The organism is Nocardia mikamii NBRC 108933 (genome assembly GCF_001613505.1).
GTDB classification, from domain to species: domain Bacteria; phylum Actinomycetota; class Actinomycetes; order Mycobacteriales; family Mycobacteriaceae; genus Nocardia; species Nocardia mikamii.
The window spans coordinates 1-56673 of record NZ_BDCM01000023.1 but is presented as its reverse complement, the minus strand read 5'-3'; the positions used below and the strand labels follow the sequence as shown (position 1 = coordinate 56673).

The window sequence follows — 56673 nt, the reverse complement described above, 5'->3', positions numbered from 1 at the left end:
GAGCTGACCAAGCATATGGAGCTGGTCGCCTGGTTGAAGAGCGAGCACGGCTTGGGGCACGGGCATGCGAACGCGCTTGTCGCGCATGTGCGCAGCATCGACAACGGGTGAGCGGCGCACGGTCGGCACGCCTCGCGGCATCGCGGCTTCTCAGTCCCCGGCCAAGACCGCCGCGCCCACCAGCGTAGCTCCGTCCGTGATCGGGGATTTCAGGATTTCCAGCTCGCGGATGAAGCCGAGGCGGGCATGTCTCGCCACCGCCGCGCGCAATGGTTCCCACAGCGGGCCACCGGATTGCGCGAAACCTCCGCCGATCACCACGCGGTCGATGTCGAGCGTCGCGGCCGCAGACGAAACAGCTTGTCCCAGAGCGGTTCCCGCGCGCGACAGCGCCGCGAGAGCGATCGGGTCGCCCGCTTCGGCGGCACGGGCCAATTCCGCCCCGGTGGTTCCGGGCCAGCCTTGTTCGCGCGCCCAGCGGACCGACGACATCCCACTCGCGACGGCCTCCACACACCCGACCCCGCCGCAGGCGCACGGCACCTCCCAGCCGGGCACCACGATATGCCCGACGTGCCCGGCATTCCCGGTGCGGCCGAACACGACTCGGCCGTCGCTGATGATGCCGCCACCGATGCCGGAGGAGACCGTCATCGCCAATCCGGAACGAACACCGCGTAATCCGCCGACCCGATACTCCGCCAACGCCAATGCCGCGCCGTCGATCGCGAATCGAATATCGGCCTCGGGGAACAGTTCTCGCACGGCGGCGACGATCGGGAAACCGTCGCGCCACTCGGGAATGTTCAGCGGTGCGGTGCTGCCGGTACGGACATCCACCGGTCCGGCGGCGGCGATACCGACCACCGTCACCTCGAAAGCCGCACCGCCACACGCCTCGTCGGCCGATGCGGCACCGACCACCCGGCGCAGCAGCTCACGGCAGGTCGCCCACACGTCGCGCGCGGGGACGCCCACCTGGTGGAGATGCCGCAAGGCGGGCGGCCGCGCGGCGGACTCGTCGCCCGGCACCGCGCCGATCGGCGATACCGCGACGGCGGCCGCGAATTTGGTCGCGCCGATATCCACAGCCAGCACAGCCACTTCGCCACCGCCTCCTCAGCGCGTCACCCGGTCGGATGCACGGTACCCGGCGCGGGGCATCGGACGAGGCGGACGGTCCTCAGGATTCCTCGGTGTCGACCAGATGCTCGAACGCCCGCAGATTCTTCAACGATTCGCCGCGCGACACACGCCATTTCCATTCGCGCCGAATGGATTCCGCGAAACCGAGCTCCAGCAGCACGTTGAAGTCGCCGTCGACCGCCTCCAGGATCTGACCGAAGACGCGGTCCAGTTCGTCCGGGGTCACGGCGTGGGTCGCGATGCGGCCGACCAGATAGATGTCGCCGACCCGGTCCAGGGTGTAGGCGACACCGTAGAGGCGGCGGTTGCGGCGCAGCAGATATTTGTAGACGCCCTCGAAGTTCTCGTCGGGCTTGCGGCAGACGAAGCATTCGACGCGCACGCCGTGCTTGCCGACCGTCAGCATGACCGACGTCTTCAGCTTGCGCTCACCGGGCAGCACCACGACGAAGGTGTCCCGGCCCTCACGGGTGTAGTCGATCTCGCGCTCGCGCACGGTGTCGTCGATCAACTGCGCGGTCTGCGCGATGGTGTCACTCACCGGCGTACCACTCCCATCCGGCGCCGCCACAGCGCCCGCGATCTGGCTTGACTGCCCTCTGTCGGCAACGTACCCGGCATTCGCGAACGCACACCCCGATGTCCGGCCAACGCCTCGGCATAGCAGTCGAGCAAACCGTCGGCCGTGTGCTCCCAGGAGAAGCCGGCCGCATGATCCACCGCGGCCGCGCCCATCCGCCGCAGCCGTTCCGGATCGTCGAGCAGTCCGCGCAGGGCCGCCGCCCACTCGTCGGCCTGGTGGCCCGACACCAACATCCCCGAAACACCGTCTCGCACAGCCGTACTCAATCCGCCGACATCGGCGGCCAGCACCGGCGTGCCACTGGCCTGCGCCTCGATGGCGACCAGGCCGAACGACTCGTTGTAACTCGGCACCGCGACCATATCCGCGGCCCGGTACACCTGCACCAGACGATGCGGCGGCTGCGGCGGCAGGAATGTCACCCGATCCGAGATGCCGAGCGTGGCGGCCAACTCGATCAACGCGTCCGGACGATCCAGACCCGTCCCCGAGGGCCCGCCCACGATGAGCACCCGCAGCTTGCGCTCGGGTTCGGCGCGCAGCACCTCGGCCGCGGCGAACACGAGCACATCGGGGGCCTTCAGCGGCTGGATCCGGCCGACGAAGGCCACCACCTGCTCGTCCGGCTCGATACCGAATTCGGCGCGCGCCGCCGCCCGGTCACCGGGCCGATAGCGGGACAGATCCGCACCCGGCGGCACCACGTCGATGCGCCCGGATTCGGCGCCGTACAGCTCGACGAGCTGGCGGGCCTCCTCCGCGGTATTGGCGACCAGCCGATCCGATTCGGCGATGATCTGCTTCTCGCCCACCACCCGCGACAGCGGTTCCGGCGCGTCACCCTCGGCCAGGAAGGCGTTCTTCACCGCGGCCAGCGTGTGCGCGGTATGCACCAGCGGCACCCGCCACCGATCCCGGGCCAGCCAGCCCACCTGCCCCGAAAGCCAGTAGTGCGAATGAATCAGGTCGTAGTAGCCGGGCAGCTGCCGGGCCTCCTGACGCAACACCTCCGCGGCGAACGGGCACAGCTGAGTCGGCAGATCGTGCTTGTCCAGCCCCTCGAACGGTCCCGCCACCACATGCCGCACCAGCACCCCCGGCGCGGCCTCGACCACCGGCTCGTCGTTGGAGGACGTCGCCCGCGTGAAGATCTCCACCTCCACGCCGCGGCGAGCCAGCTGGAGCGCCGACTGCAGCACGTAGACGTTCATCCCGCCCGCATCGCCGGTACCCGGCTGCGCGAGTGGAGAGGTGTGCACCGACAACACCGCGATCCGATGCGGACGTTGATCCGGGCGATAACTCACACACTCCAGTGTGCACGCCTCGGCGCGTCAACCGTTATGCGCGCGAGGCTCGAGTGAGCGTAGTCACACCCACGGCTGGGAGGTGGGTGTGCGCGGGATCACCCGAGCGAGACAACGAATTCGGTCAGTTCGTCGGCGAAGCGCTGGGGGTCCTCGACGAACAGGCCGTGCTGGGCGTCGTCCCAGAACGAGGTGCGCGCCTGCGGCGCGTGTTCGGCGATGTAGCGGCCGTTCTCGACGGGCACCACGGGGTCGGCGGTGCCGTGCATGACGAACACCGGAACGTCGAGGTTGCGCAGGGTCTCGGTGTTGTCGACGGTGCGGTAGAACAGCGCCTTGCGGACCCGCGGCGGGGTCGCGAGGCTGCCGCCGAACAGGCGCTGGGCGTCTTCGCCCTTGTCCCGGCCGGGCCCGGTGTTGGCGTTGCCGAAGGCGGCGAATCCACGCATCGCCCGGCCGGCGCTCTCCTCGAATACGTCGGGAATGGCCTTCTGCATCGCCGGCCCGGGCTGCGAACCCTCGACGCCCCGGCCGATACCAGCCTGCGATCCGCAATACACCACCCCGGCCAGGGCGCCGGTGCCGTAGGCGGTCAGATAGTCGCTGAGCACGATGCCGCCGTAGGACCAGCCCAGCAGCACCGCACCGGCCGTGATGTCCTCGGCGGCCAGGACCGCGGCGACGTCGGCCGCCCAGTTCTTCGGATCGTCGTATCCGGTCTCGGGCGCACCGGAGTACCCGTGCCCGCGCAGATCGACGGCGACCACCCGGAACGTCTCGGCCAGAATCTCCGCCGCACGGCCCCAGCACCGCAACGTGCCGGCCCACCCGTGCAACAACACCAGCGGACGTCCCTGTTCGGGCCCGGAGACCTGATACACGATGTTGGTTCCGTCCGCGCTGACCACTTCCCGAATCGCCATGCTCGCCAGGCTAACGGGCCGGAATTCCGGGAATGCCCGCACGCTAGGCTCGGTGCCCATGAGCACCCGTCATGCCGTCGTCACCGGAGCGAGCTCGGGAATCGGTGAGGCTACCGCCCGCGAGCTCGCCAAACAGGGCTATCACGTCTACGTGGGAGCGCGCCGGATGGATCGGCTGCAGGCGCTGGCCGACGAGATCGGCGGTACCGCAATCGAATTGGATGTCACCGACGAGTCGTCGGTGCGCCTGTTCACCGATGCGGTCGAACGCGCCGACGTGCTGGTCAACAACGCCGGCGGAGCCAAGGGGCTGGCGCCGGTCACCGAGGCCGATCTCGACGACTGGCGGTGGATGTGGGAGACCAACGTGCTGGGCACGCTGCGGGTGACCAAGGCGCTGCTGCCGAAACTGATCGACTCGGGTGACGGGCTGATCGTCACCGTCACCTCGGTCGCCGCCTTGCAGCCCTACGACAACGGCTCCGGCTACACCTCGGCCAAACACGCGCAGGCCGTCCTGCACCGCACCCTGCGCGGCGAACTGCTGGGCAAGCCGGTGCGGCTCACCGAAATCGCGCCGGGCGCGGTCGAAACCGAATTCTCGCTGGTCCGGTTCGGCGGCGACACCGAGCGCGCGGCCAAGGTCTACGAGGGCATCGACCCGCTGTTCGCCACCGACATCGCCGAGATCATCGGCTTCGTCGCCAGCCGCCCACCGCATGTCAACCTCGACACCATCGTGGTGAAGCCACGCGACCAAGCCGACGCCGGCCGTTTCGCCCGCCGCAGCTGAGCCGGGGCGCCGCAGCTGAGCCGGGGCGGTGAGCGGGTTCGCTAACTCCCGCCGCGCACGGGCCCCGGTGCCACCGGAGTCGCCGAGACCACCGGCGCCGGCTCGCCCTGGATCGCCGACATGGTCTTCCAGGTGTCCCAGTCGATGGTCCAGTCGTAGAGGTCGCCGTCGGCGGCGGACAGGGCGATCGATGTGCCGGTGACCTCGACCGGGTCGCCGTACATGGCCGTCGGGAAGTACTGCTGGGCGTCGCTGGTGCTCAGGTTGATGCAGCCGTTGGTGACGTTGGTATTACCTTGCGCGGACGCCGATTCCGGGTTCGCGTGGATGAATTCGCCGTTGTTGGAGATCCGTACCGCCCAGCGTTCGCGAACGTTGGTGTAGAACGGCGGATTCGACATCAGGAAGTCTTCGTACTTCTCGGTCACCACGTGGATACCTGACCGCGTCACATTGCGCGCCTCGTTGCCCTCGCCGTAACTGCACGCGAAGTCGAACAGCGTCGAACCGTCGCGGATCACCTGCACCCGGTGACTGGGTGCGTACCCCTTCACGATCTGGCTACGGCCGATGGTGAACTGCGAGGACAGATCCGAGTTGCCGTAGGCGCCACCACCGAGGTCCAGGCCGTACAGTTTGGCCGCGAAGGTCACCGCCGTGCCGGGCGCCCAGTAGTTGCGCGGGCGCCAGTGCGCGCGGGAGCCGCCGTTCTCGTCCGGCAGCCAGGCCCAGCCGCCCTCGGCCTCCGGGGTGGTCGTGACGGTCAGCGCCTTCTCGACCGCTTCCTTGTTCTCGACGTGCTTCTTGAACTGCAGGATGATCGGCGCGGCGATGCCGACCTCCTGACCGTCGCCGATATTGATGGTGGCCGACACGGTCTGCTTGGGAGCGAGGGTGGTGAATTTCGACTCGATCGACACGGGCTTGTTGTCGGTGCCGACCGCCGTGCCCGACCAGGTGTAGGTGACGCCGTAGCCGAGCGGCTCGGTGACCTTGAAACTGCTCTTGTCGGGCGACAGGGTGCCGGTGACCTGCTTACCGTCCGGATTGGTCAGCGCGACCTGGTCGATGCGGCCCCCGGTGACCGTCGCCGAGACGGGTGCGACCGGGTTGACGTCGGCGGCTCCGCTGCCGGGCTCGTATGTCAGCTTCGCGACCGGGCCGGACGCCTTGGGCGCGGACGAACCGCTCCCACTACTGCCCGAACATCCGGCCACCAGCGCGGCCACCGCCAGCTGGCCGGCCCCGACCAGTACGGCCCGGCGGCCGGCAATTCCTCGAATGTTCACTTCCGCGAATTTACCGCGCCACTCCGACAGCCCGGCCCGATCGCGACGTGGCGCACGCCACCCCTAGAGCTCGAGACCGACGGTCACCGGCTCGGGTTCCAGCCTGATTCCGAAGCGCTGTTCGACGCCCGCCCGCACGGTCCGCGCCAGGTCCACCAGGTCCGCGGCGCGGGCGGAACCCCTGTTGGTCAGGGCGAGCGTATGTTTCGTCGACAACCGGACGGGAGCCTCCGGACCTGGGAAACCCTTACCGAAACCCGCTCGTTCGATCAGCCAGCCCGCGGAGAATTTCACCCCGCCCTCGGCGGCATAGGTCGGAATAGTGATATCTCCCACATGCGCCCTGATCGCGTCGAGGACGGCCGGCGCCCGATCCTGCGCGACGACGGGATTGGTGAAGAACGAACCGGCACTCCAGGTGTCGTGGTCGGCCGGATCGAGCACCATGCCCTTACCGGCCCGCAGCGCGAGCACCGCCTCGCGCACGGCCGCGGCGGGACGGGATTCGCCGTCGGTGGCGCCGAGGGCGCGGGCCAGTTCGCCGTATCGCAGCGGGGCGCTGGCACCGTCCGGATTCACCGCGAACTCCACCGCCAGCACCACGGCGCGATCGGAATGCTTGAGCACGGAGGTGCGGTAACCGAAGCCGAGTTCCTGCGGTGCGGCCCAGCGGATTTCGCCGCTGACGCGATCCAGCAGCCGAATCCGGCGCAGCACCTGTGCCACCTCGACGCCGTAGGCGCCGACGTTCTGCACCGGCGTCGCGCCGGCCGAACCCGGAATTCCGGACAGGCACTCGAGTCCGCCGAATCCGGCCGCGACCGTCGCCGCGACCACACCGTCCCAGTCCGCGCCCGCCTCGGCCGTCACGCTGCCGGATCCGAGTTCGACGGCGTCGGTGGCGATGCGGACGACCACGCCGGCGAACCCGCTGTCGGCGATCAGCAGATTGGAACCACCGGCCACCAGCAACACCGGAACGCCCGCGGCGTCGAGGCTGCGCACCGTCTCGACGAGTGCCTCCGTGGTGCGACATTCGGCGACGGTCGCGGGTCCGCCGACCCGCAGCGTGGTCAGCTGCGCCAGCGGCACCGATTCGCGCACCTGCGCGCCGGTCGCGCTCAGCAACTCACGCACGTTGTCGAATGCCACCACTCGAGATGTCTGCACATCGAAAGACGGTAGCGTGTCACACCATGGCGACACCCCTGGCGTACACAGCTCACTACGCGCACCCCGCCGCGGCGGTGCGTGCTGCGCTCGCCGACGAGCAGTACTGGAAGGACCGCATCGAGGAGGTCGGCGGGCCCGGTGCGCGGCTGGACTCCTTCTCGGCCGACGGTGATCGGCTCCGCGTGGAGATGGTGCAGACCATCCCCGCCTCCGAACTGCCCCCCGCCATCACCTCGGTGCGCCCGGGCGATCTCATCATCCCGCGTACCGAGAACTACGAGGGCCTGTCCGGCGTTTTCGAAGCCCATGTCGACGGTGCGCCCGCGAAGGTGCGCGGCACGGTCACCCTGACCGGTTCCGACACCGCCTCCCAGGCCGTCGTCGACGGCTCGGTCGAGGTGACGATCCCGTTGTTCGGCAAGAAGATCGAGGCCGTGGTGGCCGAGAAACTGCTGGAATTGCTGGCCTCGGAGACCGACTTCACCAACACCTGGATCACCAACCACTGATCCGGGCGCGCGCCGGGGACCAGTACCCTGGTCCCCCATGGCCCGCCGACTGGACTATTCCGCTCGCTATCCGCTGCACACCACCGAAGAGGTGTACGCGGCGCTGTGCAACCGCGCCTACTGGGATGCGCGGATGGAAGAGATGCGCAAGCACTCGCCCAACGAGGTGGTCCACCTGCAGGCCGACGGGGACGGTATCGAACTCGAACTCCGGCACATCCTGCCGCGCGACATGCTGCCCGAGATCGCGCAGACCGTGATGCGCAAGGATCTCGTGATCACCCGCAAGGAGAGCTACGGACCGTTCGGCCCCGAGGTCGAGGGCGAGTTCAGCGCCTCGGTTCCGGCCGGTCCGGGCACGCTGACCGGCACCGTGCGGTTGTTTCCCACCGAGACCGGCTGCACCCTGCGTACCTCACCCGTGGCGAAGGTCTTCATTCCGATGCTGGGCCCCAAACTCGAGCAGATGATGCTGGTCAATCTCGTCGACCTGTTCCGCGCCGAAGCCGAATTCACCCAGCAGTGGCTGGAAGAGCAGCGCCCGACAGCCTGAGGCCCGTGGTTCCATCGCACGCCTGCGTCACCGCAATGAGATCGCCGGGCCGGGCCCACCCCGCGAGCACCGGACGCCTCGACTCGACCGCGCACCCACGTACCGCCGCACCGGCGGGCCTCGCGCTCCCCGGCAAGGCCAAGCCGGTGGGCGCCATCACTCGCGGAACCACCGGAATCAATCGGCTGCGCCGCAGCGACCGCTGGCTGACCCACGACCCGATGGTCGTCCAGCGGCTACGGTCGGCCCCGGACCCGCTGGTGGTCGATCTGGGCTACGGGGCGAGTCCGGTGACCACGCTGGAGTTGGCGGCCCGGCTACGCCGGGTTCGCGGCGACATTCGCGTGGTCGGTCTGGAGATCGATCCCGCACGCGTCGTTCCCGATCGAGACGGCGTGCGCTTCGCCAGGGGCGGATTCGAACTCGCGGGCCTGCGGCCGGTACTGGTGCGGGCGTTCAACGTGCTGCGGCAATACGACGAGAGCGAGGTCGCGCGGGCATGGGCGACCATTCTCGGCGGATCGGCGCCCGAGGGGCTCCTGCTCGAAGGCACCTGCGACGAACTGGGCCGCCGCTGCGCGTGGATTCTGCTCGACCGCGACGGCCCGATCTCGCTGACGCTGGCCTGGGATCCGTTCACCGTCGACAAACCCTCCGATATCGCCGAACGCCTGCCGAAGGCATTGATCCACCGCAATGTCCGCGGCGAACGCGTGCACACGCTGCTCACCGCCGCCGACCGGGCGTGGTCGCATGCCGCGCCGATGGCGGTGTACGGTCCGCGCGTGCGCTGGCGGGCGGCGGCGGAACTGTTGCGGGAGCAGGGTTTTCCGGTGCGGAACTATCGCCGCCGGATGCGTGACTGCGTGCTCTCGGTGCCGTGGGAGTGCGTGCGGCCCGGCTGAATTCGAGGTCGCGTCCCCTGCGACCGCACGACGACGGCACTGCTCGTCGAGCGTTACCCGCGAGATCTTCGGGCGACGGTGCGCCCTATGCCGCGGCGAGGGCCCTGCGCACTCGCGCGGCCGCGTGCGGCGCCAAACCCGCACTCGCCGAAGCGATTTCCTGCGGAATACAGCGATGGATGGCGACCGCGTCGGCGACCACCTCGTCCAGCGCCGCCTGACCGATCCCGGTCTCGGCGAGGTCGAGTACGGTCCGCACGGGCGTGGTCACCAGGAACGCACCGGCCGATTCCACATCACCGCGATGCAGATCGCGGCGCAGGACCACTAGCCGGGGCGCCGCGGGCGGGCGGCCCGCACTCGCGGACAGGTGCAGGAAGCGCGGGCGCAGCCGGCCCAGGCCGTGCAATTCGGCGGCACTGTGGTGGGAGACGGCGGCGGCGCCGTCGAACCACGCCGCCCACATGGCGTATTCGTCGAGTGGGCCGTCCGGCCAATCGGCCATCCGCAGGATGCCGAGGCCGACGCGGATCACCGAGCCGTCGGAGAGGGCGCCGCGGATCCGGTGCTCGCATCCGGCACGCAACACGATGCGCGTGGTGAAGTATCCGGCGTGCCGGTCGGCGAGCTGGCGCAGTACCCACCACCCTTGCTCGGAATCCCCCGGTCGGCGCGCAGCCGCGGCATCTCCTGGATCATGCGCGGACATGCGACCAGGTTACGCCGGACCGATGTGCCACATGTCACAATCGGCAGGCCTCTGCATGACAAGCCTCACAGGCTCCACAGAGCGGGCTCAGAAAGCTCGGGAAGAATCGGTTGCCATGACCACTCCGGACACCGCGGTACCCGCTCCCGCACCGGCGGGTGAACCCCGACGCCGCAACGGGCGGCGGATAGCACTGATCATCGGACTCGTCGTGCTGCTCGCACTGGTCGGCACCGCGGCGGGCGCCGAAACCTATCTGCGGCACAAGAACCAGCAGTGCATGGCCTCCCAGGTCGAGAAGGAGCTGGGGTCGAAAGTCGATGTGGGATTCGGACCGAAGCCGTTGCTGCTCACCGCTGTCGACCACAAGGTCCAATACATCACCGTCGACAGCGACGATGCGAAGTTCGGCCCGGCCGTGGACATGAAGGTCCACGCCAAGCTCAACGACATCACCCTGCTCGACGGCGGGCGCGGCGGCGCGAAGGTCGGCAGCAGCTCCGCCGATGCGACCTGGAGCAACGAGGGAATCGCCCAGACCCTGACCGGTCTCGTATCCGGCGTGGAATCGGATCCGGCCGGCGGCACCCTGGACGTCAAGGTGCTCGGCGGGATCGCCGATCTGAAGGTTCAGCCGCACATCGTGGACGGCAAGATCGAGGTCAGCACGCAGTCGGCGTCACTGCTCGGGCTGGGGCTGCCCACCGATCTGGTCGACAGCATCGTCGGTTCGATGACGCAGAGCCTGCAGAACTACCCGCTGGGTATGCAGCCGACCAGCGTGAAGGTCACCGACAATGGGATCTCGGTGTCGTTGCGCGGCGGGCCGACCACGCTGCAGGGCGGTGGCGACACGGAGATCCGCTGCTGATCGCGGGCCCTACTCCGGGAAACCGGCGAGGACGTCCGCCGAGCGGGACAACCCCAGCCGGGTCGCACCGGCCGCGATCAGTTCGGCGGCCGCGGCGGCGGTGCGAATGCCGCCGCTGGCCTTGATGCCGAGCCGCCCACCCACGGTCTCGTGCATCAACCGCACGGCCCGCACCTCGGCTCCGCCCGCGGGGTGGAATCCGGTGGAGGTCTTGACGAAGTCGGCGCCGGCGCGTTCGGCGGCGCGGCACACCTCGACGATCGCCGCATCGGACAGTGCCGCGGACTCCATGATCACCTTGAGCAGCGCCCGGTCCTCGACCGCCTCGCGCACGGTGACGATATCGGCGAGCACCGCGTTGTAGTCCCCCGCGATCGCCGCGCCGACGTCGATCACCATATCGACCTCGGCCGCGCCCTGCTCTACCGCGAATCGCGCCTCGGTGCCCTTCACCAGGGAGTGGTGTTTACCCGAGGGGAAGCCCGCGACCGTGGCGACGGCCAGTCCGGGAGCGGTCACCGGCAGCATCGACGGCGACAGGCACACCGCGTAGACGCCCAGTGCACGAGCCTCGGCGATGGTGTTCGCGACATCGGCGGCGGTCGCCTCGGGGGCCAGCAGCGTGTGATCGATCATCGCGGCGACCTGGGCGCGGGTGTAGGCGGTGGGGGCGGTGTCGGACATGAGGACCAAGTCTGGCACAGCACGCGAATTCGATTACCCCGGACCGGCTTTGCGGCCCGCCGCCCGGGTGCCGTCATCGAACTGGGCGCAACCTGCGAGGATCGTGCGCATGAGTGGCACCGTGTCAGCAGATGATCGGCGTTTCGTCCTGAGCCTGGGCTGTCCCGACCGACCGGGCATCATCGCCCGCATCACCTCGTTCATCGCCGAATTCGGCGGGTCGATCGTGGAGGCCGGTTATCACTCCGACCCCGACACCAGGTGGTTCTTCACCCGCCAGGCCATCGCGGCCGCGACGGTGCCGTTCGGCATCGACGAGTTGCGCGAGCGGTTCACCGTCGTGGCCGCCGAGCTGGGCCCGCAGACCGACTGGCAACTGCTGGATTCCGGGCGCCGCCGCCGCGCCGTCCTGCTGGTCAGCCGCGACGGGCACTGCCTGCACGATCTGCTCGGGCGGGCCGCCAGCGGCGAATTGCCCGCGACCATCGAAGCGGTGATCGGCAACCATCCGGATCTGGGCGAGATGACCCGCGCGCACGGTATTCCGTTCCACCACGTGCCCTTTCCCGCCGATCCGGCCGAACGCGGCCCCGCCTTCGAGCAGGTACGCGAGCTCACCGACGCGCACGATCCGCACGCGGTGGTGCTGGCACGGTTCATGCAGGTGCTGCCGGCCGAGCTGTGCGAGCACTGGGCCGGGCGGGCGCTGAACATCCATCACAGCTTCCTGCCCTCGTTCGTGGGAGCACGGCCGTATCATCAGGCCTTCGCGCGCGGTGTGAAGCTGATCGGCGCCACCTGTCATTACGTCACCGCCGATCTGGATGCGGGACCGATCATCGAACAGGATGTCAGCCGCATCGACCATGCCGACACCGTGCGCGACATGGTCCGGCAGGGCCGCGACATCGAACGGGTGGTGCTGGCGCGCGGACTGCGATGGCATCTGGAGGGGCGCGTGCTGGTGCACGGGCGGCGCACCGTCGTCTTTTCCTAGCGGAACCTTCTCGTAACGCGGCGGGCCAAGACCGGGCGCCCTTGACCGGCCTTGGCGGACAACACGATTCAGCGTCGTGTTGCCGTCCTCGCCGCGCGGAGCCGGCAGCGCGGCTCCGCTACGACAGGTCTCGTGGCGACTTCCCGATCCGAACGTGGGTCACCAGGATGCACCCGCGCCGCGAGTACGTCCAGCCCCGGCGGGCCGTCGCGGGGCGCTCAGCCCGCCACCGCACGGCGGCCGAAGCGAGTGACCTCGATCAATCGGCGAAGTTCGGCGTTGAACTCCGCGCTCGCTTCGATATTCGCCAGATGTCCGGTGGCGAGGACCGAATAGCGATCCAGATTTCCCGCCGCGGCGAGCTCGTCGGCGATCTTGCGCGACATGCTCTCCGGCAGCAGATTGTCGTAGGCGCCGGCCATGACGCTGGTGGGGACGCACAGATTCGCTGCGGCGCCGTGGATTTCGAGTTCGATCAGCGCCAGCGCGTATTTCGCCCGCACCAGCGGACGGCAGGAGCGCACGATCGAGAGGCAGAAGTCCACCTGGTCCGCCGTGGCGTATCGATTCATGATGCGCGCCTTGAAGATTCCGCGCACCGGGGCGCCGGCCGGGAACGGCACGGGCTGACCGAACAGGGCGCGTCCCAGCCAGTTGGGGGCCGGGACGATGTCGTTGAAGATGGGGAGCACTCGCGTTTCGGCGGCGATATCGCCCGCCGTCGTGGTGAGCAGCAGGGCCGCGCTCGCGCGCTGCGCCACCTGCTCCGGATGGAATTTGGCCCAGGCCTGAATCGTGATGCCGCCCATGCTGTGTCCCACCAGCACGGCCTTGCGTCCCGCGGGCACCGCCGCGTCCAGGACGGCGCACAGATCGTCGGCGAGTTGTTCGGCGTCGAACCGGCCCGTTCCCAGGGTGCTGGCGCCGTGACCGCGCTGATCGAACGCGATGACGCGGTGGTCACCGGCGAAGGCGTTGATCTGCGGGTTCCAGTACTCGAGGCAGCAGGACCAGCCGTGCACGAAGACGATCACATCGCCGTCGGCCGGGCCGTACGCGTGGACGCGCAGCTGGGCACCGTCGGTGGTCGTGACCGAGAGGACCTCGGCGTCGGGTGCGCAGTTCAACTCGGCCGTGCGGTAGGTGCGCGAACGCATCTTCGCGCGATATCCGCCGGTCAGCGCGCCGATGCCGGTCCGTAGTTCGGCAACGTTCTCGGGCAGGTTCACCAGCATGACCACTCCTTTGTGTCCTACCGCACGTTACCGCGCTAGCAACGGTGCTTGCTAGTGCAAGCAGCGAAGAATTTCCGGTTTCGCACGTTTGTCCGGCGAAGCCGCACTTCAGCGCTGCCCGCACCCCCGCATCGGCCGAATACCCATTCCGCCCAACGGCATTCACAACCGCCGGCGCAACGTCCCACTACCCCCATTTATCGCCCGGCGGCACGGAAGTGCTACGCCGAATTCGCTGAGTGATTGCCGAACCGGCTAAGCGGTCGCCTCGCGCATGCGCCGTGCGGCGTAGGTTTCGGCCAGCACCTGGGCGAGTTCGTCGTTGAACGCCTCGTATGCCTCGACGTTGCCCAGATGACCGGTCGGCAGTTCGACCAGCTTGCGGAATGCGCCGACCGAGCGCAGCTCCTCGGCCAGGCGCTCGGAGTGCACCGGCGGCGTCATATCGTCCACGGAACCGGCGATCACCGTGGTCGGCACGGTCACACAGCGGGTACAGCTCTGCAGAGCCAGTTCGGCCAGGAGGAAACCGAATCGCGAACGCACCATCGCCGGGCACGAGCGCACGATCGCCAGCGCGAAGTCGACCACTTCACCGGTCGACGCCAGACTCATGATCTGGCGGCGGAAGATCCACTTCACCGGCCCGATCGGCGGGAACAACACCGGCAGGCCGAGCCCGAGGCGCCCGACCGGGAACGGCAGCGCCAGCGGACCACGGTTGAATCGCGGAACCACGGTGGTCTCGGCGATCAGGTCGCCGGAGGCGGTATTGGCCAGCACCACCGCATCGGCTCGCGCGGCGACCTGGCGCGGATACCGGCCGGCCCAGGCCTGAATGGTCATCCCGCCGAGACTGTGCCCCACCAGGACCGCACGCTGGCCGGGACGCAGGGTGGCGTCCAGCACCGCGGCGAGATCGTCGGCCAGCAGGTCGGTGGACAGCGGCGCGGTGCCGGATTCGCTCTCGCCGTGACCGCGCTGGTCGTAGGCGATCACGCGGTATTCGCCGGCGAAGGCGTTGATCTGGGGATTCCAGTATTCGATGCAGCAGGTCCAGCCGTGCGCCAGCACGATCGCCTCGCCGTCGGCGGGGCCGTAGCTGTGCACGCGCAGCCGGGCGCCGTCGGAGGCGGTCACCGTGGTCACCTCACACGGCACCGCGGGCGAATTCAGCGCGGGCAGGCCGTAGGGCCGGGTGCGCAGGGCTGCGCGATGGCCGGACAGCAGCCCGCGCAGACGCTCCGCGATCACCGCCACCGTGCTGGGCAACGTTGCCTGCATGAGAACACTCCTTTGTGTGTTACTGATCGATACAGTAACCCGAAGGAGTGGGTGCTTGCTAGTGCAAGCGCGAGGACGGCGGGTTCACCAGCGCGGACCGCGTTGAATTTCGTCGACCTTCGGCCGCACATCGGCCAGATAGATGCCCGTGGCGATCACCGCGGCGATCCCCAGCAATCCGACCGGCGTGCGGGCGAGCAGCAGGAAACCGAGGGCGACCGCGAGGATCGAGACCCAGATGGGCTTGGTGAGCTTGTCCACGGCCGTGAACGCGTCGGCACGCTGCCGAATCGCGTGCACCAGCGCGAAGATATTCGCGGCCATCGCGGCAAGCCAGAGCAGCCACAGGATTGCACTAGTCAGCTGGTACACAGCACCCATGATAGGAGCAACGCCCGCATGCGGCAGTGCGCATGCGGGCGTTGCGGGATCCGGTACCACCCGGATCCGCGTGGCGGTTCCGGATTACCCCTCGGCCGGTCTCTGCTGCGGCCGAATTACTTCTTGGCCGGAGTGGTCTTCTTCGCGGTGGTGGCGGTAGTGGTCTTGGCCGGCGCCTTCTTGGCGGGGGCCTTCTTCGCCGGGGCCTTCTTCGCCGGGGCGGGATCCTCCGCGGCGGCCTCGGTGGTCACCGCGACGACCTCGGCGTCGACGACCGCGGCGGCCTCGTCGGCCTGCTCGGCCGCTTTGCCCAGAAACCCACGGGCCTGGTCGGACACCTTGGTCAGGACGTCCTCGGCGCGAGTGACGACATCGGTGTAGATGCCCTCGACCTTGTCGAAACGCTCGTCGAAGCCGGGGTTGGAACGCAGCCGGTCGACGGTCTCCTCACCGCGCACGGCCAGATCCGAGTACAGATCCACCAGCTGGCGGTAGTACTGGTCGACCAGCTTGCGCAGCTCCTCCGGGGTGAACTTCTCGCGCAGTTCGGCGAGGTCGTCCGGCAGCTCGGAGGGCAGTCCGGTCAGGCGGCCGCGCAGCGTCTCGATCTGGTCCTGCACATCGGCAGGGAGATTCGACAGGCGCTCGCGAGCCTCCTCGACGCGGGAGTTCACATCGACGGTGGCGGCGCGGTCGCGGACACGGTCGACGATGTCGTTGACCGCCGCGTAGAGCGCGTCACCGGCTCCGACGGTCGCGTAGATCGGCTTGGTCACAGTGACGTTGGGCTGGGTCATAGTTGTTCGTTCTCCTGGCGTGGCGAGATTTCGGTAGTACTGCCATCGGTGGCATGGTGCGGAACCTCGTTGTCCCTTGGGCTTTCGGGTGCACCGCCCCTCGGGCTCTCGGGCACACCGCCCCTGCTCCCCCCTGGAACGCCCCCCTCGGATTCCCCCTGAACGGATTCCGAGACGTTCCCTCCGTTGTCGTTCCCGCCGTTTTCACGGCGGAACGATTCGTAGATATCCAGGAGCACCTGCTTCTGCCGCTCCGTGATGTCGGTATCGGCCAGCAGTGCGTCCCGCACCGGGCTGTGCTCCCTCTGTTCGAGGTAACCGGCCCGGACGTACAAGACCTCCGACGACACGCGCAGACCCTTGGCGATCTGCGTGAGTACCTCGGCGGACGGGTTGCGCAATCCGCGCTCGATCTGACTCAGGTACGGATTGCTCACCCCCGCCAGCTGTGCGAGCTGACGCAACGAGACCTGAGCGGCCTCCCGCTGCGCCCGGATGAAGCCTCCGATGTCGTGCGCCGCGTTGGCTACGCGACCCACCCGGTCTCCGGGAACCGCAGACGTCTCTGCGGTTTCCCCCGTGTTCCGATCAGAAACCTCTGGTTCCTGTGCCATCACACTGCTCACCTTCCGGCGGTTGTACGGTCGATTCTAAATGAGGGTGCTAACTCTTGCAAGCACCCCTGTTAGCACTATTTCGGCAAACTTCCGGCAGTGGTTGTCAGAAGCCTGGGAACAGTAAATGCGATACGGCGTAAATCGCCAGGCCGGCAAGTGATCCGACCACGGTGCCGTTGATCCGGATGAATTGCAGATCGCGCCCCGCCTGCAATTCGATCTTGCGACTCGCCTCATCGGCATCCCACCGGGCAACCGTGTCGCTGATCAGGGCCGCGATCTCGGAACCGTAGTTGGCGACGAGATATCTCACGCCGCGTTCAACCCAAGCGTCCACTTGTTTTGTCAGTTCGGGTTCATCGACCAGACGCTGACCCAACTGCTGCACATTCTCCGAGATCTTGCGGCGCAAGGTACTACCCGGATCGTCGGCCGATTCCAGGATCATCCGTTTGGCCGCGCGCCAGGTCGCGCGCGCCATTCCGGTAATTTCCTCGCGGCCCATGATCTCGGTCTTCACCCGCTCGGCCTTGGCGATCATCGCCTCGTCGTACTGCAGATCGCGGGCGAAATCCTCGAGAAATCGGTTCGCCGCCAAACGCACCTCGTGATCGGGTTGCGAGCGAATCTTCCAGGTGAATTCCACCAATTCCCGGTAGATCTTCTCCGACAGCAGGATATTGGCGAATTTCGGCGCCCAGGACGGGGCGTCGCGCATGACGATCCGGTCCAGGGTCTCCTGACTCGCCAGGGCCCATTGGTGGGCGCGTTCGGCCAGCAGATCGAGCAGCGGCTCCTGCCGGTTCTCGGCCAGCAGCTCGGCGAGTACCCGCCCGATCGGCGGCCCCCACTGCGGTTCGGCGATGCGCTTGACGATGGTCTGGTCGATCACCTGCTCGACATCGGAGTCGCGCAGCGCCCCGATCACCGCCCGCAGAATGGTCGACGACTCCTCCGACACCCGCGCGGCGTGCCGGGGATCGGCCATCCACGTCCCCAGCCGCAACGAGATCTGCGCCGAGTTCACCTTCGTCGCCACCGTGTCGGGCGAGAGGAAATTGGTGCGGACGAAATCGCCCAGGCTGGTGCCGAGTTGATCTTTCTTCTTACGGATGATCGCGGTGTGCGGAATGGGCAGGCCGAGCGGATGCCGGAACAGCGCGGTGACCGCGAACCAGTCCGCCAGCGCGCCGACCATGCCGGCCTCCGAGGCCGCGCGCACGTAGCCGACCCAGCTGCCGCCGATATCGCGCGAACCGAGCCAGCAACAGACCAGATAGACGACCGTGGCCGCCGCCAGGAATCCGGTCGCGACCATCTTCATCTTGCGCAGATCGCGTTTCTTCCCGGATTCGTCCATCAGATCGGCGAACGACGACGGTGGTTCCGGCGCGCCCCGGCTCCCGGACCGTGTGGTATTTCCCACTTCCGCCCGGGTATCGGGGTGCGCGTTCGCTTCCGCCAGGACGGGGGCGCTGCCGGCAGATTGCTCCATATCCCCATTCTGGCTGGAATATCGGCGCTGCCGACGTGCGCCCGCTCACCCCGCGTCCGTCGACGCCTCGTCCGTACAGCCCGCGCCGCGGGGCCTGCCCGCTCGGCGAACCGGGAACATCACCTCGGCGAAGGACTTAAGCTGGTGGTGCCCATATCCCCGGATCCAGGAGTCCCCTCGAGCATGACCACACATCGTGCCGCGAGCGCTGCCGTCGACACCCCCGCGGTGCGCCCCGGCCGGGTGGACGGTCGCAAGCGGCGCTGGCACCAGCACAAGATCGACCGCCGAGAAGAACTCGTCGACGGCACCCTCGCCGCTATCCGCAACCGCGGCGGCGATGTCGGAATGGACGAGATCGCCGCGGAGATCGGCGTATCCAAAACCGTCCTGTACCGCTACTTCTCGGACAAGTCCGATCTGACCCGCGCCACCATGGAGCGGTTCATCGAGACCACGCTGATGCCGCGGATCTACGAGGCGATCAGCGACGACGCCGACGAATATCAGCTCGTCCGCAACACTCTGGCCGCCTATGTGCACACCGTCGAGGCCGATATCGACGTGTACCGCTTCATCATGGGCAACGGCTCCACCACCGACAAGTCCAGCCTCGCCGATTTCGAGAAGCTGTTCGCCGACGTGGTGTCGGTCGTGGTGCAGACCAAGGCCTTCGATCGCGGCGTCGACACCGAGGGTGTGCTGCTGTATTCCTACGTCATCGTGGGCGGTGTGCAGCTGGCCACCGACTGGTGGATCAGCAATCGCTCGATGTCGGCCGATCGCATGCTCGACCACCTGGCGATGATGGTGTGGAGCGCGATCGAGGGCATGGTCCGCGCGGGTGGTTCGCCGGAGAAGTTCAACGCCGTGCCGCACGAGCTTCCTGAGGCCGACCTGGGCTGATTCGCCCGCGAAGGAATCCGTGCTCGCCGTCTCTGGGCCGACGGCTCACGCTTGGTTACGCTGAAGACCGGCCAGGCGGGGCATCAACGGAGGTCATCAATGGCGAAAGAGCTGCCGACGTCGCGGCTGGCGCGGGGGACGAAACTGGGTGTGGCCGTCGCCGGCAACGTGTTGCGCGCGCAGAAGACCCGCCGTTCCATGCGCGGACGCTCCGAAGCGGTACGCGAGCGGATGGCCGAGGAATCGATGATCCGCGCCACCGAGCAGATGGTCATGGTGCTGGGCACCATGAAGGGCGTGGCCATGAAACTCGGCCAGATGCTCTCGGTGCTGGATCTGGATCTGGTTCCGCCGGAACATCGCGAGCGATTCCAGCGCCGGCTCGCCGTGCTGCGCGACAGCGCTCCGAAGGTCTCCTTCGACACCATGCGCGGTGTCATCGAGAAGGATTTCGGCCGCACCCTCGAGGACTTGTTCGCCGAATTCGACGCCGAACCGATCGCGGCGGCCTCGATCGGCCAGGTCTATCGGGCGCGGCTGCACGACGGTCGCGCGGTCGCGGTGAAGGTGCAGTATCCGGGCATCGATACCGCCGTGCGCGCCGATCTGAAGAACCTCGCGATGTTCCGCCGCGTCCTGCAGTCGGCGATGCCGTGGGTGACGCCGGCGGTCCTCGACGAACTGCGCTTGAATCTCGAGAGCGAACTGGACTACGTGGCCGAGGCGCATACCCAGCGCGAGGTGGCCGAACTGTTCGCCGACCATCCGTTCATCGTGGTCCCGGCCACGATGCCCGAGCTGTCGAGTACGCACGTGCTGGTCAGCGAGTACTTCCCCGGTCGCGGTTTCGAGGAGATCCGCCGGTTGCCGGAGGCCGAACGCGACCGGGTCGGCGAAATCATCTACCGCTTCTACGTGGGCTCGCTGTTCACCTTCCACGAGTTCTGCGGTGACCCGCATCCGGGCAATCTGCTGCTCGGCGAGGACGGCCGGGTCGCCTTCCTGGATTTCGGGCTTTTCAACCGGATGGACCCCGAACACGTCCGCTTCGAGGCCACCTGTATTCGCGCGGCGGCCGAGGAACGCGCGGAAGATCTGCGCCAGTTGATGATCGAGCACGGCATCATCGATTCGCCGGAGGAGATCAGCCCCGAGGACTGCCTGGAGTACGTGCTCGCGGCATGTGAGTGGGCGCTGATCGACCAGGATCTGACCATCACACCCGAGTTGGCCAGCGGCGCCTTCGTGCTGGCGGTCGATCCGCGCGCGAGTGAATACGCCGGGATGAAACAGCAGAATCTGCCGCCGGAACATCTGTTCTCGCGGCGTGCGGACTTCCTGACGTTCGGGGTACTCGGCCAGTTGGAAGCGACCGCGAACTGGCATCGCATCGCCCGCGAGTGGCTCTACGGCGACGACCCGGTGACCGAACTCGGTAAACAGCATCACGCCTGGCTGGCTCGGCGCGGCCTGCCGCGCAAACCGGCGAAGCGCCCGGCGCCACGCAAGGCCGCCGGCGGAAAACGTACCAGCACAAAGTAATCGGCCACCACGAGAATGGGATGGGCATGACCGACAGGGAATTCGACCTCGTACTGTTCGGCGCGACGGGGTTCGTCGGCCGGCTGACCGCGCGGTATCTGGCCGAGGCCGCGCCCGAGAACGCGCGCATCGCCCTCGCGGGCCGCTCGCCGGAGAAGCTCACCGCGGTGCGCGACGAACTCGGCGGCGCCGCGGCGATCTGGCCGCTGCTGGTCGCCGATTCCTCCGACCAGGCGGCGCTGGACGCGCTGGCCGCCCGGACGAAGGTCGTGGTCACCACCGTGGGCCCGTACCTGCGCTACGGCCTGCCGCTGGCGCAGGCCTGCGCGAACGCCGGCACCCACTACGCGGATCTGACCGGCGAGCCGCTGTTCATCCGCGAATGTATCGATCGGTTCGGTGAGCGGGCCACCGAAACCGGCGCGAAGATCGTGAATTCCTGTGGGTACGACTCGATTCCGTCGGATCTGAGCGTGTATCGGCTCTACCGGCAGTCCGTCGAGGACAACACCGGTGAACTCACCGACACCACGCTGGTGGCGTGGCTCAAGGGCGGCGCCAGCGGCGGCACCATCGATTCCGGGCGAGCGATGATGGAGGCCATCGCCACCGATCCGGCCAAGGGTTCGGTGCTCTCGCATCCGTATTCGCTGAGCCCGGACAAGTCGATGGAACCCGATGTGGGCCGGCAGTCCGACCAGGCTCTCTCGCGCGCCTCGGCCATCGACCCCAGCCTCGACGGCTGGGTCGCCACCTTCGTGATGGCCGCGCACAACACCAAAGTGGTGCGGCGCAGCAACGGTCTGCTGGGCTGGGTGTACGGCAAGAACTTCCGCTACCGCGAGGTGATGAGCGCCGGGAGCTCACCGGCGGCGCCGCTGGTCGCCGCCGGAATGGCCGGCGGCATCGTCGCCGGCATGACCGCCGGTGCGCTGCTCTCCCGCGTGTCGGCGGGGCGCCGGCTCCTGGACCGGATCCTGCCGAAGCCGGGGACCGGCCCCGGCGAGCAGGCCCGCCGCAGCGGCTGGTTCACCATGAAGACCTTCGCCGAGACCACCTCCGGCGCGCGGTACGTCTGCACCTTCGCCGGGCAGGGCGATCCGGGCTATCAGGCCACCTCGGTCATGCTCGGGGAGGCCGGACTGTGCCTGGCCTTCGACGAACTTCCGGAGGCGGCGGGCATCCTCACCCCCGCCTCCGCCATGGGCGATCCGCTCACCGATCGCCTGCGGCGGGCCGGGCTGACCATCGAGGTCGAGCGGGCCTGAACGACGGATTCATTTGCGGCGCAGGCCCGTTCACAGATCGTCCGGCAGGGAACGGGTCAGCCGCCACAGCGTGTGCACCGCCGCGCCGTCGAGCATGCCGACCTCGTCGAAATAGCGCAGCATCGGCTCGGACAGAAAGCTCATCGTCCGCCGGTACTGCGGTCCGGTGAAGGCCGCGGCGAATCCGCGCCGGGGGTCGATGCCCACGGCGCGATAGACCTGCGGATTGACCAGCATCGGATACAGCACCAGCGCGAAGTAGGCCAGCAGGAGTTGATGCGGCAGCCGCTGCCACCGCGAACGCCGGGCCATCCCGCGCGCCAGCGCATTGCGGGCGAAGCCGATGTGCCGCGCCTCCTCCAGCACGTGGATACGCATCAACTGCCGCACATGCGGCTGAATCCGGCTGTCCGCCATGGCTTCTCGCTGACCGCGATCGAGAATCTCCTCGATCAGCAGCGTGCCGGCGTAGACGACCGGGCCGATCGGGAAATGTTCGGCGACGCGCAACTGCATCCGGCTCAGCGCGACCGGCCGATACGGCGGTATTCCGGTCTTGTCGATGAGCCGGGCGAACATGATCGAGTGGCGCGCCTCCTCACTCAGTTCGGTGAGCGCGTACATCGCGTGCTGCGAGGTCGGATCGCGCGCGACGATGCGCAGCAGATACTTGCTGAGCAGCCCCTCGGCGACGATCCCGAACGACAGCAGGCTCACCAATTCGTGTTTGCCGAGTTCGATGCGCTGCTCGGGGCCGAGGCGATCCCACAGCGGGGTGCCGTAGAGGGAGATCCGGTGTTCGGGCAGCCAGGCCTTGTCCGGCTGCCACGGCTGCTCCCAGTCGATATCGATATCGGCGTCGTAGAAGTGTTCCGCCGACGAGCGAAGCAGCCGCTGGGCCACGCGCTCGCGCCCGTCGGAACCGTCCGCCGCGAAATTCTCGGTGTGTTGTGCCATCGGCTTCACCGTCCTGCCGCTGGACCGCGGCCCGCGTTGTGCTCACCTCGGCCCATTTGCCGACCGATGTGAGCGGTGGCACACTCGATATTACCTATTACTCATTGTCACGGCTATAGTGCGGACAGGGCGCTCTCGCGCAGCTCAGGAAGGCGATCATGCGGCAACCCGAACCGGATTACCAGGGGCCGGGCGTCGTCGTGCTCCGCGATCGGGAATTCGCCGTCCGGGTGCGGCTGCGCGGCCATCGCCAGCCGATCGACGGCATCTACCGCTGGTACGGCCGCCTCGATCCGGACGCCGCGCTGGATGCGGCGGTCGGCGACCGCAAACATCGCATCGAGTTCCGGACCCCGGAAGGCACCGCGGCGGCGATCCTGGGTGATCGGGATTTCTGGGGGCGACTGCGGCTGCTCGGGCACAGCGCACCGCCGTATCGGATCTCGACAGCCGACGACCTCGACGCGAGGATGACCCGGTGAATCTCGCACGCCGCACCATGAACAACCCGGTCTTCGCCCTGCTCTACGAGCGGGCGTGGCGGCCGACCAGTTTTCTGCTGGCCACCGGGCGGACCATGCACGCCGATCGCCGTGACGCGGTGCGCACCTTGCGCCTCGGCGCGGGCGACCGGGTGCTCGACATCGCCTGCGGGCCGGGCAATTTCACCCACTATCTGAGCGAACACGTCGGCGCCGGCTATGCGGTGGGCATCGATTTCTCGGTGCCGATGCTGCGGCAGGCCGTCGCCGACAACTCCGGCCCGCGAGCCGGCTACGTCCGCGGCGACGCACGTCGGCTTCCGTTCCCCGACAACAGCTTCGACGCGGTCTGCTGTTTCGGTGCGCTGTATCTGATCCCGGATCCGCTGACCGCCGCCGACGAGATGATCCGGGTGCTCGCGCCCGGCGGCCGCATCGCGATCAGCACCAGTCATCGCCCGCAGGGCTGGGTGGGGCAGGTGTCGAGCGCGGTCGGCGGCGCGGGCGGGCTGCGCGTATTCGACCTGGACACCTTCCCGAAAATGTTCGCCGAATACGGATTGGTGGATATCGAACAGCAAGTGCACGGCCTGCTGCAGTACGTCAGCGCCCGGGCTGCCGAGGCGGCTTGAAACTGGCAGCGCCACAGTGATTTACACATTTTTCTCGCTCATCGATGTGCGCATTCACAATGCGCCGCCGCGCGCCGGGAACCGGCCGCTCCGGTAAGCTCGCCGAGGGAAACTCTCGGGGCGGAAGGGGATCATCGCGGTGCCGATTCCGGAGACCGGTCAGCATCTGGCGCGCGAGTTGTACGCCGCGGCAACAGGTTCCGGAGCCGAGGTGTTCGAGATCGCCGAGGACACCGCCCGCAATCTCGCGGCGGCCTGCGACCGGCTCGTCGAGGATCTCCACGCCGCCCGCGGCGACGGCGCGGTCCCGGCCACGGTGCGCGGCTTCGGCGAACTCGCGTCCGGCCGCGCCCTGGCGCGTGGATTCTCCCGCAAGAGCGGCGAATACCTCGACACCGTCCTCTCGTTCCAGCAGACGGCGCTGCTGTTCAAGGCCGCCTATCTGGCCGCGGGGAAACATTTCGACGAGGCCGAGGCCGCCAACCGCGCGGCACTGGCGCTGATCCGGCCCGAGCCGGGAGCCTGACGTGGCCGACGCGTCCCGCTTCGATCCGCCCTTCGTCGCGGACCGAGAGGTCTACGGCTCCTACAGCCACCGGCAACTCTGGGAGCTGGTGCACGAGGCACTGGACCCGGCCGCGCTGGGCGAGGCGGCGGCGGCCTGGCAGCGGCAGGCGGACGCCGTCGCCGCGGCGTTCCGGACCTTCGCCGACACCACACACGCCGAATTCGCGCGCTGGTCCGGGCAGGCGCGCGCGGCGGCCGAACCCGCGACGGCGGCATTCGTCGAACGTGGCGCCGCCGCCGCCGAGGTCTGCACCCGGCTGCGGAACCTGCTGGAGGCCGATGCCGAAGCGGCGCAATCCATTCGCGACGCGCTACCCGCGCCGGCGAACTATGTGCCGCTGCCCGACCCGGTCGCCGAGGTGGTGCACGGCGGCGCCCGCCGGATGACACACGACATCGCCGCCGCCTCGGCCCTGGCCGACGCCCGCGACATCATGACCTTCCGCTACAACAGCACCCTGGCCGCCTCCGGCGATCGGGTGCCGCGCTTCGTTCCCGCACCCCGGCCGGATTCGGGTGGGGGTCACCCGTAGTGAAATGGGTGCTGACGCCGGACGAGTTCGCCCACGTCTGGGCCACCGAAACCGATCTCGACCGCCGCCCCTATCCGGTGAACATGATCCCGGAATCCAGCGTGCGCACCGAAACCGAATATGCCGCATTGGGTTTGCGCACCCGCTACGCGCGCAACACCGATCCGGATCTCACCGCCGCACTGCTGCTGTGCACCCGGCCGGACGCCACCACGATCACCGTCTCCGGCCGGCGCTCGACACCGGCGGACGAGCCGGAACTGATCCTCGCCTTCGCCGCCGTGGTCCACCGGCACGCGGGACTGCTGATCGCGCGACCAGACGCCGTCACGGTCGCCGTCTGCCATGCGCGTGGACTGGGCGAACGGCTGGTGGCCGCGATCGGCTCGGCGCCCGCGGGCAGAGGCGGGCCGATGCGCGAGCCGCAGCAGGCGGTGCTCGACACCGGGACCGACGCCCGGCCCGGCGGCGATATCGGCACGCCGCAGGATCCGGGCGCCGCCCGCTTCCGCCGCACCCTGCGCGCGCCGGTCGACGCGCGCGGATTCATCACCGTCACCGTCGCACCGGACAATCCGATGTCGCCGCCGACGCGGCACCGCACCTGGCTCGACATCACCGGCGACGGCCGCTATCTGCTCACCACGGCCGCCGAGCTGGTGCTGACCCCGGTCGACGACGCCGAATTCGCCGCACAGTTGACGCGACTGGCCGGAATCGGCTGATTCGCGACACGATCACCGCCCGGCTGTCGGGGCCGCCGACCATACTCGACGGTTATGGCGAAATCTCCGTGGACCGAACCCGCGACCACCGCGTTGCGAGCCGGCGGGGTCCGGCTCGATTCCTACGATTCTTCGGCCACCCCCGGATTCACCGGCGACAAGAAACTCGGCGCGAAATTGCTGCCCGAACGCGGCCGAGCGCTGTCGGATCTGCAGGAGATGCTGTTCGCGAACGGCCGCTCGGGTGATCACCGCAACCTGCTGCTCATCCTGCAGGGTATGGACACCGCGGGGAAGGGCGGTGTGGTGCGCCACGTGATCGGCATGGTCGACCCGCAGGGCGTACGACATGCCGCCTTCGGCGTTCCCACCGACGAGGAACGCCGTCACCACTATCTGTGGCGAATCCGCCATCGTCTGCCGGCAGGCGGGCAGATCGGCGTCTTCGACCGGTCGCATTACGAGGACGTCCTCGTGGTGCGGGTGCAGAACCTGGTGTCGCGCGCGGTGTGGGAGCCGCGCTACGACGAGATCAACGAGTTCGAACGGGAGATCACCGAGGCCGGCACGACGATCGTCAAGGTCGCGATGTTCGTCTCGCTGGACGAACAGAAACGCCGGCTCGGCGAGCGGCTGGAACGCTCGGACAAATACTGGAAGTACGACCCGAGCGACATCGACGACCGCGCGCTCTGGCCCGAATATCAGCAGGCCTATCAGGACGTGCTGGACCGCACCGATACCGAGCACGCGCCGTGGTACGTCGTTCCCGCCGACCGCAAATGGTTCGCCCGGCTGGCGGTCACCGAACTGCTCATCGACGCCCTGAGCGGCCTGAAGCTGACCTGGCCCGCGCCGCATTTCGACATCGAGACCGAGAAAGCGCGGCTCGCCGCCGGCTGACCCGCACGCCGGACACCGGCAACGCCGGGAAGATTCCGGCCGGAATCTCGGGGATCTCTCAGGTTGAGCGGGAATCATGTGGTGCCGAGTGTGCCCGGTGCGGCGGCCCGCTGATCATGCGGCACCGCGACGGCGCGGCGGACGGCCCGTACGATCGCAGGCGGCGCCCGGCCGCACCCATACACGTAACACAGGAAAGGCGTGGTGAACTCCGAGGTGAGCAAGAATCCGCGTGGGAAGAACTCGCTGACGGCGGTGCGTGGCGGAGATCGCACGCGCACGATCCTGATTCAGGTGGGTGTCGCGGCCGTGCTGATCGCGCTGATCGCGGCCATCGGCATCAGCATCGCCGTCAAACAGTCCAACAAGAACGACACCGGGCCGGTGCCCTCGGTCGCCGCGCAGCCGGCCGCACCCGACGCGGTCACCGGATCGATCACCGACAAGGGCGAGATCAAGATCGGCAAGCCCGGCGCCAAGGTCGACATCCGCGTCATCGCCGACCTGCAGTGCCCGGCCTGCAAGATGTTCGAGAGCGCCAACGCCAAGGCCATCGAGGACGCGGTGAACGCGGGCACGGCCAGCGTGCGCTACAACATCATCGCCTTCCTCGACCAGTCCTCGGGCGGTACCCGCTACTCCTCGCGCGCGGCCAACGCCGCCTACTGCGTCGCCGGCTCCGACCCGACCAAATTCCTGCCGTGGCTGACCACCATGTACAACCAGCAGCCCCCGGAGGGCGGCACCGGCCTGCCCGACGAGAAGCTGGTGCAGATCGCCCAGGCCGCCGGATACACCGATCCGGCCGTGGCCGAGTGCATCACGTCGGACAAGTACGACAAGTACGTGCAGAAGACCACCAAGGACGTGCTCAACAGCGGCATCAAGTCCACGCCGACGGTGTACGTCGACGGTAAGCAGATCACCAGCTCGCAGCAGCTGATGCAGCCCGACGGTCTGCGCCCGGTGATCGAGGCCGCGGCCAAGTGATCACCGTCCGGCCCCGCCCCGCGTGGCTGCTCCTGCTCGGCACCCTGCTGGGCTGGCTGGCCGCGGTGACGCTGACGATCGAAGATTTCAAACTGCTGAAGGATCCGTCCTATCGGCCGTCGTGCAGTATCAATCCGATCCTGTCCTGCGGTTCGGTGATGGCTACCCATCAAGCCTCGGTGTTCGGATTCCCGAATCCGATCATCGGCGTGACGGGATTCTCGGTGGCGGTCACCATCGCGGTGCTCGCGGTCGCCGGTGTCGCCCTGCCGCGCTGGTTCTGGGGCGGACTGTGGATCGGCCTGATCGCCGGAATGGGCTTCGTCTTCTGGCTGATCTTCCAGAGCCTCTACCGCATCGGCGCGCTGTGCCCGTACTGCATGGTGGTGTGGACTTTCACGCCGGTCTGCCTGGCGGTGGTCACCGATCAACTGTGGGGCGGGGCCCGCGGGATCATGGGCATCATCGCGCAGTGGCGGTGGACGATCGTGGTGGTCTACTACGCGATCGTGCTGCTGCTGGTCTTCCTGCGCTTCCAGGACTACTGGCTCTCGCTGTTCTGATCAGTTGGGCGGGCCGGCGGCCAGCGTCACCGCGAGCGCGCGGTGGGTGCCGTCCGGCTCGACCAGATCCAGCCGGATCACCTCGTCCGGCCGGCGCACATTGAGTGCGGCCTTGAGGCTCTGCGCCGAGGTGACTGGCGTGTCGTCGACCGCGACGATCACCTCGCCGGAATTCAACCCGGCCGCGAAGGCCGGCAGCCCGTAGATCGCCACGTCCACCCGGGCGCCGGTGGGTTTGGCATCGGAGGTCAGCACCCCGAGAGTCGCGGTCGGGCCGACGTGGACGGTATCGGTCGGAATGCCGGTGCGGATCTGGCGCACCACGCTCAACGCCCGATCGATCGGCACCGCGTATCCGCTGGCCTGTCCCTGCTGCCGGGACAGTTCCCCCGAGGCGGCGGTCACCACGCCGATCACCGCCCCGGACCGGTCGACCAGGGCGCCACCGGACTGTCCGGAGACCACCGGCGCCGCCACCTCGATCATTCCGATCAACGCCTTGCGCGACAGATCGGCGGCATCGCGCGCGACGATCGAGGCATCCAGCGCGGTGACGGTGCCCGGTGTCGCAGTCGGCGAACCGGTTCCGCCCGCATTGCCGATCGCCAGCGCCTGATCGCCGACCCGGACCCCGGCGGAGCTGCCGATGCGGGCCACCGCCAGTGCCGCCGCGCCGGTCAGCGACAGCAGGGCGATATCGGCGTCGGAGTCGTAGCCGAGCACCGTCGCCGGATAGTGTCCGCCGTTGCCGAGATCGCCGACGGTGATGGTCTCCGCCCCCTTCACCACATGGTGGCTGGTCAGGATCTCCCCGTCGGGACTGAGCACGATGCCCGAACCTGCCGCGCCCATCCCGCTGGGCCGGATCGACACGTTGATGTTCACCAGTTCGGGTTCGACGGCCGAGGCCACCGCCGCGGGATCCATCGCCGGCATGGGCGGGCCGAACAGCGCCGAGGTGGAGTGGCCCGCGGGGACCGCCCAGCGCGGCAGATCGCCGCGGTAGCCCAGAAACGCCGCGCCGACCAGGGCCATGACGAGCACGAAGACGACCGTCGACAGCCAACCGCCGCGAGCCGGACGCGATTGCCGGCCCGAATGCTGCTCGTCCATCGCCGCTCCCGATTCTGCATGCCCGGGGTGGGCTGGCGGAGTTTGTGCTTTTATGTGTATCAAATCGGCGGGGTGCCCGGTATCACTCCTGCAATGCCGCCACCGCGAACATCAGCGCGGCGCCCGCGATCGTGCAGAACAGCACGGCCCGCGACGGTCGGCCCGAATGTGCTTCCGGCAGAATGTCACTCGTTGCCAGATACAGCAGGAATCCGGCGAAATATCCCAGATACAGGCCCGCGACGTCGGCGGGCACCCGGATCACCGTGCCGATGACCGCGCCCGCCACCGGCGCCAGCGCGTCCAGGACCAGCAGGGTCAGCGCCCGCCGCCGCGCGTTGCCGTAGAGCGTGGGAATGGTGAAGGCGTTGAATCCGTCGGCGAAATCGTGCGAGATCACCGCGATCGCGACCGAGACGCCCAGTGCCGTCCCGGTCTGGAACCCGACGCCGATGCTCAGGCCGTCGAGCATGCTGTGGAAGATCAACCCTCCGGTGGCGACCAGGCCGACCGAGGGAAAGTCGTGGGTGTGACGGCCGAAATCCTGTTCGTGCCCGACGTGGATCGCCATCTCGCGTTCGATGATGTGAATGGTGAAGAAGCCGATCACCGCGGCCACGAGCACCCCGGGCACACCCGCGACGAGCCGAGCGGATTCGGCCAGCGCATCGGGAATCAGGTCGAAGGCGACCACACCGAGCATGATTCCGGCGGCCAGCCCGAGGATCAGCCGCTTGCGCTCACCGATGCGCGCGGCCACCAGCCCGCCTGCCAGCGTCGAACACATCGAGAGCAAGGCCAGCAGGATCGCCACCGCATCAGCATCCGATATCGGCGTGAGCCCGCCGAGCACATCCGACCGGCGGGTCGCCTGGTGGGGATGGACCGGCGGGTCGCCTCGTGGGGATAGTTTGCATAGGCAACCATGCGGGGGTAGGCATGAACGCATGACCACAGCTGCCGCGTATTCCGTGTCCGCGCCCGACGGCCGGTTCACCAAGACCACCATCGAACGCCGCGCACTCGGCCCGCACGACGTGCTGATCGATATCAAGTACGCCGGCATCTGCCACTCCGACATCCATACCGCGCGCAACGAGTGGCACGGCACCAAGTACCCCTGCGTCCCGGGTCACGAGATCGCCGGCGTGGTCGCCGCGGTCGGCCCGGAGGTGACCGCGTTCGCGGTCGGCGACCGGGTCGGCGTGGGCTGCATGGTCGATTCGTGCGGGCAGTGCGAGCCCTGCCTGGCCGGTGAGCAGCAGTACTGCGTGCGCGGCGCCACCATGACCTACAACGGCACCGTCCCGGAGGAGATCCAGGCCGGCGGCTACACCCTGGGCGGGTATTCGACCCAGGTGGTGGTGACCGACGGCTTCGTGGTGGGCATTCCGGAGGGCATCGGGCTCGACGAGGCCGCGCCGCTGCTGTGCGCGGGGATCACGCTGTATTCGCCGCTGCGGCATTGGAACGCCGGCCCCGGCAAGCAGGTGGCCATCATCGGCATGGGTGGCCTGGGTCATGTCGGGGTGAAGATCGCGGCCGCGATGGGCGCCGAGGTGACGGTGCTGAGCCATTCGCTGAACAAGCAGGACGACGGCCGGCGGTTCGGCGCGCACCACTACTACGCCACCACCGACCGCCAGATCTTCCGCGATCTGCGCAACCGATTCGACCTGATCATCAACACCGTCTCGGCCGATCTGCCGATCGACACCTATATGCGCCTGCTGAATCTCGACGGCACCATGGTGATCCTCGGCCTGCCCGATCAACCGCTCGCGGTGCGGCCGTTCACCCTCACCGGCAACCGCCGGTCGCTGGCCGGCTCGAATATCGGCGGCATCCCGCAGACCCAGGAGATGCTGAACTTCTGCGCCGAACACGGCATCGGCGCGGAGATCGAGGTCATCTCCGCCGACCGCATCGACGAGGCCTACGAGCGCGTGGTCGCCAGCGACGTGCGGTACCGGTTCGTCATCGACGCCGCCACCATGTGAATTTCGGGGCGACGCCGGCGTCCGCGCGCTCGGCGTCGTCACCGGGCGGGAAGACCGTGCCGTCGCCGGACGGCGGAACCGAGCCGGCGACGGATCGCGCTGCCCCGCTGTCGCGGGATGACGCTACCGCGCCGCCGGCCGATGGCGCCCCCGCGCGTGCGGCGGTGCGGTGCAGCAACTCCGCCAGATTGCGCCGAACCCGGCCCATCTGGGCGCGGCTGTGATCGTTGGTGTCGTATTCGACCTGCACCGTCAGCCGCTCCCCCAGGGTGAAGGCGGTCAGCTTCGGCGGCATGCCGGGCCCCATGGCGAGCAGGTTGTCGCGCACCAGCCGCACCCCCTCGGGGACGATGTGGTCCGGCACCCGGCCGATGTTCGACAGCGCGATACTGGGCTGTTCCGCGAGCATCCGGGCGGTGGCCTCGTCGCGAATGTATCTGCCCGCCAACGCCACCCGCGCGGGGTCGCGACGCTCGAGCGCCGCACGGACGTCGGCGTGCACCACCTGCCCCAGTGCGAACGGATCGGCGGATTCGGCCACCGCCAGGAGCGTGCCCCAGCCGGAGGCGCAGTTGAGCACCGTCTCGTCGGGCAGCCACGGATCCAGCGCCGCCCGCATATCGGCGGCATAGCCGCAGACCATCGGCAGGGTGCCGACGCCGCCCAGTTCGGCTCGCACCGCGGCCAGTGCACACCCGCTCAGCAGGGCGTTCACCCCGATTCCGGCCGCGCGCGCCGCCGCGGCGAAGGCCGCGGTCACCTCCGGTTCCAGTTCGATCCGCTCGGCGACGAAGAGTCCGCGTCCCGATCCGGCCGTGCCGTCGCGCGGCAGGCGCGCGGGCGGCTCCCCGATGATCGTGCGCATCGCCGCGAGCAGTTCGGTGACCTCCGCCTCGGAGACGACGGCGGTGAGACGCTCGTCGACCGCTTGCGGCAGTTCGTGATTCGCGCGCACCGGCATCGGCGCGCCACGGCGGTGGGCGGTATAGCGCCGCCACATCTCGTCCAGCAGCGCGAAAGCCGAACGGCCGTCGGTGATTCCGTGATGAATGACGAGCACGATGCGGGTCCGGTCGTCCTCGCGGAAGACCCGCGCGAAGAACAAACCGTCGTCCCACGGTTGCGGCTGGTTGACGAAGTCGACGTATTCGATGTCACCCCCGGGGTTTTCGGTGACCGTGGGACGGTAGCCCTCGGCGTGGCGGAGCACGAGCATCCCGCCGTCGTCGGCTCGGCGGCAGCTGAGCAGCGGGTGTTCGGCGGCCAGTTCGGCCAGCACCGTGCGGAGCAGTTCGGTGTCGAATTCCCCCTCGACGGTCGACCCGATGAACAGCGCCATTCCGCCGACCGGCACGGAACCGAAGGTGGCGTGTTCCTGGAAGTAACCCGACTCGAAGGGTGATATCGGACGTTGCGTGACCATACGGAAGACCATACATACGTTTCAAACAGTTGTCACAAACATTTGTTTGAAACATACGTCAGCAAGCACTTGCTACCCTGCGGACGTGGGAACACGTGAGGATCTGCTCTCAGCGGCCAAACACTGCCTGGCCGAACGCGGCTACGCCCGGACCACGGTGCGCGATATCGTCGCCGCCTCGGGCAGCAACCTCGCCGCGATCAACTACCACTTCGGCACCCGAGACGCCCTGCTCACCCAGGCGATGATCGAATCGTCCGCCGAGGCCGTGCAGCAGATCCTCGACGCGCTCGCCGAGAGCAGCGAACCGCATCCGGCCGAGCGGCTGCTCACTTTCCTGAGGCGTCTCATCGCCACCTTCACCGACCAGCGGGCGCTGTGGGCGGCCAATATCGAAAGTCTCGCCCAGGCATTGCATTCCGGTGAGGTCAAGGCCGACATCGCGGCCAAGCAGCACGAAGGAAAAGCGGCTCTGACACGAATGTTGTTGCCCGCCAGGGATATCGAGGACGACGACGGCGGTCCTATCGGCGTGCTGCTCTGGACGCTACTCGACGGCCTGCTCGTCCAGTGGTTGCTGGACCCGAAGTCCGCCCCCTCGGCCGAGCAACTCGTCGCCGGTCTGCGCACCCTCGCCCCGATGCTGTAGTCGCCGGGAAGGCCGCGGCCGTCGACCGATCGCGCCGGTCACGCGGGCCGGCATCCGGTCGCCGGCGCACCGGCACCGACGAACCTCAGCCGCCGAGGACCACGCGCAGCACACTCCCCGTTCCCGTGGTGACCAGCAGTGCGCGATCGTCGGTGGGGATTCTCGAGACCGAGGTGGCCGGGACGCCCAGGTCTGCGACCGTGCAGACGCCACCGGCGTTGGGGTCGGCACGGATCACACGGCCGGTCGTGGTCGCGACGTAGAGCATGCCGTCCGGGCCCACGGTGAGATCGTCGGGCAGGGCGGTCAGCGGGAGCGCGCCGACGGTGATCGAGGCGACGGTCGTCTGCGCCTGCGGAGCGTCGACGGGAATCCGGACGACGCGGCCGTCGAGACTCTGATAGAGAGTCGCGTAGAGCGAATCACCCTGCGACACAATGCCGTTCACGCCGGGTGCCGCTGCGCGTGCGGTCCAGTCCGCGTCGACGGAGCCGCCGGGCCGCACCTTCACCACGCCGTGCGCGGTATCGGCGACATACAGATTGCCCGCCTCGTCGAAGGTCGCGCCGTTGGCCATGCCGAGACCGGAGACGTAGACCTGGGGCTCCGGATGGTCGGCGCCGGGATCGAACCGCACGACGCCGGAGTCGCGCGCGCCGGGCAGCAGTCCGGCCGACGAGTCGCCGAAGACGACGTACAGCGCACCGTCGGGCCCGAGCCGGACCGCGCCGGGCGCGTCCACCGGCACCTCCGCGGTGACATGGCCCGCGGAATCGTAGCGCTGCACCACATTTCGGAACACCCGCGAAACCCAGAGGTTGCCTCGAGCGTCGTAGCCGAGGTTCTCCGCGAAATCCGGCAGCGGAGCCGAGGCGGGCACCACCTGTTCCACCGACGCGGCCGGGCAGCCGGGCACCTCGGCGTGCACCGGGGCGAGCGCGGCCGGAAGCACGGCCGCGGCGCTCGCCCACACTGTCGCGAGGACGCCCGCACCGACGACATGCCCGGCGCCGTTCGCACCGCTCCGGCCGAGCCGAGAGATCCGTCGCCGGCCGCGGCGTGCACCCCACGGGAACGAACCACCCATCATGGCCCTCCTGCCGTTCGTCCGCATACCCGTGCGACCGTCTTCACGCCGGGCAGCGACGCCACCCGGACCGGTCGGCGGGTCCGGCCGAATCCTACGTGCCGCGGTCCGGATACGCCCGGGCACACCGACCACACCCGCGCGGCTCCCCCGCAACACGGCGGTACGGGCCGCGGTCGACCGCCGGCCCGGCCCGAATGCGCCGCGTGATCTGTAATCGCCTGTGTACCTTCATATTCGGAGGCGCGCCGACACCGCGCCCGCGCCACACACGACCCCGCCGGCTCCCGCCCGGATTCGCCGGCGCCGAACTCCGCTCCCGACCGCCCCGCACAGCGTAAGGTCGACCCTGGAACCGGGTCCGGGACGGCCTCTACGGCTATCACCGCAGGTCGGCCCGGCCGGATCCGTGTCGGTGTTCGGCAACCGTGCTGGAGGTCCTCGCGTGCCCGACCGTGAATCGTTCGACTACATCATCATCGGAGCGGGGAGCGCGGGCTGCGTCCTCGCCCATCGCCTCACCGAGGATCCCCAGGTCTCGGTCCTGCTGCTGGAGGCCGGTCCCGACGACCGGGCCGACGATATCAAGATACCCGCGGCGTGGGGGAAATTGATTCGCACCCAATGGGATTGGCGATACGAGACCACACCGCAGAAGCATCTCGGCGGCCAGCGCGCGTACTGGCCGCGGATGAAGGCGCTGGGCGGCTGCTCGTCGATGAACGCGATGATCTTCATCCGCGGCAATCGCGCCGACTACGACGGCTGGCGGCGCGACTTCGGCGCGGTCGGCTGGAGCTACGAGGACGTCCTGCCCTATTTCGTGCGGTCGGAGACCAACACCGGCCTGCGTTCGCCCTATCACGGCACCGACGGCCCGCTGCATGTCGAGAACCGCCGCTTCACCCACGAACTGACCGATGCCTGGATCGCCGCCGCTGCGGCCGCGGGCCTTCCCCGCACCGACGATTTCAACGGCGCGACGCAGGAGGGTGTGGGCCGCTACCAGGTCACCCATCGCCACGGCCGCCGCTGGTCCACCGCCGACGGCTATCTGCGCCCGGCGCTGGACCGGCCGAACCTGACGGTGCGGACCGAGGCGCACGCCACCGCGCTGGTACTCGACGGCACCCGCGCGGTCGGGGTCACCTATCGCCGCCACGGCAGCGAGCACACGGTGCACGCCGAGGCCGAGGTGCTGCTGTCCGGCGGTGCTGTCAATTCGCCGCAGTTGCTGATGCTCTCCGGTATCGGGCCCGCGGCGCATCTGCGTGACCTGGGCATCGATGTGGTGGTGGACCTGCCCGGCGTCGGCGAGAACCTGCACGACCATCCGGTGACCCCGATTCTGTGGCGCACCCGCGGCGTCTCCGATCTCGCCGACTTCGAGACCCCGTTCCGGCTCGTGCAGTGGCAGGCACTCGGTCGTGGGCCGCTGACCTCCAATGTCGGCGAGGGCGGCGGATTCGTACGCACCCGCGAGGGACTCGAGGGCCCCGACATCCAATACCACGTCGCGCCGACAGCGTTCTACGACAACGGTTTTCACGAGAACATCGCGCCGATGTTCACCGCCGGGCCGACGCTGGTCGAGGTGCACAGCCGGGGCCGGTTGCGGTTGCGGTCGGCCGATCCGCTGTGGAAACCGGAGATCGATCCGGCCTACTTCTCCGACCCGCGCGATGCGGATGCCCTGCTCTCCGGCTGCCGGCAACTGCTCGAGATCGCGCGGCAGCAGCCGCTGGCCGCCCACCTCGATCGCTCCTACCTGCCCGAAGACGCCGACCGGATCGACGAGGACGGCTGGCGGGCCCATATCGCCCGCTGGACACAGACGCTGTTCCACCCGGTCGGCACGTGCGCCATGGGCACCGGCGAGACCGCGGTGGTCGACCCCGAACTGCGCGTCCACGGCGTGAGCGGACTGCGCGTGATCGACGCCTCGGTCATGCCCCGCATCGTCCGGGGCAATACCAACGCGCCGACCGTCATGATCGGCGAGAAGGCGGCCGATCTGATCCGCGGCCGCACCCCGTCGGCCACGACGGGCACCGCGACGAAGGAGGCCAGCCGATGACGACCGTGAACGAGATCGGCGAGATCGACACGCACGCCACCTTCGACGTGCACGATCCCGGTACCGGCGAGGTGGTGGGCACCTACCCGATCCACACCGAGGCCGATGTCGAGTCGGCGGTGGCCCGAGCCCGCACGGCATTCGCCTGGTGGTCCGGCCTCGACTACGCCGAACGGGCCCGGCGTCTGGCCGGATTCGCCGGACTGCTGGCCCGGCGGATGCGGCAGCTGGCCGCGGTGATGCACGACGAAACCGGCAAGCCGTATTCCGATGCCGCGCTCGAGGTGGCGCTGAGTCTCGACCATCTGAAGTGGGCGGGCCGCAACGCCCCGAAGGTGTTGGGCCGCAAGAGCGCCCGGGTGGGACTGCTCACGATCAACCAGGCGGCATCGGTGGAGTACAAGCCGCTCGGCGTCATCGGCGTGATCGGCCCCTGGAACTATCCGGTGTTCACGCCACTGGGTTCGATCGTGTACGCGCTGGCGGCGGGTAACGCCGTGGTGTTCAAACCCAGCGAATACTCCCCCGGCGTCGGCCGCTGGCTGGTCGACATGTTCGCCGAAGTCGTCCCGGAACAGCCTGTGCTGCAGCTGATCACGGGCGAAGGGCCGACCGGTGCCGCGCTGTGCCGATCGGGTGTGGACAAGATCGCCTTCACCGGCTCCACGGCGACGGCCAAGAAGGTGATGGCCGCCTGCGCCGAGAGCCTGACGCCGCTGGTCGCCGAATGCGGTGGCAAGGATGTGCTGCTCGTCGACGCCGACGCCGATCTGGACGCCGCGGCCGACGCCGCGCTGTGGGCCGGGATGGCCAATGCCGGCCAGTCCTGTATCGGCACCGAACGGGTCTACGTTCACGAGCGCGTCTACGACTCCTTCGTCGAGACCTTGGTGACGAAGGCGAAACAACAACGCGCGGGCAATGATTCGGGCGCCAAGATCGGACCCATCACGATGCCGAAGCAGCTCGAGGTGATCCGCCGCCACATCGAGGACGCCGTCGCGCGTGGCGGACGGGCGCTGACCGGCGGCGCCGACTCCATCGTCGGGCAGGTAGTGCAGCCGACCGTACTGGTCGACGTGCCCGAGGACGCCCCGGCCGTCACGGAGGAAACCTTCGGGCCCACCCTGACCGTCGCGAAGGTGCCCGATATGGATACCGCGATCGCCCGCGCCAACGACAGCCGCTACGGATTGTCCGCGGCCGTGTTCTCGAAGGCACGCGGGCGCGAACTGGCCGACCGGCTGCGCACCGGAATGGTCAGCGTCAACGCGGTTTTCACGTTCCCGCAGATTCCGTCGCTGCCCTTCGGCGGTGTCGGCGACTCGGGCTTCGGCCGCATCCACGGTCCCGACGGCTTGCGTGAATTCACCTATGCCCACGCCGTCGCGCGGCAGCGCTTCCCCTCGCTGCTCGCCCTGACGACCTTCGATCGCACACAGAAGGCCGACGACACCATGGCGATCCTGATGGCGCTGCTGTTCGGCCGGCACTGATTCGCACAGCACGAAGGCCACGTCCGGCGCGGAGCCGGGCGTGGCCTTCGCCCCGTGTACGACCTGTGTGGACTACTTCCCGGTCTGCTCGTGCAGTGCCTTCTTCGCGGCCTGCTGCGCGGCGTCGACCTGCTTTTCGAACTTGCCGCTGGTCTGCTTGTCGACCAGATCGCCGACCTTGTCGATCACCGGGTCGAGTTTGTCGGCATTCTTGGCCGCCAGGTCGGCTGCCTTACCGGCGGCATCCTTGAGCTGGTCGAACATACCCATGAGCGGTTCTCCTGATCTCGAAACAGTATTCGTAGGCTAACGCCTATTCAGCCGCTTCGGCGCGGCGCCGCACCCGGCGAGCCGCGGCGACCATATTGCGCAGCGACGGGTCCAGCTGCCAGTAGTGGCGGGTCTTCAAACCGCCGTCCGGATTCGCCCACAGCCGCTGCGGTGTCACGGCTTCGGCTGCGGCGGTGAGCAATTCGTCGATCTCGTCGATGTCCGGAATGCGCGCCGAACGGCTCTCGTACACACCGGGTCCCACGCCGTGGCTCAGCCCGTGCCCCTCCTCGACATCCTCGGTCAGCGCGTTGAGCACCCATTCCAGCGAGCGGGTCGCGACGATGGCGGTGACGTCGGCGTCGAGTTCCTCGATGGCACGCACGATTTCGGAGCGAGCCGAGTAGGCGATGTGGGTGTGGATCTGAGTGTCGGGCCGCACTCCGGAGGTCGCCAGCCGGAACGCGTTGACCGCCCAGCGCAGATATTCTGTGCGCCCGTCCGGACGCAGCGGCAGCAGCTCGCGGACCGCCGGTTCGTCGACCTGGATGATCGCCACGCCGGCCTTCTCGAGGTCGGCCAGTTCGTCGCGGATCGCGAGCGCCACCTGATCGGCGGTCTCGTACAGCGGCTGGTCCTGGCGCACGAACGAGCGGGCCACCATCGTCACCGGACCGGTCACGATGCCCTTCACCGGTTTGTCGGTGAGCGACTGCGCGTAGGTGATCCACTCCACCGACATCGGTTTCGGCCGCGACACGTCGCCGTAGATGATCGGCGGCCGCACACACCGCGAGCCGTAGACCTGCACCCAGCCGAAGTGGGTGGTGGCGAAACCGTCCAGAAGTTCGGCGAAGTACTGGATCATGTCGTTGCGTTCGTGCTCACCGTGCACGAACACGTCGAGGCCGATGTCCTCCTGCAGGCGGATGGTCGACTCGATCTCGGCCTCGATCCGCTTGCGGTACTCCTCGTAGGACAGCCGGCCTTCGCCCAGGTCGTAGCGGGCCTGGCGCACCGCGTCGGTCTGCGGGAAGGAACCGAGCGTGGTCGCCGGAACCAGCGGCAGATTCAGGCGCTCCCGCTGTGCCTTCGCCCGCACCTCGTACGGTTCGCGCTCGCGCATCTGCGGCGTCACCGCGTAAACCCGTTGCCGCACAGCGTGTTTCTGCTTGAAATGCACCGAGGTCGGCCGCTTCGCCCACTTCGCCGCGGTCTCGCCCCCTTCCCCGCCCCGATGCACTTCGGTCAGTGCCTTCGCCAGCGAGACGACCTCGAGCACCTTCTGTTTCGCGAAGGCGAGGCGGTCGGCGACATTGCCCTCGATGTCGTACTCGACCAGCAGGTCGTAGGGCACGTGCAGCAGCGTGGTCCCGGTGGACACGACGAGGTCCGGGCACACCTTCGACAGCGCGTTGAGGTATTCGAGGGTGACGAGCCGGTCGGCACGCCACACGTTGGTGCCGCTGATCACGCCGGCGTAGAGCCGCTTGCGCCGGATTCCGGGAATTTCGGCGAGTTCCTCGGGCCGGGTGCGGTGGCTGGCCAGGTCCAGTCCGATCGCCTCCACCGCGGTACCCGCCAGAATCCGCACGGCCTCGGCGAAATCGCCGTACTGGCCGGTGACGAGGATGCGCGGACGCAGCGCGGACGTCGACAGTCGCTGGTAGGCCCGCTCGAACGCGGCCAGCTCCTCGGGGGTGCGCTCACTGGTGAAGCACGGCTCGTCGAACTGCACACAGGTGGAACCGCGCTTGGCCAGGATCTCGAGCAGCTGTTCGTAGACCGGCAGCAGCTTGTCCAGCAGGGTCAGCTTGTCGAATTCGGTCTCGCCCGGCACCTGCCCGGCCTTCGACAGCAGCAGCAGCGACAGCGGGCCCAGCACCACCGGCCGCAGTTCGATACCGCGGTCCATCGCCCGATCCCACTCCTCCAGCAACGCCTCGGGATGCAGCGAGAATTCGGTATCGGCGTCGAGTTCGGGCTGACGGTAGTGGTAGTTGGTGCCGAACAGCCGGACCAGCTCCAGCGGCGGCAGATCGGGCCGGCCGCGCGCCATCAGGAAGTAGAAGTCGAGCGGGTGCAACTCCTCGCGATACTGCTCGAACCGCTTCGGGACCGCGCCGAACAGCAGCGCGTTGTCGAGGATGTGATCGTAGAAGGAGAAGGTGTTACCGGGTACCTGCGTCAGTCCGGTCGCGGCCAGCTCGGAGAACTGGGTGTCCTGGATGTCGCGCCCGACCGCGAGCAACTCCTCGCGCGACAGGGTGCCGTGCCAGTAGGACTCCAGTGCGCGCTTGAGCTCCCGGTGCGGACCGATCCGCGGGTAACCCAGGATGCTCGATCCGAAACCGTCGGTGACGTTGACCATGAGCGGGACTCCCTTTCGAGCTGCGGTCGAGGACCTCACTGCAGCTTATGCCCGGTAACGGTGATACCCGCCGCGCAAGGCGGAGGGTACAGCTGGTGTGGATGAAGTTGTGGACGAGCTATCGGATCCGCGCTACTCGCGTACTCCGACCCGCAACGCAAACCGGAGGTGACCTCCATCGCACCCCGCACGGAGCGAGTCTGACGAGCGACCGTTCGCGGCCGGCTCGCCGTTCGGGTGCCGCTGCGTAGGCGACGAAGGAGCAAGCAGCGGTGCCCGGACGGCGAGCCCTAGGGGCCGCGAACACGCCGAGCGGAGCGAGGCCGAAAACACAGCGCGACTTCCGCGACAACGGTTGGCGACTCGCGGGGCGAAGCTCTCCGAGAAGACCAATCGTCAGCGGTTGTACTGGTAGAAGCCCGCCCCCGTCTTCTTACCCAGCAGCCCGGCCTCGACCATGCGCATGAGCAGCGGCGGCGCCGAGTAGAGCGGCTCCTTGAATTCGGCGTACATGGAGTCGGCGATCGACTTGACCGTGTCGAGGCCCACCAGGTCGGTCAGGGCGAGCGGACCCATGGGGTGGGCGCAGCCGAGCACCATCGCCTTGTCGACGTCTTCCTTGGTGGCGAAACCGGATTCGACCATGCGGATGGCCGAGAGCAGATACGGCACGAGCAGCGCGTTGACGACGAAGCCGGAGCGGTCGGCGGAGCGCACGACCTGCTTGCCGAGGACCTCACTTGCGAAGGCCTCGGCCCGCGCGGACACCGCTTCGCTGGTCTTGAGGGTGGTCACGAGCTCGACGAGCGGCAGCACCGGCACCGGGTTGAAGAAGTGCATACCCACGACCCGCTCGGGGTTGTTGGTGGCGACGGCGATCTTCATGATCGGAATCGAGGAGGTGTTGGAGGCCAGCACGGCGTCGGGGTCGGTGACCACCTTGTCGAGTTCGCTGAAGATCGCGGTCTTGACGTCTTCGCTCTCCACGACGGCCTCGACGACCAGCTGCCGGTCGGCGAAGTCACCGAGGTCGGAGGTGAACCGCAGCCGCCAGGCGGCCTGTTCGCGCTCCCGCTCGGTGATCTTGCCGCTGCTCACACCGCGATCCAGCGATCGCAGGATGCGGGCGCGGCCGGCGGCGGCCAGTTCCCGGGTCTGTTCGAACACGAGCACATCGACATGCGCCCGGGCGCAGACCTCGGCGATTCCGGCGCCCATCTGTCCGGCGCCGATGATTCCGACGCGCTGAATCTTTTCGCTGCTCACGTCCCGCTCCTGCTGGTTGTGTGGCGGTGGATTGGGTGAAGGGGCTCGCACCCTTCGGTCACTTCGGTTATAGGGAGGTGACTTCAGTTATAGGGAAAAGCCCTCCCCGCCGGGGCTGTTCGGACGGGAAGGGCTTCGGGCACTCGTTGCAGGAGTGCCCATGTCGGTGGGTGAGGTAACCCGGCGGCGACATGTCGCCGCCGGGTCGGTATCACCGCCGCCCGCGCGGGGCGACTGCTGATCTCAGTGGAACTGGCCCTCTTCGGTGGAGCCCTTCAGGGCCGCCGTCGAGGTGTTCGGGTCCACGGTGGTGGCGATGGTGTCGAAGTAGCCGGCACCGACCTCACGCTGGTGCTTGATGGCGGTGAAGCCACGCTCGGCGGCGGCCTTGAACTCGCGCTCCTGCAGGTCGACGAAGGCGGTCATGCCCTCGCGGGCGTAGCCGTAGGCCAGGTCGAAGGCCGCGTAGTTGAGCGAGTGGAAGCCCGCCAGCGTGATGAACTGGAACTTGAAGCCCATCGCGGCCAGCTCGCGCTGGAACTTCGCGATGGTCGCGTCGTCCAGGTGCGCCTTCCAGTTGAACGACGGCGAGCAGTTGTAGGCCAGCAGCTGGTCCGGGAACTCGGACTTGACGCCCTCGGCGAACTTCCGCGCGACCTCGAGGTCCGGAATACCGGTCTCCATCCAGATCAGGTCGGAGTAGGGGGCGTAGGCCTTGGCACGCGCGATGCAGGGCTCGATGCCGTTCTTGACGTGGTAGAAGCCCTCGGCGGTGCGCTCACCGGTGATGAACGGACGGTCGCGCTCGTCGACGTCGGAGGTGATCAGGGTGGCGGCCTCGGCATCGGTGCGGGCGATGACGACGGTCGGGGTGTCGGCGACGTCGGCGGCCAGGCGAGCCGAGGTCAGGGTGCGGATGTGCTGCTGGGTGGGGATCAGCACCTTGCCACCGAGGTGGCCGCACTTCTTCTCCGACGCCAGCTGGTCCTCCCAGTGGGTACCGGCGGCACCCGCGGCGATCATGGCCTTCTGCAGCTCGTAGACGTTCAGCGCGCCACCGAAGCCGGCCTCACCGTCGGCGACGATCGGCACGACCCAGTTGTCGACCGAGGTGTCACCCTCGACCTTGGCGATCTCGTCGGCGCGCAGCAGCGCGTTGTTGATGCGACGCACGACCGACGGCACCGAGTTGGCCGGGTACAGCGACTGGTCGGGGTAGGTGTGGCCCGACAGGTTCGCGTCACCGGCGACCTGCCAACCGGACAGGTAGATGGCCTTCAGGCCGGCACGCACGGCCTGCACGGCCTGGTTACCGGTCAGAGCGCCGAGCGAGTGGATGTACTCGCCTTCGGCGTTGACGCCCTCCCACAGCAGCTCCGCACCCCGGCGGGCAAGCGTGTGCTCCTCGACGACATTGCCCTGCAGCTGCACGACCTGCTCGGCCGTGTACTCGCGGGTGATGCCCTTCCAGCGCGGGTTGGTGTCCCAGTCCTTCTGGATCTCCGCAGCGGTCTTCGGGGTGCCGACGTTCGACATCTGATGACTCCACTTCTTCGTTCGGTCTCGGTTGCCCCGCTCGCCGGACATCCGCGCCGACTACGGGTCGCGATGTCCGAACTCTGCTGGAGCGGCAATTTGCAGGGTTGCTATGCCCAACGGGTGTACTTCCACACGATGGCACAACAAAAAATTGCCGTCTACCTGTTGCAAGTGTGAATCTCCGCTAGCTTTGCGGGGGTCTTTGCTAAGCCTGCAAAATTTGCCTGCTAATTGCACGGCACACTTCTACTGGCGAGTAGGGCTGACATGCGGTTTTACGTAACGCTCGTACTGTTTCAGTGAGCCTTACCACCGCGGCGATTCGGGAGCACGCATTGCCGACTGTGAGGACCTTCACATGCGAGGGCAGCCGCCCTCGGTGTGCGCCGCGCCACTCCCGGCTCCGTACGATTCGGACATACCTCGGTGGCTCGGCCGACCGGCTGCGACACTGATCGGCGTGCCCCGGGGGTCGGCACCGGAACCCGGAAAGGAACACGATGCGCACACTGTGGACCGCGGTCGCGGGCGTCGCCTGCTCGCTGGCACTGGCCGCGACGACCGCCGTGATCGAGGCGCCCGGCGCCGCGGCGGACACGCCGGTGGTGCAATCGGTGGAGCCGCTGTCCGCGGCGGCGACGCTGCCCGGCTCCGTGGATTCTCAGCGCATCCTCTATACGACGAGCACGGTCGGGAACCGGCCGACGGTCGCGAGCGCCGCGGTGTACTTCCCGCCGGGCCCGGCCCCGGCCGGCGGCCGGCCGGTCGTCGCCTGGGCGCACGGCACCGTCGGCCTGGGCGACAGCTGCGCCTACAGCATCGCCGGCCCCGGCGATGTGGAGCGGGACTGGGCCTATCTGGGCACCTGGCTGAAGCAGGGCTATGCGATCGTGGCCGCCGATTACGCGGGCCTCGGCACGCCCGGCGACCACCCGTATCTCAACGGCGTCGTCGAGGCGCACAATGTGGTCGACGCCGTGCGAGCCGCCGTCGGCCACTACTCGCAGCTGTCGCACGAATGGGTGGTGGTCGGCCAGTCGCAGGGTGGCGGCGCGGCGATGTTCACCGCGCGCTACGCGACCGAGTTCGGCGGGCCGGAGCTGGACTACCGAGGGGCGGTCGGCACCGGTGTGCCGGCTTATATCGAGGACATCCTGATGCCACTGGGCCCGGGCATCCCGCCGGTGAAGCTGAGCCCGCACACCACCGGCTACGTGCTCTACATCCTCAACGGCCTGCGCACCACATTTCCGGAACTCGGCATCGAATCATTCCTGAACGACTCGGGCCGATACTGGCTCGACCGGGCGAAGGACGAATGTCTCCTTCCGCTCGGGGACGATCTGGCCGCCGCCGGCGTGGTGATCGGCGACCTGTTCACCCGCCCGTTGGCGCAGATTCCCGATCTGCACGGTTTGCTGGCCGGCTACCTCGGGTTGCCCGAAACCGGTTACGACAGGCCGCTTTTCATGGGACAGGGCCTGCGCGACACCGACGTGATCACCCCCGAGACGCTGCGCTACGCGGGAGTTCTGACCGCCAACCGGCAGCCGCTGACCTTCCGGGTCTATCCCACCGATCACAGCGGCACGGTGAACGCCTCACTGGTCGATTCGTTGCCGTTCGTTCGCGGCCTGTTCGCCTGACGGGACAACCCGGTCGGTTATTCGGTTGTGCTATGTCACAACCGGATTCCCGCGCCGATCGGCGCCCGTAGGGGAATTCCCATCGCCGAGACGACGCCGCGCACGAGAGCGGTTATCGTGGCCCTCACGTGTGACGATCTGGCGACGGGACGCGACGACCGGCGGGCCCGCCCACTCGCGCACGCTGATCGGGAGCATGTGATGCGTGACATCGTCGAGGACCTGCTACGGGTCTGGCACAGCGGCCGCACGGGCGGCCTGGCAACCCTGGTCCGCACCTTCGGCAGCTCCCCCTTACCGGTGGGCTCGGCGATGCTCGTCGATCCCGACGGCGGTGTGCACGGATCGGTCTCCGACGGGTGCTACGAGGCGGCCGTCTACGAGGCCGCGGTGGCGGCAGCGCGCACCGGTCACCGGGAGTTGCGGCGTTTCGACGCGACCTCCGGCTTCGAGGTGAGCGCGGAATGCGGGACCATCGACGTATTCGTGGAACCGTTCTCCCGCAACGACTTTCCGGAATTCGCGGCGGTGGCCGGGGATATCGCGCGGCACAAGCCGGTCACGGTGTTCACCGTCGTGTGGCACAACGATCCGGAGGTGATCGGCCAGCATCTGGTCACCGACCGCCGGCACAACACCGAGCTGGTGTCGCTGCCGGAATCGGATGTGTTCGTCTCCTCTCACACCGCGCCGCCGCGGCTGATCATCTTCGGTGCCAACACCTTCGCGGCCGCATTGACGACACAGGCCCGGCTGCTGGGCTATCGGGTGACCATCTGCGATCCGCGCGAGGCCTTCGCCGTTCCCGCGTCGTTCCCGGGCGCGGAGGTGGTGGTGGACTGGCCGCACCGCTATCTCAACGCCCAGGCCGGCGCCGGGACCATCGACCGGACCACCGCGATCGTCGCCGCGACCCAGGACCCGAAGTTCGAGATCCCCCTGCTCACCGTGGCCCTGCGGCTGCCCGAACTGGGCTATCTGGGCGCGCTCGGCTCGCATTCGGCACACGACCATCGGCTCGAGGCGTTGCAGGCCGGCGGATTCGGCGCCGACACCCTGGCACGGTTGCACGCACCGGCCGGCTTCGACATCGGCGCCCGCACTCCGATGGAACATGCCGTGGCGATCGCGGCCGAACTGCTCGCGGTGCGGTCCGCGGGTTCGAGCCGGACCCCGGCACACGCCACAGCCGCCGCCTCCTGATCGGCGTCGGGGACCTCTAGGGTTCGAACCAATCACGTGCCGAGCGCCGCAGCAGCAACCCCACGACCAGCACGGAGACCACGGGCCCGAGCCAGCCCGGCGGGCGGCCCACGACGATCGAGGGCACCGTCCACAGTGCGTTGAGTACGGCGAGCAAGACCGCGCCGATCCGGATGCTCGCGCCCACGGCGCCGAAGGCCAGGGCGACCGCGCCCAGTACCCAGCTCGCGATGAACGACAGCCCGGTGATCAGTGCGACATGCGAGCCGGACAGCCAGCCCGCGGTGACGGTGCAGCCGATGCCGACCACCGCCAGTCCGAGCGCGAGTACCTGCGCCGCGCGAACCGCGAAGGGCATCCGGTCGATCGCCACATCGTCGGCCGGCGGTGCGGCGCCGGCCTCCGAGGCGGGAACGGACTCGCGGTCGAGGCCGGACTCGAGCGCGGGGTCCGTGCCAGGCGCGAGGTCGCGGCCGGTGACCGGTTCGGGGGCGGCAGCGGGGTCGGGTACGGGGTCGGGCATCAGCTCACCTCTTCCGGAAACTCCGGTTCGACGATCCTCTGGTTCAGCGGTCCGAGGCGCCGACCACCGGCTTTCGGCGCGCAGACAACGACAAGCCCGTTCGAAATGTACCGCCCGGCGCCGCCCGCGCCGCCGCACCGGCGCGGCGCGGCGGAATACGTCGGCGGGGCCCGTGACCCGATCCGCGCGGAGCCCGACCGGAGGCGTCAGCAGTCGCCGGCCGGATCGGCCAGCTTCTCGACCACGACCTGTGCGAGCACCCGCTGCCGCACCGACAGGTCGATTTCGCCGGCCACGGCCATCACCACCGCGGCCGCCGAGGTGGCAACCGCGTCGGCGAGGATCGCGGGCCACTCCGGCCGGTCGGGTCCGGCCAGCGCGGCGATCACCGCGGCGGCCGCGGCGTCACCGGCGCCGGTCGGATTACCGGACAGTGGCTCGGCCAGGGCGGCCGACCACGCGCCGTCCGGTGTCACCGCGACCATGCGGTCCGCGCCGCGGGTCGCGATCACCGCTGCCGCGCCCGCGTCCACCAGCGCGACGGCCGCCGCGGCCACCTCCTCGGTCGTGGCCGGGTGCGCGCCGGTCAGTGCCGTGAGGTTTTCGGGGTCCGGCATGAGGATCACCCCGGGCACCCGGGCGGCGGCCTCGAGGGCGAGTCCGTCCACATCGCAGATCACCGGAACTCCGGCGTCGATGCCGATGCGGGCCAGGTCGGCGGGCAGCGACGCGCGTACGCCGCCGGGCAGCGATCCGGAGACGACGATGCCGCCGGCCTCACCGACCAGCCCGCCCACCCGCACCAGCAGCTGATCCACCGCATCCGGATTGGTGAGCCGCGCCCCCGGCTCCCACAGCGAGGTCGCCGAGCCGTCGTGGCATTCGCTGATCACGACGGTGCGGCGCACCCACGGCAGGGCGTGCACGAAATCCACCGGCAGTTCCCGTTCGGCGGCCGCGGAGAACGTGTGATCGGCGAAACCCGTTGCGCGCGAATATTTCCCGATCTGATTGAGCACGCGGGTGACATTGATGCCCTTACCGCCGACGCGCTGCTCGACGGACGAAACCCGATGCGCCCGTCCAGGTTCGAAATCCTCGACGCGATAGGTCATATCGTAGGCCGGGTTCAGCGTCACGGTCAGAATCACCTCAACCACTGTCCTCGCCGCAGCACCGCGCGCAACTCCAGATCCGAATCCACGACCAGCACGTCGGCGAACATCCCCGGCCGCAGATCACCGACCGCCGTCGCGCCGATCGCGGCCGCCGGCGTCGCCGTCGCCGCGCGCACCGCGTCTACCGGATCCACACCGCATTCGTGGACCGCCCAGCGCAGGCACCGCAACTGGGTCGCGGTCCCTCCGGCCAGGGCACCGCCCGGTATCCGCGCCACCCCCGCCTCCACCCGGACCGCCTGCGGCCCGAGGCGGTAGTCGCCGTCGGGCAGGCCCGCGGCCTGCATGGCATCGGTCACCAGCGCCACGCGGTGCCGAGCGGTCGCGAAGACCAGTGCCGCGAAACCGGATTCGATGTGCACGCCGTCTCCGATCACCTCCACCACGGCATCGCCCGCGGCCGCGGCCACCAGCGCGGCGGCGACCGCGCCGGGCGCGCGATGATGCAGCGGCGCCATCGTATTGGCGAGGTGCGTGACCAGCGTCCCGGATCCGCTGGGCGCCAGCGCTTCCCGGAACTGCTCGTAACCGGCATCGGTATGGCCGAGCGCCACCACCACGCCGTGCTCGGCCAGCTGTTCGGCGGCGGCGGCGAAGCCGTGGCGTTCGGGCGCCAACGTCATCACGCGCAGATATCCGCCGGCGGCATCGAGCAGGCGCCGGATCAGGTCGGGATCGGGGTCCCGAAGGTAGCGGGGATCCTGTGCGCCGCAGCGCCTTTCGGAAAGAAACGGTCCTTCGACGTGAATCCCGGCGATCTCACCGCTCGCGGCCACCTCGCGCAGCGCCGCGACCTGGGCCACCATCGCGTCGGGTGCGGCGGTCACGATGCTCGCCAGTACCGTCGTGGCTCCCTGCCGATGGTGATAACGGGCCGCCGCGCGGGCCTGTTCGGGATCGGTGGTGTCGAATCGGTGGCCGAATCCGCCGTGGTTGTGGATGTCGACCAGGCCGGGCAGCAACGTCCCGAGATGCGCCGGCGGTTCGGCGCCCCGATTGCCGAACGTCCATTGCGCGAGGGGCCGCACCGCCTCGATGCGCCCGTCCAGCACCTCGATCACCGCATCGTCGATGATGCCGGTCGAGGTGACCACGCGGCCGCGAAGCACCGGCTGTCCGTCGTTCATTCCAGGCTCCCCAGCCGGGCGTACCGGGCGGCACCGACGAGCCCGGCTCGTGCGCCGAAGGCGCCCGCGACGACCTCGGGCACCGGCGCCACCCGCACCAGCCGGTCCAGTCGTGCGCGCAGTCCGTCGATCAGTACCGGCCCGGCGCCCGCCAGTCCGCCGCCGATCACGATGCGCTGCGGGCAGACCGCGTGCACGACGCCCAGCAGTCCGTCGGCCAGTGCGTCGATCGCGTCGTCGATCACCGCCCGGGCCTGCCCGTCGTCCGAGGCGGCCGCGAAAACCGCCTCGGCGCCGGCGATTTCGCGACCGGTGCGCTCACGGTAGGCCCGTGCGACGGACGGGCCGGAGGCCACGGTTTCCACACAGCCGACATTCCCGCACGAACACCGCCGCCCGTCGCGGCGCACCGGGATATGCCCGTATTCACCGGCCTGCCCGACGCCACCGCGCACGAGCCGGCCCCCGACGATCAGTGCCCCGCTGATTCCGGTGCCGAGATTCACCACCAGCACGTCGTCGGCGCCGCGCCCGGCGCCCAGGCGCCACTCCGCCCAGCCGGCCACGGCCACATCGTGTTCGATCAGCACCGGAAATCCCCACCGGTCCTGGAATCGGCTGCCCACCTTCACATCTCGCCAGCCGATATTGCTGCTGAACACCGCCACCGATCGGGCGGCGTCGACGATGCCCGGCAGTGCGATCGCCCCGCGACGCAGGCCCTCCCGCGTATCGGAGGAGACCTCGGCCAGCAATCGGTCGCCGAGTTCGGCCATGGCGTCGAACGCCCGCTCGCCGCCCGGGGTGGGCACCGTCGCGGCGGCGGCGATCCGGCCGTCGGAGTCGCTGATCTCCGCCTTGATCGTGGTACCGCCGACATCCATGGCGAGGACCGGATCGAGCTTTTCCGCCTCCCTCATCGCAGGATCACCGATCGCCGGAGTCCGCGCGGGCGATCGGGATCCACACCCAGATCCCCGGCCCGCAGCAGGCACAGCCGATGCACACGCACCAGCTCGGCCATCGGATCGATATCACGATGCTCGAAATGAGCTCCGGTAGCGAGTATGTCGTCGCGGAGCCCGGCGACGACGGGTCCCAGCGCCCATACCGCACGTCCGGGCGCCGCGATACTGATCGGGCCGTGCCGGTATTCGTTGGCGAGATAACCTTCCGTCCAGGCTCGGCAGGATTCCCGCAATTTCAACCCCGCCTCGTCCGCCAGTGCCGCGGCGAAACCCGTTCCCACGAAGGTGATCTGCTCCGCGTGCCGGAGCGCGGCCGGCACACTCGACTCGGCGGCCTCGGCCAGGACCGCGCGGGCCTGTTCGATCGCCGGCGCGAGATCCTCCCCCAGATGCCACCGCAGGATGGCGAGAGCCGTTGTCGCGAAACGGGTTTGGACCACCGACCGCTCGTCGACCGCGTCGACCAGAATCGGATCGGCGAGTTCGAGTACCGGGGTACCCGGGCTGGAGCAGATCACGGTACGCGCCGCCGCGGCAGGCATCGCCCGCATAGCGTCGACCACCTCGGTGGTGGTGCCGGAACGGCAGATCACCAGATAGCGGTCGTAATCACGTCCGGTTCGCACCGCACTCGCCGGCCAGGCGTCGGTGAGGCCGTGTCCGGCCGACTCCCGGAGTTCGGCGATCGCACTCGCCATGAAATAGGAGGTGCCGCAGCCGACGACCGCCACCCGTTCACCGGGGTTCGGTAACAGCGTTCGGTGCTCTGCCGCGACCTCCGCGGCCCATACCCAATCATCGGGCTGGGTGGCCACCTCGGCGGCCAGATGGGGCCGGGGCGGATGCGTGCGATCAGAGCTCTCGGTGGAGGGCGGCACGGTCTCAGAATCGGACCCCGATTCGATCATGTCAACTTCCCCGTGCCGACTTTCCCGCGAATCGTCCCCCGCGACGGGCGCCCCGGTTAGATTCGGACGAGCCGGACCGGTCACCACCCTCCGGCATCCGCCGATATCCCGCGAATGCCGCAGGTGACGGTCGCACAGAGGGGAAGGTTGACGCTGGTGTCCGGTCGGCCGCGCGTTCCGTTCGCGCTCGCCGCGCTTCTCGTGGTGCTGTCGGTGGCCGTCGCAGCATGCGGTTTCCGGGGCCGCAGCGCCGACGATTCCGATCCGAACGCGCTGGCGCTGCTGGTACCCGCCTACAGCGACGCGACCCGTGCGGAGTGGAGCACGATCATCGCGAACTTCCGCGCGCAGAATCCGGCGATCACGATCCATCTGCAAGTCGAATCGTGGGATTCGATCAACGATGTGGTCCGCACCGACCTGCAGTCGGTGACCACCACACCCGACATTCTCGGCATCGATGCCTACTCCGCCTACGCGATCGACGACATGCTCTATCCGGCAACCGATATCGCCGACCCGGCGGTACTGCGGGACATCGATCCCGGTTTCGCCCGCAACGCCTCCATCGACGGAACCCAGTGGGCCCTGCCGCTGTTCGCCTCGACGCGCACGCTGTTCTACAACACCGACCTGTTCGCCCGCGCCGGCATCCCCGGCCCGCCGCGGACCTGGTCCGAGCTGCGGGAGGACGCGCACCGCATCCAGGCCCTCGGCGGCGGCATCTCCGGTTACGGCCTGCCACTGGGCAGTGAGGAAGCACAGGGCGAGACGTCGATCTGGACCTTCGGCGCCGGCGGCAGCTGGTCCGAGGGCGCCACCCTCACCGTGGACACCGACGCCAATCGCGAAGGGGTGCGGGCGATGTCGGCGCTGGCCGCGGCGGGCGACACCCAGCCGAATCCCGGCTCCACCGATCGCAAGGACGTGATCAACGCGTTCATCCAGGGCCGGATCGGCATGATCGAAGGTCTGCCGCCGGTGCTGGGCATGATCGACCGGCAGAATCCGGCGCTGCGCTACGCCACCGCGGCGTCGCCGACGAAAACCGGTGCGCCCGTGACCCTCGGCGTCGCCGATCACCTGATGGCATTTCGCAAGCACGGCAACAAGCAGGCCGCGATCCGGCAGTTCCTGAACTACTTCTATTCGCCCGCGGTCTACTCGGATTTCGTGCGGGCGGAACACTTCATCCCGATCACCGCATCCGGCGCGCGCGCACTCGCGCACGATCCGGTGACCGAGGCCTTCGCCGCCACCCTGCCGGTCGCCCGTTTCTATCCTTCCGCCGATCCGAAATGGGCCGCGGTCCAGGGCGCGATCCGGCAGCAGATGGGAACGGTGACACAGGGCGCGGATCCGGCGGAAGTTCTGCGCCGCATCGCACGGGTGGCGCGATGAGCAGCCCACGCGGCACCGGGTCCGCGATCCGCGCTCTGCCGTGGATCGGTCCGGTGATCATCCTGATCGCCGCCGTGGTCGCATTTCCCGCCGGGTACATGATCTGGACCAGCACCCGCGACCTCAGCCCCTACGGTCGCGATCGCGGCTTCGCCGGGACGGCCAACTTCCGCCGGCTGTTCGGCATCGAGGAACTGGGCAGCGTCCTCGCCCACACCGTCGTCTGGGTCGTCGCCGTCGTGCTGATCACGCTGGTGCTCTCGGCGGCGCTGGCGCAGTTTCTGGCTTTGGACTTTCCCGGCCGTACCGTGATCCGGCTGGCGATCCTGGTGCCGTGGGCGGCCTCGGTGGTCATGACCACGAGCATCTTCGCCTATCTGCTGGATCCGGAGGTCGGCCTCGTCAATCGCCTCCTGGTCGATATCGGTGTGCTCGATCGCGGTTTCGGATTCACCAAGGAGCCGGGGCCGGCCTTCGCGGTGGCGATCGCGGTCGCGGTCTTCGTGTCGATCCCGTTCACCACCTATACGATTCTCGCCGGGCTGCACTCGATTCCGGTGGAAGTGGGCGAGGCGGGCCGGGTGGACGGCGCATCGGCCTGGCAACGCTACCGGTATCTGACGCTGCCCCAGCTGCGTCCGGCGATCGCGGTCGCCACCGTCGTCAACATCATCAACGTCTTCAATTCGCTGCCGATCCTGCAGGTGCTGACGGGCAGCATCGCCGGATTCTCCGCCGACACCACGACCACGTTGACCTACAAGCTGATTCGGCAGAATCAGCAGCTCGCGACCGCCGGGGCGATGAGCGTGCTGAACTTCGCACTGATCGCGGTGATCATCGCGGCCTACGTGATACTGGTCCGGCCGACCGCAAAGGCCGACACATGACCACCCGGGGGCGTGCCGCGCGGAAACCGAAGCGCCGCTGGGGACTGACGGCGGCCGGCGTCGTGATCGCGGCCGTATTTCTCGTCCCGTACCTCGTGATGGTGCTGGGATCGCTGAAACCCCGGTCGGAGATCCTGCGCATTCCGCCGTCCTATCTGCCGCATCGGTGGCGGCCCGGGAACTACGCCGATATGTGGCATACCCCGGAGACGCCGCTGCCGTTCAATATCGTCAGCACTCTCGCCATCGCCGTGCTCGCGACCCTGCTGGTGCTGGCGGTGGCCGTACCGGCCGCGTATCACACTGCGCGACGGCGGTTTCCGGGTAGAGCCGTCTTTCTCGGCGCGGTGCTGGTCACCCAGATGCTTCAGCCGGCAGTACTCGTGACGGGCCTGATCCGGGAGTTCTTCGCCGTCGGCATCAACGACACCTGGTTCGCGATGATTCTGGTGAATGCGGCGTTCAACCTCTCGTTCGCGGTGTGGATCCTGCACAGCTTCTTCGCCTCCGTTCCGGTGCAGATCGAGGAAGCCGCGCAACTCGACGGATTGTCGCGGCCACACATTCTGTGGCGAATCAGCCTGCCGCTGGTATGGCCCGGAATTGTCACCGCGACGATTTTCGTCTTCGTCTCGTGCTGGAACGAATTCGCGGCGAGCCTGGTGGTATTGACGACGCCGGAAAATCAGCCGCTCTCGGTGGCGCTGACGAAATTCGTCGGCCAATACGACACCGCGTGGCAGTTCGTGTTCGCCATCTCCACCGTCGGCATCGTGCCGGTGGTCGTACTGTTCGCACTCATCGAGAAGCGGCTGGTCGCGGGCCTCACCGCGGGAAGTGTGAAGTGACCGGCACGACTCGCCGGCCCTGACGACAATCGACTTGACGAATCGCATATACGGCTGCCATTATAGAAGTGGGAAGACACCGAATATGCGGTGTCTAATTCTTGTCGTTCTCTCGACAATCTTCTTATTGCGGTGTACTTTGGGACCTCCCGCAACCCGGATGCCCGCCAACTCTCGAAATACGAATCAGCCGTGAACAGTGATGCAATCTGCGCGTCGCTGTTCATCGGCTCGGCCGAGGCATGTTCGGACGACATCCGGTGCGGATTGTGCATACAGCCCCTACAGGACAAGCAGATCTCGTACCGGTCACCCGTGGCGTGACCGCGCGAGGTGCTGGAAGGATGCGCCTTGACAATCTCGCAACGACTCTCGTTCGCGAAACTGACCGAACCCCTGGAGATTCCGGGGCTGCTCGAGGTTCAGACCGATTCGTTCGCCCGGCTGGTCGGAGCGCCCGAATGGCAGCGGCGCGCGGCCACGCGCGGCGATGACGCGATCGGCGGACTCGCCGAGGTGCTGGCCGAGATCAGCCCCATCGAGGACTTCTCCGAAACGATGTCGCTCACCCTCTCCGATCCGCGCTTCGAAGAGGTCAAGGCCTCGATCGAGGAATGCAAGGACAAGGATTTGACCTACGCGGCACCGCTGTTCGTGACCGCGGAGTTCGTCAACAACAACACCGGTGAGATCAAGTCGCAGACGGTCTTCATGGGTGATTTCCCGATGATGACCGACAAGGGCACCTTCATCGTCAACGGCACCGAGCGCGTGGTGGTGTCGCAACTGGTGCGCTCACCGGGTGTGTACTTCGACGCATCGATCGACAAGGGCACCGAGAAGACGCTGCATTCGGCGCGGGTGATTCCGTCGCGTGGTGCGTGGCTGGAATTCGATGTCGACAAGCGCGACACGGTGGGCGTGCGGATCGATCGCAAGCGTCGTCAGCCGGTCACCGTGCTGCTCAAGGCATTGGGCTGGAGCAGCGAACGGATCGCCGAACGGTTCGGCTTCTCCGAAATCATGACCACCTCGCTGGCCAAGGACAACACCGCCAACACGGACGAGGCACTGCTCGACATCCACCGCAAGCTGCGGCCGGGCGAGCCGCCGACCAAGGAATCCGCGCAGAATTTGCTGGAGAACCTGTTCTTCCGGGACAACCGCTACGACCTCGGCGCGGTCGGCCGCTACAAGATCAACAAGAAACTCGGGACGCACGGAGGCCGCACGGGCGGTCCGCGCGTGCTGACCGAGGACGATATCGTCACCATCATCGAGTACCTGTTGCGTTTGCGCGCAGGCGATTCCACGATGACCGCGCCCGGCGGGCCGGAAGTGCCGGTCGAGGTCGACGATATCGACCACTTCGGCAACCGGCGGGTCCGCACGGTCGGCGAGTTGATCCAGAATCAGATCCGCATCGGGCTCTCGCGGATGGAGCGGGTGGTCCGGGAACGGATGACGACCCAGGATGTCGAGGCCATCACCCCGCAGACGCTGATCAACATCCGCCCGATCACGGCGGCGGTGCGGGAGTTCTTCGGCAGCTCACAGCTGTCACAGTTCCTGGACGAACGCAATCCGCTGGCGAGCCTGACCAACAAGCGCCGACTGTCGGCGCTGGGGCCGGGGGGTCTGTCCCGTGAGCGCGCCGGCCTCGAGGTCCGCGATGTGCACTACAGCCACTACGGCCGGATGTGCCCGATCGAGACGCCCGAAGGTCCGAGTATCGGCCTGATCGGCTACCTCTCGGTGTATGCGCGGGTCAATCCGTTCGGTTTCATCGAAACCCCGTATCGCCGGGTGGTCGACGGCGCCGTCACCGACGAGGTCGACTATCTGACCGCCGACGAGGAGGACCGGCACGTCGTCGCGCAGGCCAACGAACCGCTCGATGCCGCGGGCCGCTTCGTCGCCACGCGAATTCCGGTGCGGCGCAGGAATTCCGAAGTCGAGATCGTCGATTCGACCCTGATCGACTATATGGATGTCTCGCCGCGCCAGATGGTGTCGGTGGCGACCGCCATGATTCCGTTCCTGGAGCACGACGACGCCAACCGCGCCCTGATGGGTGCGAACATGCAGAAACAGGCGGTGCCGTTGCTGCGCACCGAGGCGCCGCTCGTCGGCACGGGTATGGAGCGACGAGCCGCCGTCGACGCCGGAGATCTGGTCGTCAACGAGAAAGCCGGTGTGGTGGAGGAGGTTTCGGCCGACTACATCACCGTCATGCACGACGACGGGACGCGGCGCAGTTATCGGCTGCGGAAGTTCTCGCGCACGAATCAGGGCACCTGCGCCAACCAGCGTCCGATCGTGGACGAAGAACAGCGGGTGGCCCGCGGAGATGTCCTCGCCGACGGTCCGG

56 protein-coding genes (1 of these 56 only partly in view) are annotated in these 56673 nt (G+C 68.3%); 28 read left to right on the top strand and 28 right to left on the bottom strand.

The features are described 5' to 3' along the window. On the top strand, positions 1-111 hold the end of the coding sequence (locus tag NMI01S_RS30360; RefSeq protein ID WP_063002186.1) for a DUF4287 domain-containing protein. Its footprint begins 111 nt before the window's first position; only the last 111 of its 222 coding nucleotides appear in the window; the start codon falls outside the window, past its left edge; the stop codon is at positions 109-111. Positions 112-150: 39 nt separating this feature from the next. Here the strand turns inward: NMI01S_RS30360 and NMI01S_RS30355 are convergent, their stop codons facing one another. The 4 genes from NMI01S_RS30355 to NMI01S_RS30340 form a co-directional block, all read right to left on the bottom strand. After that, positions 151-1104 carry an ROK family protein gene (locus NMI01S_RS30355; RefSeq protein ID WP_063002185.1) on the bottom strand — a complete coding sequence of 318 codons (954 nt, stop codon included), beginning with the start codon at positions 1102-1104 and terminating at the stop codon, positions 151-153. A gap of 79 nt (positions 1105-1183) precedes the next feature. Beyond that, positions 1184-1687: a type III secretion system chaperone family protein gene (locus NMI01S_RS30350; protein ID WP_439956318.1), complete on the bottom strand. Its 504-nt coding sequence runs from the start codon at positions 1685-1687 to the stop codon at positions 1184-1186. Further along, positions 1684-3036 (bottom strand): D-inositol-3-phosphate glycosyltransferase, encoded by a 1353-nt coding sequence (mshA, locus tag NMI01S_RS30345; RefSeq protein ID WP_063002184.1) that lies wholly within the window; start codon positions 3034-3036, stop codon positions 1684-1686. The genes NMI01S_RS30350 and mshA overlap by 4 nt, the downstream gene beginning before the upstream one ends. Positions 3037-3134: 98 nt before the next feature. Then, positions 3135-3959, bottom strand: coding sequence for an alpha/beta fold hydrolase (locus NMI01S_RS30340; protein ID WP_063002183.1), 825 nt, complete (start codon positions 3957-3959; stop codon positions 3135-3137). 58 nt (positions 3960-4017) lie between these two features. On the opposite strand from NMI01S_RS30340, the gene NMI01S_RS30335 reads away from it, so the two are divergent. Beyond that, entirely contained in the window at positions 4018-4752 is a 735-nt protein-coding gene (locus NMI01S_RS30335; protein WP_063002182.1) for an SDR family NAD(P)-dependent oxidoreductase, read from the top strand. Between the two features lie 41 nt (positions 4753-4793). Here the strand turns inward: NMI01S_RS30335 and NMI01S_RS30330 are convergent, their stop codons facing one another. After that, positions 4794-6035 (bottom strand): L,D-transpeptidase, encoded by a 1242-nt coding sequence (locus NMI01S_RS30330; protein ID WP_439956319.1) that lies wholly within the window; start codon positions 6033-6035, stop codon positions 4794-4796. Positions 6036-6104: 69 nt separating this feature from the next. After that, the gene (locus NMI01S_RS30325) at positions 6105-7196 is read right to left on the bottom strand and encodes a UDP-N-acetylmuramate dehydrogenase (protein WP_084513396.1); all 1092 of its coding nucleotides are present in this window, start codon (positions 7194-7196) and stop codon (positions 6105-6107) included. Positions 7197-7237: 41 nt separating this feature from the next. Between NMI01S_RS30325 and NMI01S_RS30320 the strand changes: the two genes are divergently transcribed. Genes NMI01S_RS30320 through NMI01S_RS30310 form a run of 3 tightly spaced genes read left to right on the top strand, consistent with a single transcriptional unit; the run spans position 7238 to position 9181 of the window. Continuing rightward, entirely contained in the window at positions 7238-7723 is a 486-nt protein-coding gene (locus NMI01S_RS30320) for a DUF2505 domain-containing protein (RefSeq protein WP_063002180.1), read from the top strand. A gap of 37 nt (positions 7724-7760) precedes the next feature. After that, positions 7761-8276 (top strand): DUF2505 domain-containing protein, encoded by a 516-nt coding sequence (locus tag NMI01S_RS30315; RefSeq protein WP_063002179.1) that lies wholly within the window; start codon positions 7761-7763, stop codon positions 8274-8276. 35 nt (positions 8277-8311) lie between these two features. Next, the gene (locus NMI01S_RS30310) at positions 8312-9181 is read left to right on the top strand and encodes a class I SAM-dependent methyltransferase (protein ID WP_245717089.1); all 870 of its coding nucleotides are present in this window, start codon (positions 8312-8314) and stop codon (positions 9179-9181) included. 85 nt (positions 9182-9266) lie between these two features. Here NMI01S_RS30310 and NMI01S_RS30305 read toward each other — a convergent pair whose 3' ends face one another. Then, positions 9267-9890, bottom strand: coding sequence for a hypothetical protein (locus NMI01S_RS30305; RefSeq protein ID WP_063002178.1), 624 nt, complete (start codon positions 9888-9890; stop codon positions 9267-9269). A 115-nt stretch (positions 9891-10005) separates the two neighbouring features. Between NMI01S_RS30305 and NMI01S_RS30300 the strand changes: the two genes are divergently transcribed. Further along, positions 10006-10761, top strand: coding sequence for an LmeA family phospholipid-binding protein (locus NMI01S_RS30300; protein ID WP_084513395.1), 756 nt, complete (start codon positions 10006-10008; stop codon positions 10759-10761). A 9-nt stretch (positions 10762-10770) separates the two neighbouring features. Here the strand turns inward: NMI01S_RS30300 and deoC are convergent, their stop codons facing one another. After that, positions 10771-11445: a deoxyribose-phosphate aldolase gene (gene deoC / locus NMI01S_RS30295; protein WP_036506096.1), complete on the bottom strand. Its 675-nt coding sequence runs from the start codon at positions 11443-11445 to the stop codon at positions 10771-10773. A 109-nt stretch (positions 11446-11554) separates the two neighbouring features. On the opposite strand from deoC, the gene purU reads away from it, so the two are divergent. Next, entirely contained in the window at positions 11555-12442 is an 888-nt protein-coding gene (gene purU / locus NMI01S_RS30290) for a formyltetrahydrofolate deformylase (RefSeq protein WP_063002177.1), read from the top strand. A 218-nt stretch (positions 12443-12660) separates the two neighbouring features. On the opposite strand, the gene NMI01S_RS30285 is transcribed toward purU, so the two are convergent. The 6 genes from NMI01S_RS30285 to NMI01S_RS30260 form a co-directional block, all read right to left on the bottom strand. After that, positions 12661-13677, bottom strand: coding sequence for an alpha/beta fold hydrolase (locus NMI01S_RS30285; protein WP_063002198.1), 1017 nt, complete (start codon positions 13675-13677; stop codon positions 12661-12663). Between the two features lie 255 nt (positions 13678-13932). Further along, entirely contained in the window at positions 13933-14961 is a 1029-nt protein-coding gene (locus tag NMI01S_RS30280) for an alpha/beta fold hydrolase (protein ID WP_063002176.1), read from the bottom strand. An 84-nt stretch (positions 14962-15045) separates the two neighbouring features. Then, positions 15046-15342: a DUF2516 family protein gene (locus NMI01S_RS30275; protein WP_063002175.1), complete on the bottom strand. Its 297-nt coding sequence runs from the start codon at positions 15340-15342 to the stop codon at positions 15046-15048. Positions 15343-15458: 116 nt separating this feature from the next. Next, positions 15459-16139, bottom strand: a complete 681-nt coding sequence (locus tag NMI01S_RS30270) for a hypothetical protein (protein ID WP_063002174.1) — start codon at positions 16137-16139, stop codon at positions 15459-15461. After that, positions 16136-16753, bottom strand: coding sequence for a helix-turn-helix domain-containing protein (locus tag NMI01S_RS36115; RefSeq protein WP_063002173.1), 618 nt, complete (start codon positions 16751-16753; stop codon positions 16136-16138). Before NMI01S_RS36115 ends, NMI01S_RS30270 begins: the two co-directional genes overlap by 4 nt. A 106-nt stretch (positions 16754-16859) precedes the next feature. Next, the gene (locus NMI01S_RS30260) at positions 16860-18116 is read right to left on the bottom strand and encodes a DUF445 domain-containing protein (RefSeq protein ID WP_228534645.1); all 1257 of its coding nucleotides are present in this window, start codon (positions 18114-18116) and stop codon (positions 16860-16862) included. 318 nt (positions 18117-18434) lie between these two features. On the opposite strand from NMI01S_RS30260, the gene NMI01S_RS30255 reads away from it, so the two are divergent. The 3 genes from NMI01S_RS30255 to NMI01S_RS30245 all read left to right on the top strand — a co-directional run bounded on the left by NMI01S_RS30255 (position 18435) and on the right by NMI01S_RS30245 (position 21967). Next, positions 18435-19157 (top strand): TetR/AcrR family transcriptional regulator, encoded by a 723-nt coding sequence (locus NMI01S_RS30255; RefSeq protein WP_063002172.1) that lies wholly within the window; start codon positions 18435-18437, stop codon positions 19155-19157. A gap of 99 nt (positions 19158-19256) precedes the next feature. Next, positions 19257-20699, top strand: coding sequence for an ABC1 kinase family protein (locus tag NMI01S_RS30250; protein WP_063002171.1), 1443 nt, complete (start codon positions 19257-19259; stop codon positions 20697-20699). A 20-nt stretch (positions 20700-20719) separates the two neighbouring features. Then, complete coding sequence (locus NMI01S_RS30245; RefSeq protein ID WP_063002170.1) at positions 20720-21967, top strand: saccharopine dehydrogenase family protein; 1248 nt, start codon at positions 20720-20722, stop codon at positions 21965-21967. Between the two features lie 30 nt (positions 21968-21997). Here NMI01S_RS30245 and NMI01S_RS30240 read toward each other — a convergent pair whose 3' ends face one another. Continuing rightward, positions 21998-22924 carry an AurF N-oxygenase family protein gene (locus NMI01S_RS30240; protein WP_063002169.1) on the bottom strand — a complete coding sequence of 309 codons (927 nt, stop codon included), beginning with the start codon at positions 22922-22924 and terminating at the stop codon, positions 21998-22000. Positions 22925-23082: 158 nt separating this feature from the next. Here NMI01S_RS30240 and NMI01S_RS30235 point away from each other — a divergent pair, with 158 nt between their 5' ends. The 8 genes from NMI01S_RS30235 (at position 23083) to NMI01S_RS30200 (ending at position 28319) form a co-directional block, all read left to right on the top strand. Beyond that, on the top strand, positions 23083-23406 hold the full coding sequence (locus tag NMI01S_RS30235) for a DUF4873 domain-containing protein (protein ID WP_063002168.1): 324 nt from the start codon (positions 23083-23085) through the stop codon (positions 23404-23406). Then, positions 23403-24038, top strand: a complete 636-nt coding sequence (locus tag NMI01S_RS30230) for a class I SAM-dependent methyltransferase (RefSeq protein ID WP_063002167.1) — start codon at positions 23403-23405, stop codon at positions 24036-24038. The genes NMI01S_RS30235 and NMI01S_RS30230 overlap by 4 nt, the downstream gene beginning before the upstream one ends. A 139-nt stretch (positions 24039-24177) precedes the next feature. Next, positions 24178-24564, top strand: coding sequence for a hypothetical protein (locus NMI01S_RS30225; protein ID WP_063002166.1), 387 nt, complete (start codon positions 24178-24180; stop codon positions 24562-24564). Between the two features lies 1 nt (position 24565). Next, positions 24566-25138, top strand: coding sequence for a hypothetical protein (locus NMI01S_RS30220; protein WP_063002165.1), 573 nt, complete (start codon positions 24566-24568; stop codon positions 25136-25138). Continuing rightward, the gene (locus NMI01S_RS30215) at positions 25138-25863 is read left to right on the top strand and encodes an ESX secretion-associated protein EspG (RefSeq protein WP_063002164.1); all 726 of its coding nucleotides are present in this window, start codon (positions 25138-25140) and stop codon (positions 25861-25863) included. The genes NMI01S_RS30220 and NMI01S_RS30215 overlap by 1 nt, the downstream gene beginning before the upstream one ends. 54 nt (positions 25864-25917) lie before the next feature. Beyond that, the gene (locus NMI01S_RS30210) at positions 25918-26766 is read left to right on the top strand and encodes a PPK2 family polyphosphate kinase (protein ID WP_063002163.1); all 849 of its coding nucleotides are present in this window, start codon (positions 25918-25920) and stop codon (positions 26764-26766) included. 201 nt (positions 26767-26967) lie between these two features. Beyond that, positions 26968-27756, top strand: a complete 789-nt coding sequence (locus tag NMI01S_RS30205) for a DsbA family protein (RefSeq protein ID WP_063920908.1) — start codon at positions 26968-26970, stop codon at positions 27754-27756. After that, positions 27753-28319 carry a vitamin K epoxide reductase family protein gene (locus NMI01S_RS30200; protein WP_063002162.1) on the top strand — a complete coding sequence of 189 codons (567 nt, stop codon included), beginning with the start codon at positions 27753-27755 and terminating at the stop codon, positions 28317-28319. Before NMI01S_RS30205 ends, NMI01S_RS30200 begins: the two co-directional genes overlap by 4 nt. On the opposite strand, the gene NMI01S_RS30195 is transcribed toward NMI01S_RS30200, so the two are convergent. After that, complete coding sequence (locus NMI01S_RS30195) at positions 28320-29432, bottom strand: S1C family serine protease (RefSeq protein ID WP_063002161.1); 1113 nt, start codon at positions 29430-29432, stop codon at positions 28320-28322. It lies immediately after the preceding gene. Between the two features lie 82 nt (positions 29433-29514). Next, a complete protein-coding gene (locus tag NMI01S_RS30190) occupies positions 29515-30246 on the bottom strand; it encodes a ZIP family metal transporter (RefSeq protein ID WP_063002160.1) in 732 nt (243 codons plus the stop codon). A gap of 133 nt (positions 30247-30379) precedes the next feature. Here NMI01S_RS30190 and NMI01S_RS30185 point away from each other — a divergent pair, with 133 nt between their 5' ends. Further along, the gene (locus NMI01S_RS30185; RefSeq protein ID WP_063002159.1) at positions 30380-31432 is read left to right on the top strand and encodes an NAD(P)-dependent alcohol dehydrogenase; all 1053 of its coding nucleotides are present in this window, start codon (positions 30380-30382) and stop codon (positions 31430-31432) included. On the opposite strand, the gene NMI01S_RS30180 is transcribed toward NMI01S_RS30185, so the two are convergent. Then, positions 31410-32855 (bottom strand): phthiocerol/phthiodiolone dimycocerosyl transferase family protein, encoded by a 1446-nt coding sequence (locus NMI01S_RS30180; RefSeq protein WP_063002158.1) that lies wholly within the window; start codon positions 32853-32855, stop codon positions 31410-31412. The genes NMI01S_RS30185 and NMI01S_RS30180 overlap by 23 nt on opposite strands. An 85-nt stretch (positions 32856-32940) precedes the next feature. Here NMI01S_RS30180 and NMI01S_RS30175 point away from each other — a divergent pair, with 85 nt between their 5' ends. Then, positions 32941-33504: a TetR/AcrR family transcriptional regulator gene (locus NMI01S_RS30175; protein WP_063002157.1), complete on the top strand. Its 564-nt coding sequence runs from the start codon at positions 32941-32943 to the stop codon at positions 33502-33504. Positions 33505-33589: 85 nt separating this feature from the next. Here the strand turns inward: NMI01S_RS30175 and NMI01S_RS30170 are convergent, their stop codons facing one another. Continuing rightward, on the bottom strand, positions 33590-34594 hold the full coding sequence (locus tag NMI01S_RS30170) for an SMP-30/gluconolactonase/LRE family protein (protein ID WP_063002156.1): 1005 nt from the start codon (positions 34592-34594) through the stop codon (positions 33590-33592). A gap of 442 nt (positions 34595-35036) precedes the next feature. Here NMI01S_RS30170 and NMI01S_RS30165 point away from each other — a divergent pair, with 442 nt between their 5' ends. Together NMI01S_RS30165 and NMI01S_RS30160 are read left to right on the top strand one after the other, a co-directional pair. Continuing rightward, on the top strand, positions 35037-36668 hold the full coding sequence (locus tag NMI01S_RS30165; protein WP_063002155.1) for a GMC family oxidoreductase: 1632 nt from the start codon (positions 35037-35039) through the stop codon (positions 36666-36668). Continuing rightward, a complete protein-coding gene (locus NMI01S_RS30160) occupies positions 36665-38164 on the top strand; it encodes an aldehyde dehydrogenase family protein (RefSeq protein ID WP_063002154.1) in 1500 nt (499 codons plus the stop codon). Before NMI01S_RS30165 ends, NMI01S_RS30160 begins: the two co-directional genes overlap by 4 nt. Positions 38165-38236: 72 nt before the next feature. On the opposite strand, the gene NMI01S_RS30155 is transcribed toward NMI01S_RS30160, so the two are convergent. From NMI01S_RS30155 to aceA, 4 genes are all read right to left on the bottom strand, one after another. Beyond that, positions 38237-38434, bottom strand: coding sequence for an Rv0909 family putative TA system antitoxin (locus NMI01S_RS30155; protein ID WP_036506129.1), 198 nt, complete (start codon positions 38432-38434; stop codon positions 38237-38239). Between the two features lie 43 nt (positions 38435-38477). Then, positions 38478-40805, bottom strand: coding sequence for a 5-methyltetrahydropteroyltriglutamate--homocysteine S-methyltransferase (gene metE / locus NMI01S_RS30150; protein ID WP_063002153.1), 2328 nt, complete (start codon positions 40803-40805; stop codon positions 38478-38480). 396 nt (positions 40806-41201) lie between these two features. Next, a complete protein-coding gene (locus NMI01S_RS30145) occupies positions 41202-42071 on the bottom strand; it encodes a 3-hydroxybutyryl-CoA dehydrogenase (RefSeq protein WP_063002152.1) in 870 nt (289 codons plus the stop codon). 243 nt (positions 42072-42314) lie between these two features. After that, positions 42315-43607 (bottom strand): isocitrate lyase, encoded by a 1293-nt coding sequence (aceA, locus tag NMI01S_RS30140; protein ID WP_030518801.1) that lies wholly within the window; start codon positions 43605-43607, stop codon positions 42315-42317. Positions 43608-44110: 503 nt separating this feature from the next. On the opposite strand from aceA, the gene NMI01S_RS30135 reads away from it, so the two are divergent. Together NMI01S_RS30135 and NMI01S_RS30130 are read left to right on the top strand one after the other, a co-directional pair. Beyond that, a complete protein-coding gene (locus tag NMI01S_RS30135; protein ID WP_063002151.1) occupies positions 44111-45256 on the top strand; it encodes a lipase family protein in 1146 nt (381 codons plus the stop codon). Positions 45257-45457: 201 nt separating this feature from the next. Then, the gene (locus NMI01S_RS30130) at positions 45458-46459 is read left to right on the top strand and encodes an XdhC family protein (RefSeq protein WP_063002195.1); all 1002 of its coding nucleotides are present in this window, start codon (positions 45458-45460) and stop codon (positions 46457-46459) included. A 16-nt stretch (positions 46460-46475) separates the two neighbouring features. Here NMI01S_RS30130 and NMI01S_RS30125 read toward each other — a convergent pair whose 3' ends face one another. From NMI01S_RS30125 to NMI01S_RS30105, 5 genes are all read right to left on the bottom strand, one after another. Next, positions 46476-46982 (bottom strand): hypothetical protein, encoded by a 507-nt coding sequence (locus NMI01S_RS30125; protein ID WP_063002150.1) that lies wholly within the window; start codon positions 46980-46982, stop codon positions 46476-46478. A gap of 206 nt (positions 46983-47188) precedes the next feature. Beyond that, positions 47189-48133 carry a hexose kinase gene (locus NMI01S_RS30120; RefSeq protein ID WP_063002149.1) on the bottom strand — a complete coding sequence of 315 codons (945 nt, stop codon included), beginning with the start codon at positions 48131-48133 and terminating at the stop codon, positions 47189-47191. Beyond that, the gene (nagA, locus tag NMI01S_RS30115; protein WP_063002148.1) at positions 48130-49287 is read right to left on the bottom strand and encodes an N-acetylglucosamine-6-phosphate deacetylase; all 1158 of its coding nucleotides are present in this window, start codon (positions 49285-49287) and stop codon (positions 48130-48132) included. Before nagA ends, NMI01S_RS30120 begins: the two co-directional genes overlap by 4 nt. Then, on the bottom strand, positions 49284-50207 hold the full coding sequence (locus NMI01S_RS30110) for an ROK family protein (RefSeq protein ID WP_063002147.1): 924 nt from the start codon (positions 50205-50207) through the stop codon (positions 49284-49286). The genes nagA and NMI01S_RS30110 overlap by 4 nt, the downstream gene beginning before the upstream one ends. Then, positions 50204-51133 carry an SIS domain-containing protein gene (locus NMI01S_RS30105; RefSeq protein ID WP_063002194.1) on the bottom strand — a complete coding sequence of 310 codons (930 nt, stop codon included), beginning with the start codon at positions 51131-51133 and terminating at the stop codon, positions 50204-50206. Before NMI01S_RS30105 ends, NMI01S_RS30110 begins: the two co-directional genes overlap by 4 nt. 186 nt (positions 51134-51319) lie before the next feature. On the opposite strand from NMI01S_RS30105, the gene NMI01S_RS30100 reads away from it, so the two are divergent. The 4 genes from NMI01S_RS30100 to rpoB form a co-directional block, all read left to right on the top strand. Further along, positions 51320-52564 carry an extracellular solute-binding protein gene (locus tag NMI01S_RS30100; RefSeq protein WP_063002193.1) on the top strand — a complete coding sequence of 415 codons (1245 nt, stop codon included), beginning with the start codon at positions 51320-51322 and terminating at the stop codon, positions 52562-52564. Beyond that, positions 52561-53454, top strand: a complete 894-nt coding sequence (locus NMI01S_RS30095; RefSeq protein WP_063002146.1) for a carbohydrate ABC transporter permease — start codon at positions 52561-52563, stop codon at positions 53452-53454. Before NMI01S_RS30100 ends, NMI01S_RS30095 begins: the two co-directional genes overlap by 4 nt. Further along, the gene (locus tag NMI01S_RS30090) at positions 53451-54302 is read left to right on the top strand and encodes a carbohydrate ABC transporter permease (RefSeq protein WP_063002145.1); all 852 of its coding nucleotides are present in this window, start codon (positions 53451-53453) and stop codon (positions 54300-54302) included. The genes NMI01S_RS30095 and NMI01S_RS30090 overlap by 4 nt, the downstream gene beginning before the upstream one ends. A gap of 333 nt (positions 54303-54635) precedes the next feature. Beyond that, positions 54636-56673: DNA-directed RNA polymerase subunit beta (gene rpoB, locus NMI01S_RS30085; protein ID WP_084513391.1), on the top strand; the 2038-nt coding region annotated here is incomplete at its 3' end.

Excerpts from the sequence above, each read along its gene's own strand:
- NMI01S_RS30235 (WP_063002168.1), top strand. The coding sequence starts at position 23,083 with ATGCGGCAACCCGAACCGGATTACCAGGGGCCGGGCGTCGTCGTGCTC.
- NMI01S_RS30195 (WP_063002161.1), bottom strand. The coding sequence starts at position 29,432 with ATGGACGAGCAGCATTCGGGCCGGCAATCGCGTCCGGCTCGCGGCGGT.
- NMI01S_RS30300 (WP_084513395.1), top strand. The coding sequence starts at position 10,006 with ATGACCACTCCGGACACCGCGGTACCCGCTCCCGCACCGGCGGGTGAA.
- NMI01S_RS30135 (WP_063002151.1), top strand. The coding sequence starts at position 44,111 with ATGCGCACACTGTGGACCGCGGTCGCGGGCGTCGCCTGCTCGCTGGCA.
- purU (WP_063002177.1), top strand. The coding sequence starts at position 11,555 with ATGAGTGGCACCGTGTCAGCAGATGATCGGCGTTTCGTCCTGAGCCTG.
- NMI01S_RS30280 (WP_063002176.1), bottom strand. The coding sequence starts at position 14,961 with ATGCAGGCAACGTTGCCCAGCACGGTGGCGGTGATCGCGGAGCGTCTG.
- NMI01S_RS30320 (WP_063002180.1), top strand. The coding sequence starts at position 7,238 with ATGGCGACACCCCTGGCGTACACAGCTCACTACGCGCACCCCGCCGCG.
- NMI01S_RS30185 (WP_063002159.1), top strand. The coding sequence starts at position 30,380 with ATGACCACAGCTGCCGCGTATTCCGTGTCCGCGCCCGACGGCCGGTTC.
- NMI01S_RS30335 (WP_063002182.1), top strand. The coding sequence starts at position 4,018 with ATGAGCACCCGTCATGCCGTCGTCACCGGAGCGAGCTCGGGAATCGGT.
- NMI01S_RS30340 (WP_063002183.1), bottom strand. The coding sequence starts at position 3,959 with ATGGCGATTCGGGAAGTGGTCAGCGCGGACGGAACCAACATCGTGTAT.
- NMI01S_RS30110 (WP_063002147.1), bottom strand. The coding sequence starts at position 50,207 with ATGAGGGAGGCGGAAAAGCTCGATCCGGTCCTCGCCATGGATGTCGGC.
- NMI01S_RS30250 (WP_063002171.1), top strand. The coding sequence starts at position 19,257 with ATGGCGAAAGAGCTGCCGACGTCGCGGCTGGCGCGGGGGACGAAACTG.
- NMI01S_RS30170 (WP_063002156.1), bottom strand. The coding sequence starts at position 34,594 with ATGATGGGTGGTTCGTTCCCGTGGGGTGCACGCCGCGGCCGGCGACGG.
- NMI01S_RS30095 (WP_063002146.1), top strand. The coding sequence starts at position 52,561 with ATGAGCAGCCCACGCGGCACCGGGTCCGCGATCCGCGCTCTGCCGTGG.
- aceA (WP_030518801.1), bottom strand. The coding sequence starts at position 43,607 with ATGTCGAACGTCGGCACCCCGAAGACCGCTGCGGAGATCCAGAAGGAC.
- NMI01S_RS30240 (WP_063002169.1), bottom strand. The coding sequence starts at position 22,924 with ATGGCACAACACACCGAGAATTTCGCGGCGGACGGTTCCGACGGGCGC.
- NMI01S_RS30255 (WP_063002172.1), top strand. The coding sequence starts at position 18,435 with ATGACCACACATCGTGCCGCGAGCGCTGCCGTCGACACCCCCGCGGTG.
- NMI01S_RS36115 (WP_063002173.1), bottom strand. The coding sequence starts at position 16,753 with ATGGCACAGGAACCAGAGGTTTCTGATCGGAACACGGGGGAAACCGCA.
- NMI01S_RS30260 (WP_228534645.1), bottom strand. The coding sequence starts at position 18,116 with ATGGACGAATCCGGGAAGAAACGCGATCTGCGCAAGATGAAGATGGTC.
- NMI01S_RS30315 (WP_063002179.1), top strand. The coding sequence starts at position 7,761 with ATGGCCCGCCGACTGGACTATTCCGCTCGCTATCCGCTGCACACCACC.
- metE (WP_063002153.1), bottom strand. The coding sequence starts at position 40,805 with ATGGTCAACGTCACCGACGGTTTCGGATCGAGCATCCTGGGTTACCCG.
- NMI01S_RS30245 (WP_063002170.1), top strand. The coding sequence starts at position 20,720 with ATGGGCATGACCGACAGGGAATTCGACCTCGTACTGTTCGGCGCGACG.
- NMI01S_RS30285 (WP_063002198.1), bottom strand. The coding sequence starts at position 13,677 with ATGCTGGTGAACCTGCCCGAGAACGTTGCCGAACTACGGACCGGCATC.
- NMI01S_RS30130 (WP_063002195.1), top strand. The coding sequence starts at position 45,458 with ATGCGTGACATCGTCGAGGACCTGCTACGGGTCTGGCACAGCGGCCGC.
- NMI01S_RS30270 (WP_063002174.1), bottom strand. The coding sequence starts at position 16,139 with ATGACCCAGCCCAACGTCACTGTGACCAAGCCGATCTACGCGACCGTC.
- NMI01S_RS30160 (WP_063002154.1), top strand. The coding sequence starts at position 36,665 with ATGACGACCGTGAACGAGATCGGCGAGATCGACACGCACGCCACCTTC.
- NMI01S_RS30180 (WP_063002158.1), bottom strand. The coding sequence starts at position 32,855 with ATGGTCACGCAACGTCCGATATCACCCTTCGAGTCGGGTTACTTCCAG.
- NMI01S_RS30210 (WP_063002163.1), top strand. The coding sequence starts at position 25,918 with ATGGCGAAATCTCCGTGGACCGAACCCGCGACCACCGCGTTGCGAGCC.
- NMI01S_RS30155 (WP_036506129.1), bottom strand. The coding sequence starts at position 38,434 with ATGGGTATGTTCGACCAGCTCAAGGATGCCGCCGGTAAGGCAGCCGAC.
- nagA (WP_063002148.1), bottom strand. The coding sequence starts at position 49,287 with ATGAACGACGGACAGCCGGTGCTTCGCGGCCGCGTGGTCACCTCGACC.
- deoC (WP_036506096.1), bottom strand. The coding sequence starts at position 11,445 with ATGTCCGACACCGCCCCCACCGCCTACACCCGCGCCCAGGTCGCCGCG.
- NMI01S_RS30090 (WP_063002145.1), top strand. The coding sequence starts at position 53,451 with ATGACCACCCGGGGGCGTGCCGCGCGGAAACCGAAGCGCCGCTGGGGA.
- NMI01S_RS30275 (WP_063002175.1), bottom strand. The coding sequence starts at position 15,342 with ATGGGTGCTGTGTACCAGCTGACTAGTGCAATCCTGTGGCTGCTCTGG.
- NMI01S_RS30305 (WP_063002178.1), bottom strand. The coding sequence starts at position 9,890 with ATGTCCGCGCATGATCCAGGAGATGCCGCGGCTGCGCGCCGACCGGGG.
- NMI01S_RS30310 (WP_245717089.1), top strand. The coding sequence starts at position 8,312 with ATGAGATCGCCGGGCCGGGCCCACCCCGCGAGCACCGGACGCCTCGAC.
- NMI01S_RS30125 (WP_063002150.1), bottom strand. The coding sequence starts at position 46,982 with ATGCCCGACCCCGTACCCGACCCCGCTGCCGCCCCCGAACCGGTCACC.